Origin of the sequence: Rathayibacter sp. AY1B6 (genome assembly GCF_002932755.1) — a bacterium.
Classification (GTDB): Bacteria; Actinomycetota; Actinomycetes; order Actinomycetales; family Microbacteriaceae; genus Rathayibacter.
Map to the genome: position 1 here is coordinate 1 of NZ_PSWL01000022.1, position 57,281 is coordinate 57,281.

Genomic DNA, 57,281 nt, shown 5'->3' on the forward strand with positions numbered 1-57,281 from the left:
GATGTCGGCTGCTTCCACCCGGCCACTCTACGGGTGCCCGGCCTCCGTCTCGCCTCCGCGAGACGCCGCTCCGGAACGCGACACGCCGACGGACGTGTACTCACGGGGCATCTCGCGGAGGCGAGACGGAGGCCGGGCACCCGTAGAGTGGCCGGGTGGAAGCAGCCGACATCGCCGACGACATCACCGAGGTCCTCTACACCGAGGCCGAGATCCACGAGCGGATCCGCGACCTGGCCCGGGCCATCGAGCGCGACTACGCGGGCGAGAACCTGCTCATCGTCGGGGTGCTGCGCGGCGCCGTGATGGTGATGGCCGATCTGGCCCGCGAGCTCAAGCTCGACATCGTCATGGACTGGATGGCCGTCTCGTCCTACGGGAGCGGCACCAAGTCCTCCGGCGTGGTGCGGATCCTCAAGGACCTCGACTCCGACATCACGAACCGCAAGGTGCTGATCGTCGAGGACATCATCGACTCCGGCCTCACGCTCTCGTGGCTGCAGGGCAACCTCCGCAGCCGCGGCGCCGAGTCGGTCGAGATCTGCGCGCTGTTCCGCAAGCCGGAGGCCGCGAAGGTCGAGGTCGACGTGGCCTATGTGGGCTTCGACATCCCGAACGAGTTCGTGATCGGCTACGGGCTCGACTACGCCGAGCGCTACCGCAATCTCCGCGATGTCGCCGTCCTCGCCCCGCACGTCTACGAGTAGCGCCGCCGACACCGCGCAGGAGAGCCTCGAGCGGCTCTTCGCGGTGCCGCTGCTGGGCTACCACATGAGCTACCCGACCTCGCTGCGGGCGGATCTCGAGTTCAACTACTGGTGGCTCGCTCACGCGATCGACGCGGCCGTCGACGCCTTCGAGCGCACGGGCGACGGGGTGCACCTGGAGCGTGCCCGGCGGATCCACCGCGCGATCCGCGTCCGCAACGGCGGGCGCCTGGTCAACGGCTACTTCGACGACATGATGTGGCTCGGCGGCGCGCTCGCCCGCCTCGGGGAGGCCTCGGGCGACCCGCGGTTCCTCGACCGGGCCGACCGCCTCTGGCGCTTCGCCGTCGCGAAGGGCTGGAACCTCCGCCACGGGGCGAGCCTCGCCTGGCGTCGTCGGCAGCTGGACTACAAGAACGCGCCCGCCAACGGCCCGTTCGCGATCCTCGGCGCGCGCCTGGAGCGGCTGCGGCCCGACGGCCGGGAGGAGCTCTCGCGCGCCGCCCTCGACTGGATGCACGTGCGCCTCCGCGACGACGACACCGGCTTCGTCGCCGACGGCATCGGCCGCGAGGGCGGCTCCGCCCGCGACGACTGGGCCTTCAGCTACAACCACGCCGTCTACATCGGGGCGGCGCTCGCCCTGCACCGCCTGCGGCCCGACCCCCGCCTGGTGGCCCACGCCTCTCGCACGGCCGAGGACCTGCTCGACCGGCTCGCCCCCGACGGCGTCTTCGTCGACCAGGGGTCGGGGGACGGCGCCCTGTTCGGCGGCATCGCCTACCGGCACCTCGTCGACCTCGCCACGACGAGCGGAGTCGCGCCCGCAGTGGCCGCCCGCGTCCGCGGCTTCGTCGCCGGCAGCGTCGCCGCGCTGCAGAGCTCGAGCGTGCGCGGCGGGGTGCTGCTGGCAGGGCCCCGCTGGGACGCGCCCCCGTCGCTCCCCGCCACGCTCTCGGCCGAGATCGGCGCCGTGCTCGCCCTGGAGGCGTCGGCGCGACTGGACCGGTCGCCGGTGCCGTCAGACTGACGGGGTGAAGGCACCCGAGAAGCGCACCGTCGCCGTCGTGATCAACCCGAGCAAGTTCGACGACGTCGGCGCCGCGGAGGACCTGGTCGCGACGATCGCGCGCCGCCACGGCTGGAAGGAACCGCTCTGGTTCGAGACCAGCCCGGGCGACTCCGGTGTCGCCGCGGCCCGCGCCGCGCTCGAGGCGGGCCCGGACCTGGTCTGCTCGATGGGCGGCGACGGCACCGTCCGGGCCGTCGCCACGGTGCTGCGCGGGACCGGCGTCCCCTACGGCCTCCTGCCCAGCGGCACCGGCAACCTCCTCGCGCGGAACCTCGGGATCCCGCTCGGCTCCCTGCCCGAAGCGGTCGAGATCGCCCTGCTCGGGCAGGACCGCGCCATCGACGTGGGCACGGCCGCGTTCGACGACGGCGAGGAGCGGGTGTTCATGGTGATGGGCGGGGTGGGCCTGGACGCCGAGATCATGGACAAGACGGACGAGGAGCTGAAGAAGCGGGTGGGCTGGGGCGCCTACTTCGCGGCGGGGGCGCCGGCGATGTTCAAGGCCGGCTTCGAGGTGACCCTCACGATCGACGGCGCGGAGGAGCCTCCGCAGCGCTGCTTCATGGTGCTGGCCTGCAACTGCAGCTCCGTGGTGGCGAACATCGAGCTGGCCGCCGGAGCCGTGCTCGACGACGGCGACCTGGAGCTGGTGCTGCTGCGGCGGCGCTTCGGCCTCGCGCTGGACGTCGCGACCGGCAACCGCAACGGGCTCGCGTCACTCCGGCAGTGGCCCGGCCGCGAGTTCTCGTTCGAGCTCGACCAGCCGGTGCTCGCCGAGCTGGACGGCGATCCGGTCGGCCGCACCCGCTCCGGGCGCTTCGGCGTGGATCCGGGCGCCCTGCTCGTGCGCCTGCCGGTGCCCACGCCGCGGAGCCCGGGACTGACTCCGCACGACTCCGTGATCGTCGACACGTCCGCCATCGCGACGCTGCTCCCGGAGCCGCCCTCCTCCTGACGCTTGCGCGCTCTTCTTTACGGTTGTAAATTATCTGACAGACGTAAAGAAGGTGCTCCTCGCGCCGGGAAGAAGGACCCCGTGACCGATCCGCGGCTCACCCGCTCGCGCGAGCTCCTGCTCACCGCGATCACGACGGCCCTCGACCGCCCGGGCGACGACCAGCCCTCCATCACCGAGCTCTGCGGCGCCGCCGGGGTCAGCCGGCCCACGTTCTACCAGCACTTCGGCGACGTCCCGTCCCTGATCGAGGCCGCCGCAGTGGAGCGGATGCACGCGCTGTTCGGCGACGTCGCTCCCGGCACCGCCCCCGCCGACTGGGAGGGCGCGGTCCCCCGCATCGTCCGCGGCCTCCTCGAGGGCCTGCTCGTGCACGCCGACTTCTACCGCCGCGTGCTGAGCGGAGGCACGGCCCGCGCCGTTCAGGAGTCGGTCGTCGCGTTCCTCGCGCAGCGGCTCCTCGCCTTCTCCCCCCTCGCCGAGCGCGGATCGGGCGGCGGCGACCACGCCCGCGTCGAGCGCTTCGCCGTCCTCCTCGCCGCCGGGACCACCTGGCTGGTCGTCGGCTGGCTCCTCGACGGCGACGCCCGCCGCCCCGTGGCCTCGGCCTCCGCCGACATCGCCGAGCTCCTCGTCACCGGAGTCGCCTCGCCGCGGCTCGCCGCCCTGCACTCCACGAAGTAGAAGGACCATGACCACCTCCCCGCTCCGCCGCGCCCTGCGCGCCGTGAACCCGCGCCTCGTCGTCGTCTTCGCCGCGATCGCGCTCATCCCGCTGATCTACGCAGGACTGCTGACCTCGGCCAACCTCGATCCCACGCACCACCTCGACACGGTGCCCGCCGCGATCGTCAACGAGGACACCGGCGCGACCGCCTCGGACGGCTCCGCGCTCGCCCTCGGCGACGACCTGACCGAGCAGCTCACCACCGACACGTCCGGCTCGGACTTCGCCTGGACGGCGACCGGTGCCGACGAGGCGTCCCGCGAGCTCGCCTCGGGCGACGTCCTCGCCGTCCTGACGGTGCCGGCCGGCTTCTCGGCCGACGTCGCCTCCGTCGGCGGCGACGATCCCGCCGCGGCCGTGCAGGCGAAGCTGTCGATCGAGACGAACGACGCGGCCAACCTGATCGTCGGCAACATCGCCTCCACCATCGGCACCACCGTGACGAAGACCCTCGAGGAGAAGGTCGGCGCGACCTACCTCGAGAACGTCTACCTCGGCTTCACCGACGTGCACTCGAGCCTCGAGCAGGCGGCCGACGGCGCCGCTCAGCTGGCGGACGGCGCAGGAACCGCCGCGTCCGGCTCGTCCGAGCTGGTCGTCGGGCTCACGCAGCTGCAGGACGGCACCGCGCAGCTGGCGACCGGCGCCGACTCCCTCCGCTCGGGCGCGGGGAGCGCGGCCTCCGGAGCGTCCGACCTCTCGTCGGGACTCCAGCGGATCGCGAGCGGGACCGGGCAGCTGCCCGACCAGGCGGCGGCGCTCGACACCGGAGCCCGCACGGTCGCCGACGGCGCGCAGCAGCTCGACGGCGGAGCGGCGTCGCTCGCCTCGGGGGCGACCGACCTCGCCGCGGGGACGTCGACTCTGAAGGACGGCGCGGCTTCGGGGGCGTCCGGCGCCGAGGCGCTGGCCACCGGGTCCGCCTCGGTCTCGGACGGAGCGGGGAAGGCCCTCGCAGGAGCCCAGCAGCTCGCGACCGGCGCAGGGACGCTCGCGGCCGCCACTCCGGGACTCGCCTCCGGAGCGACCGGAGTCGACTCCGGCCTCGCCTCCCTGCTCTCGCGGTACGACTCCCTCTCGGACGCTCAGCGCCTGGCCGAGCTGACCGCCCTCGAGAAGGGTGCGGCCGCTCTCGCGGGCGGAGCCGCCTCGGCGGACGCGGGCGCGCAGACGCTCGCCTCCGGTGCGACCGCGCTCGTCGGCGACGACGGCAGTGGACTGACGGCGCTCGCCTCCGGTGCCGCCACGGTCTCGGGTGGAGCCGCCGACCTCGCGACCGGCACCGCCGCCCTGGCCGCCGGGGCGTCCACCGCCGCCGACGGCGCTCAGAAGCTCCAGACCGGTGCGCAGGCGCTCGCCCAGGGAGCGGCGACCCTCGACGGCGGAGCCTCGCAGCTCGCCGGCGGAGTGGACACCCTCTCCGGCGCGGTCGGCCCGCTCACCAGCGGCATCGCCTCCGCGGCCGCCGGCGCCTCCGACCTCGCCTCCGGAACGGCCGCCCTCGCGACAGGCGCCTCGGACCTCGCGGACGGCGCCGAGACCGCCGCGACCGGCTCGGCCGACGCGGCCACCGGTTCACAGGACCTCGCCGACGGGATCGACTCGCTCGCCTCCGGATCGCGCACCCTCGACACGAAGCTCTCGGACGGCGCGGACGACGTGCCCTCCTACACCGGCGAGCAGGCGCAGGAGCTCAGCACCGTCGCGGCGGCTCCCGTCGGGATCGACGCCGAGCGGATGAACCGTGTGCCGTCCTACGGCTACGGCCTCGCCCCCTACTTCATGGCGCTCGCGCTCTGGGTCGGCGCGCTGGCCTTCTACCTGATGAGCGCCCCGCTCAGCTCCCGCCTCCTCGCTGCGCGTCGGCCCGCCTGGGTCATCGCGCTGCGCAGCTACCTGCCCGGCGCGCTGATGGCGGTCGCCCAGGGCGTGCTGGCCGCGCTCGTCATCCGCTTCGGGGTGGGCGTCGAGGCGTCGAACCTGCCCGGGCTGATCGGGATCGCCGTGCTCACGAGCCTCACCTTCGTGGCGATCAACCAGGCGCTGATCGCGCTGCTGGACGCCCCGGGCCGGTTCCTGGCGCTGCTGATGATCGTGCTGCAGCTGTCCTCGGCCGGAGGCACCTACCCGGTCGAGACCGCGCCCGCCTTCTTCCAGGCGATCCACGGCGTGCTGCCGCTGACCTGGACGGTGGAGGCGTTCCGCTCGCTGATCGCCGGCGGCAGCATCGGAGTCGCGCACGCGGTCCTGGTGCTCGTGCTCTGGCTGGTCGGGGCGCTCGCCGTGACCGTGCTGGCCGCCGCCCGGCGCCGCCGCGGCCTCGAGCCCGCCCTCCGCGACCCGGAGCCCCTCCTCGAGTCGGCCTGACCCGGGCCGGGGCGGGCCTGGTCGGTCGTTCCGTCCGCGTCTGCTGCCCCTCCGCCTCGCGAGACCACAGAAGTCGTCGCACTCGCCCTCGAGTGCGACAACTCCTGCGCTCTCGCGGCGCGTCCGCCCTCGCTTCCTCCGCCCCGCCTCGAAACCGCAGTAGTCGTCGCTTTCGAGCTCGAGTGCGACAACTCCTGCGCTCTCGCTGAGCATCCGGCCCGCGACGCACGCCTCCACCCGCCAGGCAGAGGACGCGGACCGGGAAACGCGTGCGAGCGTTTCCCGGCAGTCCGACGCGACCCGCTCTGCGGAACGCACCCCGTCGCGAAGCCGACTGCGCGCGGAGATGCGGCCCGCCGCATCCCCGCCGGACGGCACCGACGCGTGCCAGCGTTTCCCGGCAGTCCGACGTACCCCGCTCTGCGCAACGCACCCCGTCGCGAAGCCGACTGGGCGCGCGGCTCCGGCCCGCGACGCACGCCTCCACCCGCAAGGCAGAGGACGCGGACCGGGAAACGCGTGCCAGCGTTTCCCGGCAGTCCGACGCGACCCGCTCTGCGGAACGCACCCCGTCGCGAAGCCGACCGCGCGCGGGGATGCGGCCCGCCGCATCCCCGCCGGACAGCACAGCCCGCGGCCGTTCGGCCCACGGCGAACGCGTGGGTGGCGCTCAGAGTGCGGGAGGTAGCCTGGCAGGCACAATCTCCTCGTCAGAAAGGCGCCGGGTGTCGCACCCGCAACAAGCATGAACGTGAAGCGCATCTTCCGGGGTCCCATCCTCTACGTCGTCCTGGCGATCGTCGCGGTGTGGATCGGCTCCTCGCTGATCACCATGTCCGGCTTCCGGCCGGTCACGACGCAGGAGGGACTCGACCTCCTGAAGGACGGCAAGGTCGACTCGGCGAAGATCGTGGACGGCGAGCAGCGCGTCGACCTCACGCTCAAGCAGGCCGACGGCGACAACGGCACGCAGGTGCAGTTCTACTACGTGGCCCCTCGCGGCGCGGAGGTCGTCGACGCGGTGTCCGCGGCCGATCTCGGCAGCACCGGCTACAACGACGAGGTCCCGCAGACCAACTGGTTCCTCTCGGCTCTCGGCTTCCTGCTCCCCATCCTGCTGATCGGCGCGTTCTTCTGGCTGATGCTCTCGGGCATGCAGGGCGGCGGCAACCGCGTCATGCAGTTCGGCAAGTCGAAGGCGAAGCTCGTCTCGAAGGAGTCGCCCAAGGTCACGTTCGGCGACGTCGCCGGCGCCGACGAGGCGATCGAGGAGCTGCACGAGATCAAGGAGTTCCTCAAGGAGCCCGCGAAGTTCCAGGCCGTCGGCGCGCGCATCCCGAAGGGCGTCCTGCTCTACGGCCCTCCCGGCACCGGCAAGACCCTGCTGGCGCGCGCGGTCGCGGGCGAGGCGGGCGTCCCCTTTTACTCCATCTCCGGATCGGACTTCGTCGAGATGTTCGTCGGCGTCGGCGCGAGCCGTGTCCGCGACCTGTTCCAGCAGGCCAAGGAGAACTCGCCGGCCATCATCTTCGTCGACGAGATCGACGCCGTCGGCCGCCACCGCGGCGCCGGCATGGGCGGCGGTCACGACGAGCGCGAGCAGACCCTCAACCAGCTGCTGGTCGAGATGGACGGCTTCGACGTCAAGACCAACGTCATCCTGATCGCGGCGACGAACCGCCCCGACATCCTCGACCCTGCGCTGCTGCGCCCGGGCCGCTTCGACCGCCAGATCGGCGTCGACGCCCCCGACCTGCTCGGCCGCAAGCGGATCCTCGAGGTCCACGGCCGCGGCAAGCCGCTCGCCGGCGGAGTCGACCTCGAGGTCGTCGCCCGCAAGACCCCGGGCTTCACCGGCGCCGACCTGGCGAACGTCCTCAACGAGGCCGCGCTGCTGACCGCCCGCTCCAACGCGCAGCTGATCGACAACCGCGCGCTCGACGAGGCCATCGACCGCGTCATCGCGGGACCGCAGCGCCGTACGCGGGTCATGCGCGACAAGGAGAAGCTGATCACCGCCTACCACGAGGGCGGACACGCTCTGGCGGCGGCGGCGATGCGCCACACCGACCCCGTGACCAAGGTCACGATCCTGCCGCGCGGCCGCGCCCTCGGCTACACGATGGTGCTCCCGCTGGAGGACAAGTACTCCACCACCCGCAACGAGCTCCTCGACCAGCTCGCGTACGCCATGGGCGGCCGCGTCGCGGAGGAGATCGTCTTCCACGACCCCACCACCGGAGCGTCGAACGACATCGAGAAGGCGACCTCCATCGCCCGCAAGATGGTCACCGACTACGGCATGTCCGCGAACGTCGGAGCGGTCAAGCTCGGCCAGTCGTCGGGCGAGATGTTCCTCGGCCGCGACATGGGCCACCAGCGCGACTACTCCGAGCAGATCGCCGAGACGGTCGACGCCGAGACGCGCCAGCTGATCGAGCAGGCGCACGACGAGGCGTGGCAGGTCATCAACGACAACCGCGACATCCTCGACCGCCTCGCGATGGAGCTGCTCGAGAAGGAGACGCTCGACCACGACCAGCTGGCCGAGATCTTCAAGGACGTCCGCCGCATCGACGAGCGCCCGCAGTGGCTCTCGAGCGACAAGCGCCCCCTGTCCGACCTGCCGCCCATCGCGGTCCCGGTCGCCAAGGCGCCGATCGACTCGGGCGCGACCGACGGAGGCGTCTCCTCCGCCGGTGCGGACGAGGTCGCTCCGAAGCGTCCGCCGCTGATCAACCCGCGCCCCGCGACGGCGTAGCGCGCGCGTGCCCGTCGACAAGGCGCGCATCGAGGCCGCCGTCGCCGAGATCCTCGCGGCCATCGGGGACGACCCGGGCCGCGAGGGACTCCTCGACACGCCGCGGCGGTTCGCCGAGGCGTACGAGGAGTTCTTCGGCGGGTTCGACGACGATGCCGCGGCCCAGCTGACCGAGACGTTCGCGGTGGTCGAGGGCGGCCAGGAGTCGCCGCTCGACCAGACGGTGATCGTGCGCGACCTCGCCTTCCGCTCCGTCTGCGAGCACCACCTGCTGCCGTTCCTCGGTGTCGCGCACATCGCCTACCGGCCGCGCGAGCGGGTCGTCGGCCTCGGCCGCCTTCCGCGCGTGGTCGAGACGGTCGCGTCGCGCCCGCAGATCCAGGAGCGGATGACCGAGCAGATCGCGGACGCGCTCGAGCAGGGCCTCGCTCCCGAGGGAGTGCTCGTCGTGGTCGACGCCGAGCACGGCTGCGTGCGGATGCGCGGGCCGCGCCAGACCGCGAGCTCGACCGTGACGGTCGCCGCCCGCGGGTCCCTCGCCGACCCGGCCGCTCGCGCCGAGATCATCGCGCTGATCGGCGCCGCTCGGGGGGAGTGACGTGGCCACCACCGTCGCCGATCTCACGCCGACCGGCCGCGCCGCGCTCCTCGGGATCCTCAACGTCACTCCGGACTCGTTCAGCGACGGCGGACGCTGGCTGTCCGTCGACGACGCCGTCCGCCACGGTCTCGACCTGACCCGGCCCGCCGGGGACGGACCCGCCGCGTTCGGCGCGGACCTGGTCGACGTCGGCGGCGAGAGCACCCGCCCCGGTGCCGCGCGCGTCGACTCCGCCGCCGAGCAGGGCCGCGTGCTGCCCGTCGTCCGCGCCCTCGTCGCGGAGGGGGTGCGCGTCAGCATCGACACGATGAGCGCCGCCACGGCCGAGGCCGCTCTGGACGCGGGCGCCGTGGTCGTCAACGACGTTTCCGGCGGCCTCGCCGATCCGCGGATGCTCCCGCTCGTCGCCGAGCGCGGCGCGGTCTACATCGCGATGCACTGGCGCGGGCACAGCGCGGGCATGACCGCTCTCGCCTCCTACGGCGACGTCGTGGCGGACGTCCGCGGCGAGCTCGAGCGCCGCGTCGACGCCGCGCGCGAGGCCGGGATCCGGGACGACCGCCTCCTGCTCGACCCGGGCCTCGGCTTCGCGAAGGTCGGCGCGCACGACTGGGCGCTGCTGGCCGGGCTCGACGCGATCGTCTCGCTGGGTTTCCCGGTCCTCGTCGGCCACTCGCGCAAGCGGTTCCTCGCTCCGTTCGCCCCCGCCGGCGCCCCGGCGGCCGAGCGGGACGAGGTCTCCGCCATGCTGAGCCTCGTCGCCGCCGAGCACGGCGCCTGGGGCGTCCGGGTCCACGACGTCCGCTCGTCCGCCCGCGCCCTGGCCCTCGCCGCCCGACTCCAGGAGGAGACCCCGTGACCGCGATCGACCCCGCAGCCCTCGCCGTGCGCGACTCCATCACCCTCACCGGGCTGCGCGTGCGCGCGCACCACGGCGTCTTCGACTTCGAGCGCGAGAACGGCCAGGACTTCGTGATCGACGCGACGGTCTGGCTCGACACCGCCCCGGCGGCCGCGGGCGACGCGCTGGCCGAGACGGTGCACTACGGCGAGCTCGCGATCGCTCTGGCCGACGCGGTGACCCGCGACCCGGTCGACCTCCTCGAGACCCTGGCCGAGCGCCTCGCCCGGGTGGCCCTGAGCTTCGCGGCCGCCGACGTCGTCCGCATCACCGTCCACAAGCCGGACGCGCCGATCCCGCTGCCGTTCGAGGACGTCGCCGTGCAGATCACGAGGACCCGCTCGTGAGGCCGCGGCAGGAGCGCGTCCGCCCGGTGCGCCACGTCGTCCTCGCGCTCGGCAGCAACCTCGGCGACCGCCTCGCGCATCTGGAGGAGGCGCTGCGGGCCCTCGCGACGACGCCGGGCCTGCGCATCGAGGCCGTGTCCAAGGTCGTCGAGTCGCCCGCGTGGAAGCCCGGGGGCGTCGACGAGGACGCGCCCGGGTACCTCAACGCGGTCGTGACCGGCTCGACCGTCCTCGAGCCCGACGACCTGCTCGCGGCGACGGCGGCGATCGAATCGGCCGGCGGCCGGATCCGCGGCGAGGGCGAGGAGCGCTGGGGCGACCGGACGCTCGACATCGATGTGATCGCGGTCGGCGGAGTGCTCCGCGACGACGCTCACCTGACCCTCCCGCACCCGCGGGCGGCCGAGCGGGCGTTCGTGCTCGAGCCGTGGCTCGACGTCGAGCCGGCAGCGGTCCTGCCCGGAGCCGGACCCGTGGCCGCGCTGCGCGCGCGGGCGACCGACCGCGTGACCGACCACCCGGCCGGGCTGACCTGGCCGGGACGCGGCTCCGCCCGCGGCAGCACCGCCGACCCCGAGAGCAGGACCCCGTGAGGCGCACCCGCACCAGCACCCTGCTCGGACTCGGCCTCGCCGGGGCCGTCGCGGGGTTCCTCCTCGACCTCGCCATCGCCGCCGCCGGCCGCCCCGTGCTCATCCCGCCGCTGACCGTGCCGCTCACCCTGATCGTGGTCGCCGCCCTCGTGCTCGGCTTCGCGATCCCGATCCACCGCGCGACCAAGGGGACGTTGCGCCGGCGGATCGATCCCTTCCGGGCGATGCGCGTCGTGGTGCTGGCGAAGGCGTCCAGCCACGTCGGGGCGCTGCTGCTCGGAGCCTCCGGCGGCATCCTGGTGTACCTGCTGAGCCGTGCGATCCCTTCGCTAGGCTCCGTGTGGCAGGACGTCGCGACCATCGTGGGAGCGCTCGTCCTGCTGGTGGCCGGCCTGGTCGCCGAGCACCTGTGCACCATCCCGCCGAGCGACGACGACGACAGCGCCGTCGGCGAGGTGAACCACGCCTGACGCCGACGCCCGGACCGCCGCGGGCAGTGAGGACGACGCCATGCCCGCCGAGCCCGAGGACGTGTCGCCGACGACCCGCCGCGACGCGAGGGGGCGCCGGCGGGACCGCCTCGACATCACGGGGGAGTGGCGCCGCGTCTCGCCCCGGTACGTCGCGGTCGAGATCGTGTCGGCCGTCGTGTCGAGCGTGCTGCTGCTCGCCGTGCCCGTGGTGCTGATGCTGATCGGTCTGCCGTGGGGCTGGATCCCGACGGCCGCCGCGGCCGCCCTCGCGGTGACCCTCCTGATCGTCGCCCCGCGCCGCGCGCGCGCCTACGGCTACCTCCTGCGCCAGGACGACCTCCTCTTCCGCCGCGGCATCATGTTCCAGCGCTTCGTGTCGGTGCCGTACGGGCGGATGCAGCTCATCGACGTCAACCGCGGGCCGCTCGCCCGGGCGCTCGGCCTCGCCGACCTCCGCTTCGTCACCGCCGCCGCGGCGACCGGCGTCAGCATTCCGGGCCTGGCCGAGCAGGACGCGGAGGAGCTCCGCGACCGCCTGGTCGAGCTCGCCGAGTCGCGCCGGGCCGGCCTGTGACCGAGCTCCGCGCCGTCGAGACGGACCTCGCCGACGGGGAGTGGCACCGCCTCCACCCCGCGACCCCCGTCCTCAAGGGCGGGATCGGACTGCTGGTCGTCCTCGGCATCGTGATCACGAACCTCCGCGAGCGCCTGGTCGAACTGTTCCTGCCCGGGCCCGAGGGCTTCGAGAGCGGCGATCCGGTCGACGAGCTGCTGCGCCGGGGCCTCGTCGGCTGGGCCCTGCTGGCGGTGGCGGTGGGCCTGGCGGTCGCGGTCTTCGCGTTCTGGCTGTCCTGGCGGATGCACACCTTCCGCATCACGGACGAGGTCGTCGAGGTGCGCTCCGGCGTGCTCTTCCGGACCAACCGGCGGGCGCGGCTGGACCGCATCCAGGGCATCGCGGTGCAGCGTCCGCTGTTCGCCCGGCTGTTCGGGGCGGCGAAGCTCGAGGTGAGCGTGGCCGGGCAGGACGCGAACGTGCAGCTCTCGTACCTCGGCTCGCGGCTGGTGGACGCGCTGCGCCGCGACATCCTGCGGCTCGCCTCGGGGGTGCGCGAGCGGGAGGCGACGACCGACGGTGCGGCTCCGGCGGCCGGGTTCCTGGCGCGGCGGCTGGAGGAGTTCGGCGAGCCTCAGGACGGGACGCCGCCCGAGTCGGTCGTCTCGATCCCGCCGGGCCGGCTCCTCGGCTCGCTCGTCTTCAGCGGCTTCACGCTGTTCCTGGCGGCCTCGGCCGTCGCCGTGGTGTTCGTCGCCGTCTACGGCTCGCCCTACGTGCTCTTCGCGATCCTCCCGGGCCTGATCGGCTCGGGCAGCTACTACGTCCGCCAGTTCGTGCGCTCGCTCCGGTACTCGATCGCGGCGACGCCCGACGGCGTGCGGGTCGGCTACGGCGTGCTCTCGACCAGCAGCGACACGATCCCGCCCGGCCGGATCCACGCCGTCGAGATCACCCAGCCGCTGCTCTGGCGCCCCTTCGGCTGGTGGCAGGTGCGGATCGACCGCGCCGGCCACGCGGCCTCCCGCGGGGCGAACGGCGAGCCGAACACCACGATCCTGCCCGTCGGCGACCTCGCCGCGGTCGAGCGCGTGCTCGCGCTCCTGCTGCCCGGGCCGGCCGAGGGAGCGGAGTCGACCCCCGTCGGCGACGCGCTCCGGCACCGCGCCGCGGCCGGCTTCACCCGGGCGCCGCGCTCGGCGGTGTGGCTCCGCCCCTTCTCGTTCCGGCGGACCGGGTACCGGCTGACGGACGAGGTCGCGATCCTGCGCAGCGGAGCGGTCTGGCGGCGGGTCGCCGTGGTGCCCCTGGCGCGGATGCAGAGCGTCGGGGTCCAGCAGGGGCCGCTCCAGCGCCTGCTCGGGCTGGCCTCGGCGCGCGTGCACACGGTGGCCGGCCCCGTCACTCCGCTCGTGCCGGTGATGAGCGCTGCCGACGGACTCGCCTTCTTCGAGAGCCTCGCGACGGCCGGAGTGCGGGCCGCCGACCGCGACGCGAGCCACCAGTGGGGGCGGCGCGCGGCCGCACCCGCCCTGCCCGACTGGCCCGCTCCGGAGGGGGAACCGCATGCCTGAGAACCGCCGCGACGGACGCCTGGGCGTCGGCGTGATCGGTGCCGGACGCGTGGGCCCGGTGCTCGGTGCCGCGCTCGCCGGTGCCGGCCACGCCGTGATCGGAGTCGCCACCACCAGCGAGAGCGGCCGCGAGCGCGCCGACGCGCTGCTCCCGGGCGTTCCGGTGCTCGCGATCCCCGAGCTCGTCGAGCGCAGCGAGCTGGTGATCGTCGCCGTCCCCGGGAGCGAGATCGCCGCGCTGGTCGCGGGGCTCGCCGCGACCGGAGCATGGCAGCCCGGCCAGCTGGTGCTGCACACGGCACCCGAGCACGGCTACGGGGTGCTCGCTCCGGCGCTCGCCTCCGGGGTCATCCCCCTCGCCGTCCACCCGGCGATGGCGTTCAGCGGCACCAGCCTCGACCTGGCGCGCCTCGCCGAGACCTACTTCGCCGTCTCGGCGCCGGGCCCGGTGCTGCCGATCGCTCAGGCGCTGGTGGTCGAGATGGGCGGGGAGCCGGTGACCGTGGCGGAGTCGGACCGCGCCGCCTACGCGGAGGCCGTCTCGACCGCCACGACCTTCTCGACCGCGATCGTCGACCAGGCGGCGGGCCTGCTGGTGGGCATCGGCGTCGAGAAGCCGGGCTTCTTCCTCTCGAGCCTCGTCCGCTCCTCCGTCGACGACGCCCTGCGGCGCGCGGCGGGCTGACGGGGCGGCGCCGCTCCTCGTCCAGACACCGCTCCCCGGGCGGGCCGCCGCTCGGGAGGCGGTGCCTCGCGGAGGAGCGCGGCGTCCCGGTACCGCAGGACCCGGCGGCCGCGGGCCCGCCGGTAGCATCGTCGGGTGATCAGCACCGTCCACCGCATCGGCGACCTCCGCGAGCGGCTGCAGGAGGCGCGGCGGGCCGGTCGGCGCATCGCGCTCGTGCCGACGATGGGCGCCCTGCACGCCGGGCACCTCGCCCTCGTCGAGCGGGCGCGCGAGCTGGCCGACGTCGTCGTCGTGTCGGTGTTCGTGAATCCGCTGCAGTTCGGCCCGACCGAGGACCTGGACCGCTACCCGCGCGACCTCGAGGGCGACACCGCCCTGCTCGATGCGGCCGGGGCCGACCTCCTCTTCGCCCCGGGAGTCGCCGAGATGTACCCCGACGGGCCGTCCTCGACCCGGGTCGTCGCGGGCGAGGTCGGCGGCCTCTACGAGGGGCGTGCGCGGCCGGGCCACTTCGACGGGATGCTCACCGTCGTCGCCAAGCTCCTCGGCATCGCGCAGCCGGACGTCGCGGTCTTCGGGCAGAAGGACGCGCAGCAGCTGTTCCTCGTGCGCCGCATGGTCCGCGACCTCGACCTGCCCGTCGCGATCGAGGGCGTCGGCATCGTGCGGGAGGAGGACGGGCTCGCCCGCTCCAGCCGCAACCGCTACCTCGACGAGGAGCAGCGCCGCGCGGGCCTCGCGCTGCCGCGCCTCCTCGCGGCCGCCGCAGGAGCCGCCGACCGCGGTGCCGCCGCGGCGATCGAGGCCGCCGAGGCCGTCGCCCACGCCGAGCCGCTCGTTAGGCTGGACTACCTCGTCGTCGTGGACCCCGCGACGCTCCTCCCGGTCGACGCCGACCACCGCGGCCCAGCACTCGTGCTCGTCGCCGCGATCGTCGGCACCACCCGCCTCCTCGACAACGCCCCGATCCTGCTCGCCTGATCGCGGCCGTCCGCCCCGAACCGAAAGCACCGCGACCCCTCATGGCCGACACCCCCGACGTCCCCGAGACCACGACCCCCGCCGCCGAGCAGGCCGCCTCCGAGCAGGCCGCAGCCGAGCGCGCCGCGCAGCAGGAGGCCTCCGAGCAGAAGGCCGTCCGCCTCGCCAAGCGCGAGCGCCTGCTCGAGCTCGCGGGCGACGACCTCGGCGCCGGCGCCTACCCCGTCGCGGTCGGAGTCACCGACACCATCACGGCGGTCCGCGCGCGCCACGAGGGCATCGAGCCGGACGTGAAGACCGGCGAGCGCGTCGGCCTCGCGGGCCGCGTGGTGTTCCAGCGCAACACGGGCAAGCTCTGCTTCGCGACGCTGCAGGCCGGCGACGGTGAGCGGATCCAGGCCATGGTCTCGCTCGGCGACGTGGGCGAGGAGTCCCTGGCGGCGTGGAAGGAGCTCGTCGACCTGGGCGACCATCTCTTCGTCGAGGGGGAGGTCATCTCGAGCAAGCGCGGCGAGCTGAGCGTGTGGGTGTCGGAGTGGACGATCGCCGCGAAGGCGATCCTGCCCCTGCCGAATCTGCACAACGAGCTCGGCGACGAGACCCGGATGCGCCAGCGCTACCTCGACCTGATCGTGCGCCCCCAGGCCCGCGAGACGGTCGTCACCCGCGCCCGGGTGAACGCCTCCCTCCGCGACACCTTCGCGGCGCACGAGTTCCTCGAGGTCGAGACTCCGATGCTGCAGGTGATGCACGGCGGCGCGTCCGCCCGCCCCTTCGCCACGCACTCCAACGCGTTCGACACCGAGCTGTACCTGCGCATCGCGCCCGAGCTGTACCTCAAGCGCGCCGTCGTCGGCGGGATCGACCGGGTGTTCGAGATCAACCGCAACTTCCGCAACGAGGGCGCCGACTCCACCCACTCGCCCGAGTTCGCGATGCTCGAGGCGTACCAGGCGTACGGCGACTACACCTCGATCGCCGACCTCACCCAGGAGCTGATCCAGAACGCGGCGCAGGCCGTCGCGGGCTCGCACGTGGTCACCTGGGCCGACGGCACCGAGTTCGACCTCGGGGGCCGGTGGGACCGCATCTCGATGTACGAGAGCCTGTCGCTCGCGGCCGGCATCGCGATCACGCCGGAGACGGAGCTCGCCGAGCTCGAGACCCTCGCCGCGCGCGAGGGCGTCGAGGTGCACGTCCCCACCCACGGCAAGTACGTCGAGGAGCTGTGGGAGCACTTCGTGAAGGGCGGCCTGACGCGTCCGACCTTCGTGATGGACTTCCCCGTCGACACCTCGCCGCTCGTGCGCGCGCACCGCAGCATCCCGGGTGTCGTCGAGAAGTGGGACCTCTACGTCCGCGGCTTCGAGCTGGCCACCGGCTACTCCGAGCTGGTCGACCCGGTCGTGCAGCGCGAGCGCTTCGTCGAGCAGGCCCGACAGGCCGCCGCGGGCGACGACGAGGCGATGCGCCTGGACGAGGACTTCCTCCGCGCCCTCGAGCACGGCATGCCCCCCACCGGCGGCATGGGCATGGGCATCGACCGCCTCCTGATGGCGATCACCGGCCTCGGGATCCGCGAGACGATCCTGTTCCCGCTCGTCAAGTAGGGTCGCAGGAGCCGCGCGCGCGGCCGGCGAGGGGGAGACATGGTCAGGGCATCGAGCATCGTCGCGGCCGTCGCAGCGGGCGTCCTCACGATCGCGCAGTTCGGAGTGGGGACCGCGGTCGCCGCGAGCGTCGTGACCTCCTCCGGCGACGTCGGCACCGCACTGGCCGACCGGCGGGCCGCCGAGGCGTTCACGCCCGACCCCACGATCGCCGGATTCGCGGAGCGGACCGCCATGTCCGACCGCGGCCGCGCCCTCTACTACGCGTCGAGCCCGTCGGTCGAGCCGACCGCCGGCTTCAACGACCTCTGCGGCTACGGCGCCTCCGACGACATCGTCCTCGGCTGCTACACCGGCACCAGCATCTACATCTCGGACGTCGCCAACCCCGACCTCGACGGGATCCGCGACGTGACGGCGGCGCACGAGATGCTGCACGCCGCCTGGGTGCGGCTCGACGCGGAGGAGCAGGCCGAGCTGGGCGACGAGCTCGAGGCCGCCTACGAGACCCTCCCGCAGGACGGCACGATCGCCGAGCGCCTCGAGCTGTACCGCACCGGCGGCCTCGGCGAGCGCGTCAACGAGCTGCACTCGATCCTGGGGACCGAGGTGGCCGACCTTCCGCCGGCGCTCGAGGCGCACTACGCCGAGTTCTTCGACGACCGCTCCGTCGTCGTGGGACTGAACGCCCGCTACGAGGCGGTCTTCACCGATCTCGAGAACCGCATCGAGGACCTGGTCTCCCGGATCGAGACGATGTACGCCGACCTCACGGCGCGGGTCGACGCGAACAACGCCGAGTACGACGCGCTCAACGTCGAGATCGACGACTTCAACTCGCGCGCCGACAGCGGCGACTTCGGATCGACGGCCGAGTTCGAGACGGAGCGCGCCGATCTGCTCGCCCGCAGCCAGGCCGTCGACGCCACCCGGGCCGCCATCGACGCGGACATCGCCGTGTACGACGGCCTGCGCTCGGAGCTGGAGGGCCTCAACTCCGACGCCGCGGCGCTGAACAAGTCGGTCGAGAGCCAGTAGCGCCCGGCGCCCGCGAAGGCCGCTGGGCGCACGGGTCCCCGGGCTCACGGCTCCCGCGCCGGTGCCGCGGGTAGGATCGCCGCATGGACTGGGAGCTGTGGAACCAGGGGCTGTGGGCCCTCGTGCCGACGATCACGGTCGGAGCCATCTTCTGGTTCGTGATGCGCGCCCTCATCCGCTCGGACCGCAACGAGCGCCGGGCGTACGACCGCATCGAGGCCCGCGAGCGCGAGCGCCGCGGCCTGCCTCCCCGCGACGCCTCCTGACCACCGCCGCCGCGCGGGTGCCTCCCGCGCCCGCTGCGCGGCCCCGCACGACGAACGAGGAGGCGCGGTGCCCGCACCCGACTGGGCCGTGATCCTCCCGATCGCGGCCGTCGTCGTCGAGCTCGTGGTCCGCGTGATCGCGGTGATCGTCGTGCCGCGGAACCGTCGTCCGACCACCGGCCTCGCCTGGCTGATGGCGATCTTCCTGATCCCGTACGTCGGCATCCTGCTGTTCCTCTTCATCGGGAGCTACCGGCTGCCGCGCAAGCGCCGCCGGAAGCAGCAGGAGATCAACCGGTTCATCCTGGAGTCGACCGACGGCATCGACCGCGTCGCCCGGGAGCACCCGTGGCCGCAGTGGCTGGAGTCGGTGGTCACCCTCAACCGCAACCTCGGCGCGATGCCGCTGGTCGGCGGGAACGACGCGCGCCTCCAGGGCGACTACGAGCAGACCATCCGCGCCATGGCCGCCGAGATCGACCGCGCCCGCCGGTACGTGCACTGCGAGTTCTACATCCTCGCCGCCGACTCGACCACGGCGCCCTTCTTCGACGCGCTCGACCGCGCGGTGGCCCGCGGGGTCCGGGTGCGGATCCTCCTCGACCACATCGCGTCGATCCGCGTGCCCGGCTACTACAGCGGCACGCACCGCCGGCTGCGCGCCCTCGAGCGGGCGGGCGCGTCGTGGTCGTACATGCTCCCCGTGCGGCCGTGGCGCGGGCAGTACCAGCGCCCCGACCTGCGCAACCACCGCAAGCTGCTGATCGTCGACGGCAACGCGGCCTTCATGGGCTCGCAGAACGTCGTCGACTCCAGCTACAACAAGCGCGGCAACATCCGCCGCGGCCTGCACTGGCACGACCTGATGGTGCGGCTCGAGGGGCCGGTGGTGCAGGGCATCAACGCCATCTTCATCACCGACTGGTACAGCGAGACCGACGAGCTGCTCCTGCGGGAGTCGGAGCCGATGGAGGCGCTGCAGCAGCGCGACACGATCGACTGCCAGGTGGTGCCGAGCGGGCCGGGGTTCGAGGGTGAGAACAACCTGCGCCTGTTCCTGACGCTGCTCTACTCGGCGCAGAAGTCGATCATCATCACCAGCCCGTACTTCGTGCCCGACGAGGCGATGCTCTACGCGATCACCACGGCGACCCGGCGGGGCGTGCACGTGGAGCTCTTCGTCTCCGAGATCGGCGACCAGGCCGTGGTCTACCACGCCCAGCGCTCCTACTACGAGACGCTGCTGACTGCTGGCGTGCGGATCTGGATGTACCGCAAGCCGACGATCCTGCACGCGAAGCACTTCACGATCGACGACGACGTCGCCGTGATCGGCTCGAGCAACATGGACATGCGCTCCTTCACGCTCAACCTCGAGGTCTCGCTGATGGTGCGCGGCTCGGAGTTCGTCGAGGACCTGCGCCAGGTGCAGCAGGACTACCGCGAGCACTCCTGCGAGCTGACCCTCCGCGAGTGGCGGCAGCAGCCCCTCCGCTCGACCCTGCTCGACAACCTCGCGCGGCTCACCTCGGCGCTGCAGTAGGGCTCTCGTACCCGCTGCGGGACGGCGGAGGATGCGGGCACCCGGCTCCTGGCGCAAGGGCCTGTGCGTGCCGCCGTCTCCCGCGTAGCGTCGGAGCGTCCTCAGCACCATCCGGTTCCGCCTGCTCGGCGCCGGGTTCGAGAAGGGAACGGACATGACGGCATCCCGTACGACGCGCATCCTCATCCTCGGCGGAGGCTACGTCGGCCTGTACACGGCCTGGGGTCTCGAGAAGAGACGGGGGGAGGCGCCGATCGACGTCACCGTCGTCGAGCCGAACCCCTACATGACCTATCAGCCGCTGCTGCCCGAGGTGGCCGGCGGGCACGTGCAGCCGCGCCACGTCACGGTGCCGCTGGTCACGGCGCTCAAGCGCACCCGGGTGATCCGCGGCGCGATCACCGGCGTGAGCCTCGCCGAGCGCAGCGCCACGGTCGCCGCTATGGACGGCTCCACCCGCACGCTCGAGTTCGACCAGGTCGTCTTCGCCCTCGGAGCCGTCACCCGCACCTTCCCCACGCCGGGCCTCGCCGAGCACGGCATCGGCTTCAAGACGGTGGAGGAGGCGGCGCACCTGCGCGACCGCGTCATCGAGAACATCGCGAAGGCGGCGCTCACCACCGATCCCGCCGAGCGCCGGCGCCTGCTGACCTTCGTCTTCGTCGGCGGCGGGTACACCGGCGTCGAGGCGCTGAGCGAGCTGCTCGACCTCAGCCGCAGGACCCTCGCCGCGCAGCCCTCGCTCTCGATGGGCGACGTCACCTGGCACCTCGTGGAGGCGCTGGACAGGGTCGCCCCCGAGGTCGGTCCCGAGCTGTCGAAATGGACGCTCGACCACCTCCGCTCGCGCGGCGTGCACGTGCACCTGAAGACGACGATGCCCTCCTGCGAGGACGGCGTCGCGGAGCTCTCCTCGGGCGAGCGCATCCCGACGGCCACGATCGTGTGGACCGCCGGCGTGAAGCCGAATCCGATCCTCGACGCGACCGACGCCCCCCGCGGGCCGAAGGGCCACGTCATGGCGGATGCGCGCCTGCGGGTCATCCGCGAGGACGGCGAGCCGGTGGGCGGCGCCTGGGCGGCCGGCGACGGCGCGCAGGTGCCGGACCTCACCAGCGAGAAGCAGCCCGCGTACTACCCGCCGAACGCGCAGAACGCCGTCCGGCAGGCGAAGCTCCTGGCGCAGAACATCATCGCCGACCTCACCGGCGGCGTCGTGGAGGAGTACCGCCACGTCTCCGTCGGGACCGTCGCCGAGTACGGCATCGGCAAGGGCGCGGGCCTGATCAAGGGCGTGAAGCTGCGCGGCCTCCCCGCCTGGCTCGCGCACCGCGCCTACCACGGAGCGGCGATGCCGACCCTGGACCGCAAGTGGCGGATCATCACGGGCTGGCTCGTCGACGCCCTCACTCCGCGCGACCTCTCGCCGATGAGCGCGCTGCAGGATCCGCGCCGCGCCTTCCGAGAGACGGCCGAGGCCACCGACCGCGAGGCCGCCGCGAAGGCCGCCGCGAAGAAGGAGTCGGACGCGTCCTGACGCACCGGTGAGAGCGCGGGAGTCGCGGTGGTCGACCGTGACCACGGCGACGCCCGCGCTTCCGGCCGACGGCTCCGTCCCGCTCGCGACGCGGCGGCGCCTGCTCAGGCGCGGCGGCGCGGCTTGAGACGCACGGTCGGCAGCACGGGCGCGGGGAGCGCGCGTCCGCCGTACCCGTCGACGGTGCCGAACGGGCCCGCCGGATCCGCGCCGGCGATCACGTCGGACTGCCAGCGCTCGCGGGCGGTCGCCACGTCGTCGTGGCTGCGGCCGACGAAGTTCCACCACATCACCAGCTCCTCGGCGAACGGCTCGCCGCCGAGCAGCACCACGCGCGCTCCCGCGTCCCCGGCGGTCAGCACCAGGTGGGAGCGGCCGGGCGCCAGGTAGGCGAGGTCCGAGCGCGCGACGTCCGCGCCCTCGACCGCCACAGGGCCGGCGTCGACGAGCACGCCGTACTCCCACGACTCCTCCACCGGCAGCTCGACCCGGGCACCCGGCTCGAGATCGATCTGCGCGGCGACCAGCGGAGTGAAGGTGCTCGCGGGGACCGACGCGCCCAGCATCCCTCCGACGAAGACGCGCACCAGCGCGCCGGGCAGCTCCACGGGCACCCCGCGGTGGTGCTCGAAGAACGGATCGACGAGCCGCGCCTCCTCGGGCAGCGCGACCCAGAGCTGCACCCCGTGCAGGACGGGCGCGCCCCCGGTCGAGACCTCGGAGTGCGAGATGCCGCGTCCGGCCGTCATCAGGTTGAGCTCGCCGGGGCGCACCACGGCGAGGCTGCCGACGCTGTCGCGGTGCTCGATCTCGCCCTCGAAGAGCCAGCTCACGGTCTGCAGGCCGGTGTGCGGGTGCGGCGGGACGTCCATCCCGGCCTCCTCGCCGAGCCGGACCGGGCCGTAGTGGTCGGCGAAGCACCACGCGCCGATCGTCGACCGCGAGCGCTGGGGGAGGGTGCGGCGCACCTCGATCGCGCGCGGACCGCCGAGCGGGACGAGCCGCGCCTGCAGGATCTCGACCGCGCCGGGCTCGCGGGGGGCCGGGAACGCGGCGACGGGGAGCTCGTCGGGATGCTCCTCCAGGTTGCTCATGCGGGAAGTGTATGCCTTCGCATGGACCCGCGGACCAGAGCGCCGCCTGCACCCCTCCGGATCGCGTGCACGCCCAGGGCGAACAGGCCTGCTCACCGGGGGGAGCGCTGGTTACAGTCGACGTATCGGAGCCCACCCCTGCGGGTTCTGTAGGGAGTGAGAGCATGTTCGAGAGATTCACCGATCGCGCGCGGCGCGTCGTCGTCCTGGCCCAGGAAGAGGCCAAGATGCTCAATCACAACTACATCGGCACGGAGCACATCCTGCTCGGCCTGATCCACGAGGGCGAGGGAGTGGCCGCCAAGGCGCTCGAGTCCCTCGGGATCTCGCTCGACGCTGTGCGCGAGCAGGTGCAGGACATCATCGGCCAGGGGCAGCAGCAGCCGACCGGCCACATCCCCTTCACGCCTCGGGCGAAGAAGGTCCTCGAGCTGTCCCTGCGCGAAGCGCTGCAGCTCGGCCACAACTACATCGGGACCGAGCACATCCTGCTCGGCCTCATCCGCGAGGGCGAGGGCGTCGCCGCTCAGGTGCTGGTCAAGCTCGGTGCCGACCTGAACCGCGTGCGCCAGCAGGTCATCCAGCTGCTCTCCGGCTACCAGGGCAAGGAGCAGGTCGCCGTGGGCGGTGAGCAGCAGCAGCCTCAGGGGGGATCGCAGATCCTCGACCAGTTCGGACGCAACCTCACCCAGGCGGCGCGCGACAACAAGCTCGACCCGGTCATCGGGCGCGAGAAGGAGATCGAGCGGGTCATGCAGATCCTCTCCCGCCGCTCCAAGAACAACCCCGTCCTGATCGGCGAGCCCGGCGTCGGCAAGACCGCCGTCGTCGAGGGCCTCGCCCAGGCGATCGTGCGCGGCGACGTGCCCGAGACGCTGAAGGACAAGCAGCTCTACACGCTCGACCTCGGCTCGCTCATCGCCGGGTCCCGCTACCGCGGCGACTTCGAGGAGCGCCTGAAGAAGGTCACGAAGGAGATCCGCACCCGCGGCGACATCATCACCTTCATCGACGAGATCCACACCCTCGTCGGCGCAGGGGCCGCTGAGGGCGCGATCGACGCCGCCTCGATCCTCAAGCCGCTGCTCGCCCGCGGCGAGCTGCAGACCATCGGCGCGACCACGCTCGACGAGTACCGCAAGCACTTCGAGAAGGACGCCGCGCTCGAGCGCCGCTTCCAGCCGATCCAGGTCGCGGAGCCCTCGCTGCCCCACACGATCAACATCCTCAAGGGTCTGCGCGACCGCTACGAGGCGCACCACAAGGTGTCCATCACCGACGGCGCGATCGTCTCGGCGGCCAACCTGGCCGACCGCTACATCAGCGACCGCTTCCTCCCCGACAAGGCGATCGACCTGATCGACGAGGCCGGCGCGCGCCTGCGCCTCTCGATCCTCTCGGCGCCGCCGGAGCTGCGCGACTTCGACGACCGCATCGCCGTGGTCCGCTCCGCCAAGGAGGCCGCGATCGAGGACCAGGACTTCGAGAAGGCCGCGTCGCTCCGCGACGAGGAGAAGCAGCTGCTCGGTGAGCGCCTGCGCCTCGAGAAGCAGTGGAAGTCGGGCGACGTCAAGGCCACCGGCGTGGTCGACGAGGGCCTGATCGCCGAGGTGCTCGCCCAGGCGACCGGCATCCCGGTCTTCAAGCTCACGGAGGAGGAGTCCTCGCGGCTCGTCTTCATGGAGAAGGCCCTGCACCAGCGCGTCATCGGCCAGGAGGAGGCCATCGCGGCCCTCTCGCGGACGATCCGCCGCACCCGCGCGGGCCTCAAGGACCCCAAGCGCCCCTCGGGCTCGTTCATCTTCGCCGGCCCCACGGGCGTCGGGAAGACCGAGCTCGCCAAGGCGCTCGCCGAGTTCCTCTTCGACGACGAGAACGCGATGATCTCGCTCGACATGTCGGAGTACGGCGAGAAGCACACCGTCTCGCGGCTGTTCGGCGCCCCTCCCGGGTTCGTCGGCTTCGAGGAGGGCGGCCAGCTCACCGAGAAGGTGCGCCGCAAGCCGTTCAGCGTGGTCCTCTTCGACGAGATCGAGAAGGCGCACCCGGACATCTTCAACTCGCTCCTCCAGATCCTGGAGGAGGGTCGCCTGACCGACGGCCAGGGCCGTGTCGTCGACTTCAAGAACACCGTCATCATCATGACCACCAACCTCGGTGCTCGTGACATCGCCGGTGGTCCCGTCGGGTTCCAGATCGAGGGCGACAACGCCACCGGCTACGACCGCATGCGGGGCAAGGTCAACGAGGAGCTCAAGAAGCACTTCAAGCCCGAGTTCCTCAACCGCGTGGACGACGTCATCGTCTTCCCGCAGCTGTCGAAGCCCGAGCTGCTCCAGATCGTCGACCTCTTCATCAAGCGCCTGGGCGACCGTCTGCTCGACCGCGACATGACGGTGGAGCTGACGCAGCCGGCCAAGGAGCGCCTGATCGAGGTCGGGTTCGATCCCGCCCTCGGTGCGCGCCCCCTGCGCCGCGCGATCCAGCGCGAGATCGAGGACCAGCTGTCCGAGCGGATCCTGCACGGCGAGCTCGGCGCCGGAGACCACATCCACGTGGACTTCGCCGACAACGCGTTCGTCTTCACCACGACCCCGCGACTGATCTCGATCAGCGCCGGTGCGTCCACGGGAGCGGCCACGGCCGGCCCGGCGACGCCCGACCTGATGTCGTAGCAGCCTCCCGATCGACCCCGTGCCCGTCCCCTCTCGCGAGGGGGCGGGCACGTCGTCGTTCAGGGGCGGGCGTCCGCTCGCAGGATCCCGCGCCCGGTGCGGCCTAGGCTTGTCGAATGGCCGATTGGAAGTACCCGGTGCGCCGCGCGCGCACGAGCGATGTCCCCTTCATCCAGGAGCTCAGCGAGCCGCTCGTCAACGAGCGCATCCTCCTGGGCAAGGACCGCGTGGTGCTCTACGGCGCCGTGCAGGAGTTCCGCATCGCGGAGGACGGCCACGGCACGGCGATCGGCTGCGGCGCTCTCCATGTGATGTGGGACGACATCGCGGAGGTCCGCACCCTCGCGGTCGCGCAGGACTGGCTCGGGAGGGGCGTGGGCCACCACATCCTGGAGCGCCTCGAGAACGACGCCCGCGAGCTCGGTCTGAAGCGCCTGTTCTGCCTCACCTTCGAGGTCGACTTCTTCACCCGCCACGGCTTCGAGCCGATCGGCGAGAAGGTCGTCGACCCCGAGGTCTACGCCGAGCTGCTGCGCTCTCCTGACGAAGGTGTCGCTGAGTTCCTCGACCTCGCCCGGGTGAAGCCGAACACGCTCGGCAACACCCGCATGCTGAAGACGCTCTGACCGTCGCCACGTCGTAGCCTGTCCCGGTGACTCCGCCGCCCCGCCGCCTGCCCTCCCGGGTCTATCGGCGACGCCGCGCCGGAGTGCTGCTCGCGCTGGTCGTCATCGTCGCGGGTCTGGCGGTCGTGCTGTCGCTGCTCCCGCGGATGACCGGGTCGGACGCCGAGCCGAGCCCGACGCCGACCGTCGCGCTCCCGACGCTCTACCCGACCACCTCGCCCGGGGCCACGCCCGGAGCGGCCCCCGCGTGCACGGCCGACTCGGTCGCGGTCACCGCGGTCACGGACGCCACGAGCTACGCGCCCGGCGAGGATCCGCAGCTCTCGCTCTCGCTGGCCAACATCTCCAGCACCGACTGCGTGATCGACGCCGGCACCAGCACGCAGGTCTTCACGATCACGAGCGGCTCCGAGCAGATCTGGACCTCGACCGACTGCCAGACCGGCGCGGCCGACCTCCCGGTGCTCCTTCAGGCCGGCCGCTCGGTGACGGGCAGCGCGCTGACCTGGGACCGGACGCGCTCCTCCGCCGACACCTGCTCCGGCGGACGCGAGGCGGTCGAGGCGGGCGGCGCCGCCTACAACCTGTCGGTGTCGGTCGCCGGCATCCCCTCGGGCTCGCCGACGCAGTTCCTCCTCCAGTAGTCCGCCCGGGGGACGTGCCGGGCGTGCGTCGGCGCGTAGCATCACAGGCATGTGGGGGCTGCTCGGCACGATCCTGTCCGCCTCGACCGGCCGGGCGGGGGTGGTCGCGCGGCGAGCGGCGGCCGTGGCCCTCGCGATTCCGCTGCTGGTCGGTGGAGCGGCGGCGCAGGCCGTGGCGGCTCCGCAGGCCGTGGCGGCTCCGCGGCCCGTCGCGGGCGTCGTGCGCGCGGATGTGGACGACTTCCGGTTCTCGGAGTACTCGGCCGACTTCCGCCTCGACCGAGACGAGGAGGGCCGCTCGACGCTGACCACCGTCGAGACCTTCGTCGCCGAATTCCCGCCGTCGCAGAACCGCGGCATGCAGCGCGCGATCCCACTCGACTACGAGGGGCACCCGACCGACGTCGACCTGGTGTCCGTCACCGACGGCGACGGAGCGGCGCGGCCGGTCGACACCGAGCGCGAGGACGGCTTCCTCCTGGTCACCAGCGCGGCGGACGAGTTCGTCAGCGGCAGCCAGACCTACGTCTTCACCTACACGCAGCACAACACGACCCTTCCGGGCTCCGGCACCCGCAGCGGCGAGGACGAGTTCTACTGGGACGTCAACGGCACGGGCTGGCGCCAGTCCTTCGACCGCTACGACGTGCGCGTCGAGCTCGCGGGGTCGCTGGGCTCCGCCGCGACGGGGACCGTCAGCTGCTACCGGGGGCCGGGGGGCTCGACGACGCCCTGTCCGATCGGCCGCGACGGCGCGGTCGTCACGGCATCAGGGGAGTCGCTGGCTCCGGGGGAGAACGTGACCGTGGCGATCGGCTTCGCCCCCGGGACCTTCACGCCGCGCGACGACCGCTACCTCGCCTCGAGCTGGTCCTGGGTGCAGCTGGGCGGCCTCGCCGCGGTCCTCATCGGCCTCGGGTTCGCGGTGCGGCGCCGTCGGACGGTGCTCCGCGACGCTCCGGGCCGGCCGACCGTGGTCGCCGAGTACGACCCGCCCGTGGAGGGGCTGTTCCTCTCCGCCGCACTGCTCCGGAAGACGGCGAAGGCGCCCGCCGCCGGGCTCCTGGACGCCGCGGTCCGCGGCCTCGTGCGCATCGAGGAGACGGGGGAGGGGCGGAAGCAGGAGTACGCCGTGCGGGTGCTCGACCCCGCGACGACGCCCACGCGACGCGCGGGACGCCCGCGGCCCCTCGCCTCCGACGACCGCGAGTTCCTCGACATCGCCGTGGGCCGGGAGCCCGGTGCGGTGCGCGAGCTCTCGGGCAAGGACAAGGCGTTCGGCAAGGCTGTCACGCAGTTCCGGACTGCCCTGGGCAATCGGGTGACCGAGACGGGACTGAGACGGGCCGGGACGATCGGCGGGAGCGTCCTCGTCCTCGTGCCGCTGCTGCTGGGAGTGATGGCCGCCTTCGTGGGTGCGATCCTCCTGATGACCGGCTCCTTCGGCGGCCCGCTCCCGCTCGTGCTGATGCTGGTCGCGATCATTGCGGCCGTCGTCGGGACGATCCTGGTCTCGAGGGTGCCGCTCACGGCGGCGGGTGCGGAGCTGCGCGACCACCTGCGGGGCCTCGAGCTGTACATCCGGCTGGCCGAGGCCGACCGGATCGCGATGCTGCAGTCGCCCCGCGGAGCGGACCGGCGCTCGGTCGGCCCGGTCGAGGTGGTGGAGGTGACGGAGCGCCTGCTGCCGTGGGCCGTGCTGTTCGGGCTCGAGAAGGAGTGGTCGGCGGAGCTCGCGTCGGCCTACGAGCGCACCGGCGAGGAGCCGGTCTGGTACTACGGGCCGAACGGCTTCCACGCGGCGGCCTTCGCCGGCAGCGTGTCCTCGTTCTCGTCGTCCACGTCGAGCTACGTCGGGTCCTCGTCGAGCTCCTCGAGCGGCGGCGCGGGCGGCGTCCAGTCCGGAGGTGGCTGGGGCAGAGCGGCGTCGTGCGCGGTCGCGGGAAGTCGTCGGGTCGCATCCATGGAGTCGCTGGGCGCATCAGCGCTGACCCCTCTCGGCGGATTGCCTCGCCACCCGCGACTCTCAGCGGTGGACGGGTGCCTGTGCTGCGTGCCGGGTGCGGGGTCGTCAGTGCGTGGGGACCCGCTCCGGACGGATGCGCTCGGGCACGGGGACGAGCGCGTGGGTGATCGCGCTCGAGAGGGTGAAGGCGCTGGAGTCGAGGTGCGAGGAGTGCCCGAGGCGGGTCGCCTCGGAGGCGCGCTGCTTCGCTCCGGAGGCGGGCCGGATGTCTCCTGAGAGGCTGATCTCGCCGAACGCGGCGATCCCGGGCCGCAGCGGCGTGTAGGCGTGGGCGGAGGCGATGGCGACCGCGATCGCCAGGTCCGCCGCCGGCTCCATGAGCTTCACGCCACCGACGGTCGACACGTAGACGTCGCAGCGCCGCAGGGGGATGCCCGCCTGGCGCTCGAGGACCGCGAGGATCATCGCGACCCGGGACGCGTCGACTCCGTTCGTGACGCGGCGGGGGTGCTCACCGTCGTTCGCGATCACGAGCGCCTGGATCTCGACGGGGAGCGCGCGGCGCCCCTCCATCGCGACGGTGACGCAGATGCCCGGGGTGGGGAAGCGCGTGCGGCTGAGGAACAGACCGCTCGGGTCGGGGATCTCGGCGATGCCCTCGGCGGTCATCTCGAAGCAGCCCACCTCGTCCGTCGGGCCGAAGCGGTTCTTGAGGGAGCGGACGAAGCGCAGCGCCGTCTGCCGGTCGCCCTCGAAGTGGCAGACCACGTCGACCAGGTGCTCGAGCAGGCGCGGCCCCGCGATGGAGCCGTCCTTCGTGACGTGTCCGACGAGCACGAGGGGGAGTGCCCGCTCCTTGCAGACGCGGATGAGGGTCGCGGCGACTTCGCGGACCTGGCTGGGACCGCCGGGCAGGCCGTCGACGGTGTCGCTCGCGACCGTCTGCACCGAGTCGACGATGAGCAGGTCCGGTCGGACCTCGTCGATCTGACCGAGGACCGTGGCGAGGTCGGTCTCGGCCGCGAGGAAGAGGCTGTCGTGCATCGCGCCGGTGCGCTCGGCCCGCATGCGGACCTGCGCGGCCGACTCCTCAGCGCTGACGTAGAGGACCCGCTGGCCCTCGGCCGCGGCCCGGCTCGCGACCTCGAGCAGGAGGGTCGACTTGCCCACGCCGGGCTCTCCCGAGAGCAGCACGACCGCGCCGGAGACGATCCCGCCGCCGAGCACGCGGTCGAGCTCGCCGACGCCGGTGGGGCGGTGCGCCGCCGACGTGGTCTCGATCTCGGTGATGGGCCGGGCGATGCGGCCGGCGGCCGGAGCCACCGCGGCGACCGCGCGGACGAGGCCCGTGCGCTCGGTGCTCTCGATCACGGAGCCCCACTGCTGGCACTCGCCGCAGCGGCCGACCCACTTCGCGGTCGTCCATCCGCACTCCGAGCAGCGGTAGGGGGCGGTGCGCGTCTTCGAGGAGGCCATGAGGTCCTTTCGGGGCGGAGGAGGGGGACGAGCGCGACGCTACGGGGGACCCCCGACACCGTCGCTCGTTCGAACGTGTCTTCGACAGTACCGCCGACCACCGACGACGGGAGCGGGGCGCGCCAGGCGGGGGAGAGGTCTCGTGGAGGCCGGCTGTGGAGGAGCGTCGACGCGGAGGAGCGCAGGCGGCGGATCGCGCCACGGAAGACGGCTCCGCCCCGAGCGCCGCCCGGTCGGCGTCGGACGTCTGCGGGAGACTGGGGGCATGTCCTCGACAGTGCACGTCCTCAAGTCCGGCCGCTCGATCGGCGTCAGCTGGTCCGGCATCGAGGGCGCCGAGCGGGTCGTCGTTCTGGCGCATCCCGCTCCCGGCTCCTCGGACTTCGACCCCGACCCGGAGGCGACCACCCGCCACGGCGTGCGCCTGCTCTCGTTCGACCGCCCGGGCTACGGCGCCTCCTCCCTCCTGACCGACCTCGACCCCGCCGGAGCGGGCGTCGGAGCCAGCCCCGAGCAGGCCGCCGCCGACATCGCCGAGTACCTCGCGACCGTCGGCATCGCCTCCGTCAGCGCCGCCGGCTGGTCGGCGGGAGGTCGAGTGGCCCTCGCGCTCGCCGCGAACTACCCCGGTCTCGTGGAGCGCGTCGCCGTGATCGGCACGCCCGCTCCCGACGACGCCGTGCCGTGGGTGGGCGACGAGAACCGCACCGAGCTCGCCCGCCTCGCGACCCTCCCGCTCGACGAGGCCGTCCGCTCGCTCACCCGCACCCTCGAGGGCGCCTTCGGTCCGACGCCCGCCCCCGACGCCCTGCTCGGGATGCTCGGCTCCGGCGACGCCGACGCCGCGGTGCTCGAGACCCCCGGCGTCCGCGAGCGCCTCTCGCGCATGCTCGAGCGCGCCGTCGCCCAGGGCACGCTCGGCATGGCCGCCGATCTCATCGGCTACGGCGTGCAGGACTGGGGCTTCGCCGTCGAGTCCGCCGAGCCGCCAGCGCTCCTCCTCTACGGCGCCGAGGACGCGGTGGCCGGCCGCCGCCACGCCGAGTGGTACGCCGCTCGCCTGCCCGACTCCCGACTCGAGGTGGTGGCCGGCCGCGGCCACCTGCTCGCGATCCCGGAGTGGGACCGCGTGCTCGGCTTCCTCCTCCCCGCCTGACCGCCGTCCGTCCGCTCGATTGGCGCGACTTCCGGCCGTCGCGTACACTCGACCCCGGTACCGTGTCCGAGCGGCCGAAGGAGCATGTCTCGAAAACATGTGTGGGCTTGCGTCCACCGTGGGTTCAAATCCCACCGGTACCGCCACTGTGAGGCCCTCTACTTCTGCGGAAGTAGGGGGCCTCAGTCGTTCGCGGTCGGCGGGGCTCCGACGTCCGTCGGTCCGCGGGCGCGATCCGACGGACGTCGACTCCCGCCGCTTCCTCGAGCGGGCCTGCTCAGGAACCGCCGACCGCAGGCCAGTCCGTCGTCAAGAACGCCTCGACGGCGCGATGCCGGAAGCGGTATCGGGGGCCGCGCCTGATGATCCCGCGCACGCGGTCCAGCCGCTGCGACGTGGTGCCGGCGTCGGTGGCTTTCGCGAATCCCGCGCCGTTCGCGATCGTGGACAGGGTCCTCTCCTCGACCGGCAGTCCGGCCATCGCTTCGAGGAATTCGCGCTCGCGCTGCGGAAGGCGGTCGAGGATGCGCTCCACATGGGCGGTCGCCTCCTGTTCCGCCGCCGTCCACCCGTCGAGGACCTCGCTCCGGGTGATCAGCTCTCCCGTACCCGCGTACCACGCCCGCTGGCCGGCGAGCTGGAAGAGGAAGGGCTCACCCTGGCAGAGATGGATGATCGTCTCGGCCGCATCGGGGGCCATGCGGATCCGGCTGAAGCCGCCCTCGTCGTTCGTCACCTCCCACCCGTCGGTGACGAATGGACGCAGCGCACTTCGCAGGTCGTCGTCGTCGATCGGAGCCAGCACCGTTGTCTCGAAGCGGCGGGTGAAGGTCGCGCCCTTCCGCGCGGTCGAGTCCTCGAACTCCGGCAGGCCCGTCAGATACACCGCGATCGGAAGCGACCGGGTGATCAGCAGGCCGCCGGGCGCCTCCACCTCGACCTCGTGGGTGATCACGTCCCCGAGCGCGATCAGCACCTGCGAGAGCTGCTTCTCGTCGGTGATGTTCTGAATCTCGTCGAGATGGATCAGAACGACCCTGTCGATCTCGATCGCCTTGCGGCCGATCTCGACGAGGAGGTCCGACAGAGCTGTGTGAGGCTCTTGGCCCTCCTGCGATTCTCGGAGAGCGAGCGAGTACCCGCTGACGGCTATCGACTGCACCCGAGCGAGCAGAGTCGCGATCCTCTTCTCCGCCCGTGCTGAGATCCCTGCCTTGTCGGCGAGGTTCAGGCACTCGCTCGCGAGTCGCTTGATCACGTCCGTGCCCAGCGCGATGCGGATCTGAGGAGTGACCAGGTCTCCGCGAGCCGCCGCGTCGGCTGCGATGCGTCGCACGAGGGTCGACTTGCCCAGACCCGGTTCGCCGAGGATCGTCCGACCGCGCTCGAAGAGCCCACTGGACAGCCGGGGACGCAGAACGTCGCGCCAGTCGCTGAGTTGCCGGACGCGACCCGCCCAGACGGCGGGCACGACATCGGAGCCGGGCTGGAAGGGATTGCTCAGAGCACCTCGCACGCTGGTAAATTTACCACGCTGCTTGTTCGGGCGGTAAAATTTACCGGCTCGATCGTCCCGCTGCTGGTCGAACGGACCACAGGAGCCGGGCCCTTCCTCCTCGGCGGTCGCGACGAGCAGGTCAGCCCGCGCGGAGCAGCCAGGAGCGGCCGGCGCGCAGGGCCCGGTACAGGCGCCCGACGGCGTGGTCGGCTTCGGCCGAGCCGACGTCCGAGAAGGAGCCCGCGCCGCCCCAGAGGCCGAGCGCCTCGGCGGCCGCTGCCCGGAGGTCCCGGTGGGTCGTCACTCCGGCGAACAGTCCGTCGAGCCAGTCGGCGGCACGGGTACGCGACGTGTCGTCCTGAGCCCGCGCGACGTCGCGCACCTCAGCGACCGCCGCCGTGATCTCGGCGAGCACGGCGGCGGTCGTGCGGTCCATGCTCCTGAGCCTAGGAGCGGGAGCGCTGCGACGCGGCGTGGGTCAGGAGCGTCGCCACGACTCCGACGAGCACGCCCAGCGCGGTCTCGAGCGCCCGGTCGCGCAGCAGCACGAGCTCGTCGACGGGGTGCGCGAGCTCGACCATGAGGATCGCGAGCGGAGTGACGAAGGCGAGGGTCAGGCCGTAGTTGCGGCCGACGACGAGCTCGGCGGTCATCTGGAGGAGCACCACCACCACGATCACCGCGAGCGGGGAGAGCGGCAGTGCCAGGAGCGCGGCCGCGATCAGGACACCGACGATCGTGCCGAGCATCCGGTGGCCGGCGCGCACGAGGCGGGCGCCGGCGTCCGCTCCCGAGACGGCGGCGACGGCGGAGACCATCGCCCAGTAGGGATGACCGAGGCCGGTCGCGGTCGGGATGACGCCCGCTACCAGGACGACGGCGCCGAAGCGGAGCAGGGCCGCTCGGGTCGCAGGGCGGGCGGCGGCAGCGCGGAAGGAGGCGCGCCACGGCGTCGGGGCGAGGCGACGGGCGCGCGGAAGGGCGAGTCCGCTCAGGCCGACGACGAGGGAGAAGGCGGCGGAGCCCGCGGCCAGGGCGAAGGCGAGCGGGATGCGCGAGGGCTCGGAGGGAACGGATGCGCAGGCGGTGACGGCGAACACGGGGAAAAGCGGCCCGGGCGGGTGCCAGTGCAGGGCGTCGCTGAGGTAGACGGCGGCGACGGTCACGGCGACCACCACAGGGATGATCAGCCAGTCGCGGTGAGGGGAGAGGGAGACGACGGTGCCGAGGGTCACGGTCGCGACGAGGAACGCGGCGGCCGACAGCTGCATCAGCAGGCGCGGCCGGTGGGTGTGCTGGCGACCGTAGAGGGCCGTGAAGGCGCCGAAGGTCGCGTAGAGGGCGAGATCGGTGCGGCCGAGCGCCCAGAGGACGAGCAGGGGGACGGCGATCGAGACGCCGGCGCGCAGGGCGACGCGGTGGGCGCCGGCGTGCGGGCCGAAGGCGAGGAGATCGCGGGGGTGGGGCAGAACGGGGGTGGTGGCCATCGGGTCCTCTGATCGGGGTCCGAGCGGCGGCGGCCGGAGAAGTGGTTCACGGGTGAAGCAGATATACTTTACGCGTGAATCACTCTGAAAGCCAGCCGGGCGACGCGGTCGACGAGATCAGGGCGGGCTGGGCGGTGCTGCGACCCGAGCTCGACACCTCCGCCGTCGATGTCCTCGGGCGGGTGATCCGCGCCTCCGCACTGATCGTGCGGGCGACGGAAGAGCTGCTCGCCGCCCACGGGCTGACCCGCGGCGAGTTCGACGTGCTCTCCACGCTGCGTCGCGCCGGCACTCCGCAGTCGCCGACGACCCTCCGGACGATCGCCCTCGCCTCCGCGCCAGCGATCACCAAGCGCGTGCACTCGCTGGAGCGGCGGGGCCTGGTACGGCGCTCCGCCAACCCGGCGGACGGGCGCGGCTCGCTCGTCACGCTGACTCCCGAGGGGGAGGAGCTGGTCGACCGGGCCTTCCCCGAGGTGCTCGACGCCGAGCGGGCGCTGCTCTCGGGGGTGCCCGCCGATCGGCGGGCGGAGGCGTCGCGCTCGCTCCGCGCGGTGCTCGCGAGCGTCGAGGCGGCCGCGAGCCGGTGACCCGCACGGTGACCGCGAGGCGGTGGGCGCTCGCTACCGTGGTCCCATGCGCCTGACCTCGAGCTTCACCGTGCCGACGCGGCCGCCGGTGCTGCAGCTGGTCAAGACGGCGGCGGCCACGGTCGTCACGTGGCTCCTGGCTGCCGTCGTCTTCCCGGGGACGCTGCCCGTCTTCGGCGCGATCGCGGCACTCCTCGTCGTCGCGCCGAGCATCAACCAGTCGTTCTCCAAGGCCCTCGAGCGCTCGGTCGGCGTCATCATCGGCGTGATCGTCGGATCCGTGATCGGCACGGTGCTCGGCGGCGAGAGCATCATCGTGCTCCTCGCGATCGTTGCCGCGATCGCCGTCGGGTGGGCCGTGCGCCTGACCCCCGCCTCCGCGGTGCAGATCCCGATCAGCGCGATGCTCGTGCTCTCGGTGGGCGCGGTCACGCCGAACTACGCCCTCGACCGGATCCTCGAGACCCTGCTGGGCGCGGCCGTGGGAGTCGTCATCAACGTGCTCATCGTCCCTCCGGTCGTGCTGGCGCCGGCCGAGAGGGCGATCGGAGATCTCACCGCCCAGCTCGCGGCCGCACTCGACGACCTCGGCGACGCCCTCCAGGCCCCCGTCCCGCGACGCCGGCTCGACGAGCTGCTGATCAACGCCCGGCTGCTGCAGACCATGCAGAGCAAGGCGGAGGAGGCGATGGCGACCGGCGAGGAGTCCCTCCGACTCAACCCGCGCCGCTCCGCCCACCGCGATCGGCTGCTGGCCCTCGACTCCGTCGTCCCGCGGCTGGGGCGCATCGTGACCCGAGTCCGCGGCATGATGCGGACCGTGCACGACCTCTACGACGACGAGCTCGTCGGGGAGCCGACGATCGCCGACATCGCGGTCCAGCTGCACCGGGCCGCCCACGATCTGCGGCTCCTCGTGCAGTCCTCGGTCGACGTTCCCGAGCCGGAGGCGATCACGGACGAGCTGCCCGCTCTCACCGCGCCGCTCGTGATCGCGACTCCGCACCCGCAGCACTGGATCCTGCTGGGGGCGCTCGCCGAGGACCTGCGGCGCATCCGCGAGGAGATCGTCGGCGCGGAGTCCTGACGGGCGGGCGCCGAGGGGCGTCGGCGAGAGGGCTGCTCTCGCGGGGGCTCGGCGTCTCGCGGCACCGGACGTGCGGGGCGTGCTGGTCCGCGGTGATCAGTCGTCCTGCTCGCCGTCCTTCCTCGATCCGCCGCCCTCGACGAGCTCGCCCTCGCCCGGATCGGGAGCGGCCTGGTGCAGCGCATCGGGGTCGCTCGCCTCGGCGTGGAGGGTCTTGCCCTCGGCGATGAGGGAGTCGTCGTCCACGAGGATCCCGGCCAGCTCGGTGATGCGGCCCCGGAGGGCGCCGATCGGATCCTCGGTGGGCGCGTCCTCCTCGGAGTGGTCGACCTCCGAGTCGGGGTAGCGGCGGAGGGCGGCCTCGTCCCGGTCGGGCTGCGGGGCGCGGGCGTGCTCGACGCAGAGGCGCGCGACCTCCTCCGCGTGCGCGTGCATCACGGAGTGGGAGGCGTCGGGGATCTCCCAGGCCCGCGCGTGCGGCATCGACCGGGCGATCTCCTCCGCCCACTCGCGCGGCACGAGCCGGTCGAACTCGCCGCGGATGACGAGGGCGGACGCGCGGATCCGGGGGACGGTCTCCTCGATCCGGTAGTGCATCATCTCGGGCAGCACGCGGGAGAACCAGCGCGGACCGCAGAGGAGGTAGGCGCCCGCCGCGAGGATCGCGACCTTGAGCGGCTCCCGGACGCTCGACTGGGCGAAGCGGAGCGCGGCGGTCGGGAGGCGGCGCTCGTGCCGGTTCATCACCGGTCCGAGCAGGACGATGGTGGTGAGCTCGGGGCGGCGCGCAGCGAGCTCGGCCACCACCTGGGTCCCCATCGAGTGGCCGAGGACGACGGGATCGTCGAGGCCCAGCTCGTCGATGACGGCGCCGACCAGCTCGGCGTAGTCGCCGATGTCCATGCGCCGCGCGTCGATCGGGTGCGGCACGCCGCCGAAGCCCGGCAGATCGAGAGCGTGCACCGGGCCGAACTCGTTGAGCGCGGGCGCGAGGCGCTCGAAGTAGGTGGCCGCGACTCCGATCCCCGGCACGAGGACGAACGTGCGCTCTCCGTCGCGCCCCACGGTGCTCACCCGCGCCCAGACGTCGCGGTGGTGCACGCGCTGGACCGAGACATCGGTGCTGCGGGTGCGGCGGTGCGGATCCCGCCCTCGGGAGCGCGTGGTCGCGAAGACGTCGCGGACCCCGCGCCTCAGGGTGGTGGCGAGGGTGGGGAGGAGGTCGCTCGGGCGGAGCACAGGGCCTCCTTCGATCGGGGGAGTCGGTCGCTGCGAGCCTAAGCGCTCGCCGCCGGGCTCAGATCAGCATGTCGTCCGCCCTGTGGAGGATCAGACGGGCCGGCCCGGTGTGGAGGACGCCGTTCGTCAGGGGAGCGGTCCGGACGCCGCCGCGCCTCCGCATCGCCCGGAACGCCCCGGGGGCGAGCACGACGTCCATCCAGGCGCAGGGGTTGGCCGGTCGTCCGCCCTGGAACTCGATCCGCTCCCCGCCCTGCTCGATCGCGAAGGTACGGCCGGCGAGCGCGTCGACGTCGGCGCCGCGGACGATGATGTTGCGGCGGGTGTCGGCGGGGTCGAAGGGCCCTGCGCCGAGCTCGACGGCGATGTGCTCGAGGGTCTCGACCGCGAAGAGCGTGATCGCCGCGGGCCGGTGCGCGCGCTGGGCGAAGAAGCGGTCGCCGACGATGCCGAGGCCGGCGCGGATCTCGATCCGCTCGGGCTGCTCGTTGCCCTCGGACGGGACCGGGCCGTCGGCGGGGCGGCCCTCGTAGCGGTGCAGCGGAGAGACGACGAAGCCCACGAGCTCGATCGCGGCAGCCTCCATGAGCCCACGCTACGCCGTGCGGGGATGCGGCGGCGTCCGCCCGCCGGGAGGCTCCGCGGCGCGTTCCGAGGCTCCGCGGAGGAGGGGACGTCTCGGCGCTGCGGCGGCGTCCCGGGAGGGAGCCCTCGGCACCGCCGCCGTCGATTCGCGGAGGGGGCTCCCGGCATGTATAGTCGTACCTCGTTGCGTGCGCCTCTGGGTCACGCGATGGACTGCGCCCGTAGCTCAACGGATAGAGCATCTGACTACGGATCAGAAGGTTGGGGGTTCGAATCCCTCCGGGCGCACTCTGGTTGAGACAGAGCAGAACGGCCCGCTTCGGCGGGCCGTTCTCGTTTTAACGGTCGCGGAATCCACTGGCTGTCGGCGTCGGCCTCCCGGAGCGAGCAGGGCGACGGAACGGCCGTCCTCCGCCCCGCAGGACGCGTCCTCGTCGCGCCGTCGGCAGCGCCGACCGTCTACCGCCCGCATCCGCGATCAGTCCGCGCCCGCGTTCGAGGTCACTCCTCGCAGGTTCCACGATCACCCGTCGAGAGCGCGACCGGCTCTTCTCGCGCGCCGTTTCCTCCTCCACAGGGCTCATCTCGCGCCGTTCTCCACGGATGCACCCGTCCCGACCACGGGGACGTCTAACCGAGCAATACTCTTCTTCCGTGGGGCTGAACGGTCGCCGCCGACGCTGTGCGCTCGGTCGGCAGAGGAGAGGACATCGGATGAGTCGAACGGAACAGTCGGGGCGGGACGAGCGCGGACGACCCCGAGCGCGGACGGCGCGAGCGCTGGTCGGCACGACGGCGGGCTGCGTGCTCGTGAGCGGGCTGCTGGGTGGAGGCCTCGCGCCGCCGCCGGCCTTCGCCGCAGACGGTCCGCACACGACGATCGAGAACACCCTCCTGCAGGGGGGTGCGACGAACGCCGGAGTGACGACCGTCTCGGCCTGGGTCCAGAAGGGCGAGACGCTCCGGGTGGACCTGCACCCGCTCAAGGCGGGCTCGGGGACCGGCGAGGGCGAGACCGGTGGCGGTACCGCGCGGGTGACCGCTCCCGGCGGAGCCGTCCTCGACGAGCAGGACTTCGCGCCGGGAGCGGCGCCGTCGGTGTCCGCGGGCGGGGCGTTCACGGCGGACGAGACCGGCGTCTTCCAGATCAGGGTGTCCGACGACGACGTGACGGCTCCGGTGAACCTCGTCTGGAGCATCGGCGTCCAGGATGCGCGAGGCGCGGCGGTGGCCGGCCGGGTCTGGTCGAACTCCTATGCGATCCAGTCCGGGGCGAAGGAGTCCTACTCCTCGCCCGAGGAGCGGCGCTCCTCCTTCACGCTCCACGCCGTCACCGAGACGGGTGCCCGCTACGAGCTCGGGCTGCGCGGCTACGACGGGGTCGCCTCGACGGTCCAGGCCACGAACAAGGGCAACGTGAAGGTCGGGTCGTCCGACCCGTCCTACCTCTCGGTCCCCATGCCGCAGTCGAGCGAGGCGGGCGGCATCGGGGCGCAGTACGTGCAGGCGTCCGGACGCTCCGGAATCGACGGCCTGCAGACCTACAAGCTCTTCCTCGACCCGCCGTCGTCCGACCTGCCGGAGTCGATCGCTCCGGCCTATCGCGCACCGACGATCGAGGGTCTCGCCTTCCGCCGGTCGTCCGCGGGCTCCGACGAGGGCACGCTGACCGGCGTCCTCGGGACCCAGCCGGGCACCGTCGTCGTGGACGTCGACGTGGACGGGGACGGCTCCTACGACGGCGATCGCGACGTGCACCTCACCCGGATCGCGGGGACGACCGGTCCCTTCTCGGTCGACTGGGACGGACGGGACGCGAAGGGAGGGGCGGTCGACGTGACCGACCCCGACGTCACCTTCCGTGCCGCCGTCGGCCGCACGAACGAGTTCCACTTCACGCGCGTCGACGCCGAGACGTCCGCCGGCGGCGTGTCCGTGGTGCGGTCGACCGGCGGCGGCGACGACCCGTCGACGGTGCACTGGGACGACTCGCTCCTCGCCGGATCGAACTCGGAGCGGTACTCCGGAACCTCCGCGGCGACGTCCGGCGACGGCGGTACCGACTCGTCGGGCGGAGTGCACCGCTGGGAGGGCGACGACTCCGGACAGGGCCGCGTCCCCAACGCCAACGACTCGGTGCACGGCTCCTACGGCGACCTGCGAGCGATCGACGACTGGGCGTTCGGCTCGGACGGCGCGGTCGCGGTCGCACGCCTCGACCCGCTCGCGCCGCACGTGACCATCGCGAAGACCTCGTCGGTCGACTCCGCCACCCCGCTGCTCCGCGGCGCCCGCGTGCCCTACCGGGTGACGCTGACCTCGGACGGGACCGGGGACTACTCCGACGCCGCCGTCATCGACTACCTCGACAAGGGTGTGCTCGACGACGCCGAGCTCGACGCCGGCTCCCTCCGCGCCTCGCAGGGCACGGCCGCGATCGACGCGGAGACGGGGCGCATCTCCTGGGCGGCCGGCAGCCTGCCGGTCGGAGCGACTGCCGAGCTGACCTTCGACGTGATCGTGACGGGCGAGGGGGACCGCGCGCTGACGAACACGGCCTGCCTCGCCGATGCGCCCTTCGCTCCCGCCTCGTCCGGCACGGGGACCGACGCGAACCCCTGCGCCACCGTCCCGCACGACGTCGGCGAGGGGTCGCTCCTGATCCGGAAGACCGCGTCCCAGGCGAGCGCCGAGCACGGCGGCACGGCCGGCTTCGACATCGTCGTGGCCAACACCGGGTCGGTCGACGCGACGGACGTGACGGTGACCGACGTCCCGACGCTCGACCACCTGCTCGAGGCGACCATCGAGAACGGCGCCGGAGGAACGCAGCCGGCCACGGAACCCGTCACGGGTCTCGACATCCCCGCCGGCGGCCAGATGTCGCTGCACGTCAGCGGCCGGGTCGCCGACGGGTACGACGCGGCGACCCTGCCCAACCGCGTCTCGATCACCCACCAGCCCGACGGCTTCGACCCGCCGACGGTCGAGAACGCCTGCGTGGACGATGCGACGTCGTCCTGCGCCGAGATCCCGGTGCCGCCCGTCGAGGGCCGGCTCTCGATCGAGAAGACGGCGATCGAGGACCGGGTCGACCACGGCGGGCGCGCCGGGTTCCGGATCGTGGTCGCGAACGAGGGCGCTCGGCCGGCGGACGGGGTGACCCTCACCGACGTCCCCGAGCTCGCGCACCTGAGCGACGTCACGATCTCCCAGGACGGGGGCCCGGCCTCGTCCGACCTGACTGTCGAGAACCTGTCGCTGGCACCGGGAGCGTCGACGACCTTCACCGTGACCGGCCGGGTCGCCGACGGCGTGGACGCGTGGACCATCCCCAACCGGGCGCTCCTGACCGAGGTCCCGGAGGGCTTCGATCCGACGACCGTCCTGCAGCCGTGCGCGGACGACGGCGGAGCCAGCTGCGCCCACGTGGCGGTGCCCCCGGTCGGACTCGTGCCGACGGTCCTCGCCTCGACGGGAGCGGCGGCCGGGCCTCTCGCGGCCGGAGCCGGCGCTCTGCTCCTGGCCGGCGGCGCCCTGACCGCACTGCGGCGTCGCTCGACCCGCACCTCATGACACCGGAGCCCGGGCCGCCGCAGCGCGGCCCGGGCTCCCCGATCCCTCTTCTCGAAAGGCACTACTGCATGACCGAGCACGGCCTCCCCTACCGCATCACCGAGCGCTTCCCTCTTCCCGACGGACGCGTCGGCGTCAGCACCTGGTGGTCCGCAGACCCGGAGCAGCTGGAGCAGCAGCTCCGGACGCGCGCCGGGCATCAGCACCCGGAGAGGGAGCCGGCCCGGAGACTGCACCTCTCGACCGCGACGGTCGTGCTGATCGAGGAGCGGATCACGGGAGGCTTCCGCCCGCTCGACCCCCGCCTAGGGGCCCGCACCGATCCGCGGTGGCGCCGCGCTCTACTCCGGTCGCGCAGGCCGGCCCTGCTCCGACGCGTCATCGGCCCGCGGGATCTCCCGCGGACGGATCCGCCGGTCGAGGTGTCACGGTACGTCGATCCGACACGTCGAGTGTGAAGGGGGCGGGTGGAGAGCTCTGCACCTGAGTCGCGATGAGGCACTCGCAGCGAGGAAGCCGTCGGGTCAGGCGGCTTCCTCGAGGTCGTCCTCGACTGCGACGGGCGCGTCGACGGGGGCGCAGGGGGGTGCTGACTCGGCCGGGGGTGCTGAGGCCGCGATGCGCGAGCGCTCGATCCCGGCGAGGAGCACGGCGAAGGCCTCCTCGAGCTCGGCGGTGTCGCGGAGCAGGACGCGCTCACCGCTCGTCGCGTCGAGGCGGACCGTCCGGTAGGCCGGGCGGGGGAGATCGGAGACCAGGGTGATGATGCCGAGGACGACACCGCTGCGGCGGGCGCGCGCGGTCCAGCGGTTGGCGTGGGTGCGGAGAAGGATCATGACCGGGGCCGTCCTCGGTGACGTGGTGCAGGAGCGGGGGAAGGGGTGACGCTGGCGGTGCGGGGATCCTCTCGAAGCTTGCTGCACGAAGGGCCTCCGCTTCCTGTGCTTGACAGCAGAGCCGAGCAGGGGTCACCGGCGCCGGGCGGCCGCCGCAGCGTGCAGGGCCCGCAGGAATTCGGGGACGACCGGGTTGCCGGTGTCCCGGGCGAGCACACCGATCTCACGGCTCGCGCCCGGATCGTCGATCGGGATCTCGCGGACGTCGTCGTCGACCGAGGACGGGCTCGGCGGGAGGATCGTCAGTCCGAGGCCGGCCGCCGCGAGTCCCCGGGCAGCCCGGTAGTCGCCGACCTCGAACGCGGGAACCGGGTCGCGGCCGTCCACGGCGAGCAGGCGCCGGGCCGACTCGTGGAGGCCGTAGCCGGGCGCCAGCATGATCAGGTCGAGGCCGCGGAGGTCCTCGACCGTGACCGAGCGCCGCGAGGCGAGCGGATGACGGGGGTCCACGACCGCGAGGAGCGGCTCCGAGTAGAGGGTCGTCGTGGTGGTGCCGGGGAGATCGGGCGGATCCGCGACGATTGCCAGCTCGGACTCGCCCTCCGCCACGGCCCGCAGGCAGAGGGCGCGGGAGCCGTGACGGAGCCCGAAGCCCACCTGCGGCCAGCGGCGGCGGAACCGGCGGATCACGTCCGGTACGAAGCTCTCCCCGAGGAGCGTCTGGAAGGCGAGGTCGATCCGGCCGTGCTCCACGTCGCCCGCCTGCCGCACCTCCGCGAGCCCGGCGCGGATCACCGACATGCCGTCCTGAGCGACCTCGGCGAGACGGGTCCCCGCCTCCGTCAGCACCACCCCGCGGCCCTCCCGGCGGACCAGGGGAGTGCCGACCAGGGCGGACAGCCGGGCGAGCGACCGGCTCGCGGTCGGCTGCGGGATCCCGAGCTCGGCGGCCGCCGCGGTGACGCTCCCGGTCTGAGCGACAGCGACGAGCAGGGGCAGGAGGCGGAGGGTCGCGGGCCAGTCGTCGGACACGCCACCACCCTAGATCGGGACATGACCAGAACGCATGAACCACAGGCGAAAGGACATTAGTCATGCACCCGGAGGCGGTCTACCGTCGGAACCATGAGCACCGCCGCGCGCACCCGACCGATGCGCAGAGCGGCTCCCTTCTCGCAGCGGCGGCTGACCATCGCCCTCCTCGCCGCCGGAGTCGCGACCTTCGCCGAGCTCTACGCCGTGCAGAGCGTCCTCCCGCAGCTCGCGCGGGAATGGGCCCTCGCCCCGTCCGACGCCGCGCTCACCGTCTCGGCCGCGACCCTCGGACTGGCGCTCTCGGTGCTGCCGTGGGCCTCGGTGGCCGAGCGCATCGGACGGCTCGAGTCCATGCGGATCGCGGTCCTGACATCCGTGGTCCTGGCGCTGCTCGCCTGCGTCGCCCCGACCTTCGAGCTCCTGCTCGTCCTGCGCTTCCTCGGGGGAGCGGCGCTCGGTGCCGTCCCGGCGCTCGCCGTCGCGGCCATCCACGACCGGGTCGGAGGCGCCGGAGCGACGGCCGCCGCGACCGCCTACGTCTCCGGGACCACGATCGGCGGTGCCGCCGGACGCCTGCTCGCCGGACCGCTCGCGGCGGCGCTCGGATGGCGCGGCGCCCTGCTCGTCGTGACGGCCGTGTGCGCGGCGGCGGCGATCGTCTTCGCCGTGCTCGCGCCCCGGGGCGGCGGCGCACGCGAGGCGGCCCCCGGCGGCTGGCGCGGGAAGACGGCGCAGGTGCTCCGCGATCCGATGCTCGTCGCGATCGCGCTGCAGACGTTCTTCGCGGTCGGTGTGTTCGTCGCGGTCTACAACTACCTGGCGTTCCGGCTCGAGGCGCCGCCGTTCGCGCTCGCGCCCGCGCTCGTCTCCCTCCTCTTCGCCGCCTACCTCGCGGGCACCGTCTCCTCCCGGCTCGCGGGGAGATGGGGGCCGCGGATCGGTCCCCGCCTCGTCATGCGGATCGGCGTCGCCCTGATGATCGTCGGGCTGCTGGTGATGCTCGCCGAGAACGTCGCCGTGGTGATCGCGGGACTCCTCGTCTTCACGGCCGGCTTCTTCGCCCTGCACGCGACCGGCGCCGCTTGGACGGGAGCGCGCGCGGCTCCGGCACTCCGCGGGCACGCCGGCGCGGTCTACACGATCGCCTTCTACGCGGGCTCGGCCGCCGGCGGCTGGCTCCTCGGCCTGGCGGTCGGAGCGGGCGGCTGGCCGGCGCTGACGGCGGTGACGATCGGCCTGCTGCTGGTCGGCGCGGGGATCGTCAGCCTTCCGTCGCGCACCACCGCGGCCGGACGCTGAACCGCCGCCTCCGCCGACCGCTCCCCGAGCTCCGCCCGGCACCTCCCCGCAGCGGGCGAGGTGCGACATGATGGCCCGACTGCACGAAGCGGGGGGACGGCATGGCGCGGAGCACCGGAGCGGACGGCTCCCCACGCGAGAGGGGCGGGACGGACGAGGGCGGCACAGACCCGCGCTACCACGCGGGCTTCCAGCGCGGCTACGACGGACGCGAGGCCGAGCGGCGCGGCAGCGGCGAGGAGCGCCTCCGCTCTCCGTTCCTGACGGGCGGGGCCGCGACCGCTGAGCGATCGGCTGTCCGGAGAGCGGGCGGGTCCGCTCCCGAGCAGGAGGATGTGCGCTCGGTCGGCGGCCCGACCGGCTCCCGAGCCCCCGGCCGACGCACCGCTCCCGAGCGCGCGAGAGCAGCAGTCCGGGCCGTCCCGGCACCGACGGAGCCGACCGCGCCCCGACCCTCGGAGCCGTCCGTCCCACTCCCGACCGAGCCGACCGTCCCGCTCCCCGCCGAACCCGACTCCGCTCCCCGCGACGCGGCACCCGACTCCGGCGACCGTCGCGACGCGACCGACGCCGACCTCGACTCCGGCATCAGCACCGCGTTCCCCACGCGCCGCATCGCCGGAGCCCTGGCGGTCGTCGGCGCCGTCAGCGTCCTCATCGGACTGCTCGCCCTCTGGCACAGCTCCCACAGCTGGTACGACTACTCGCCGTCGCAGGACGAGTTCGGGCCCGAGCAGTACCTCCGCGTGCTCAGCGACAACGCGATCGGACCCTGCCTCACCGTCGGCCTGGTCGCGCTCGGCCTCTCGGTCGTCGTGCCGCTGCTGAGGGCGCCGCGCCGATGATCCGCGTCCGGCTTCTCTGGGCCGCCGCCGTCGCGGTCACCGTCGTCCTCTGGGCCGCGGTGCTTGCACTCCCGGTCGTGGTCCTCCTGCTGCCGAACCAGTACCAGGGCGACTCGGTCACGGTGCCGCCGGAGCTCTACGTGCGGCAGGCGCTCTTCACGGTCGCGCCGCCCCTCCTGACCGCCGCCCTGGTGATGCTGGGGGCGCTGATCGTCGTCGCGGTCGCGCGGCGCCCGCCCGCGAAGGCCCGCACGACGGAGGCGGGGAGCGACTGGAACGATGCGGTGCTCCTGGAGTCGGACGGGCAGCGTCGGACGCACCGCGGGAGCCGCTGAGAGGACGGCCGCGCTCCGGCATCGCGGCTCCCTCCGCGGAAGCCGAAGCTCAGGACCCGGTGGGCCCCTCCGGCAGCACCCGGCCCGCCGACCGCACGCAGCAGCCGCCCTACGCAGGCAGCAGCTGGAACCGCTCCCGCGCCGCTCCGCCGGCGACGATGTCCGCGAGCAGCTCGCCCAGGACCGGTCCGAACTTGAAGCCGTGCCCCGAGAACCCGGTCGCCAGGGTCACGCGGCCCACGCGGTCGAGCACGAAGTCCTCGTCGGGCGTGCTGTCGTAGAGGCAGCTGATCGGAGCGGCGCTCGCCGCGTCCACGCCCGGGATCCACTCCGCGACGTAGCCGACGAGCCGGGCGAGTGCTCCGGGCTCGGGCTCGAAGGTGCGCTCGTCCGGATCGACGACGACTCCGGTGCCGTGCTCGCCCACCTTCACTCCGACCCCGGGCGTCGAGAGTCCGTAGACCACCGGCAGGCTCGAGCGGTGGTGGGCGAAGCTCGGCCACGAGTCGAGGGGCAGGTCCGTCGCGAAGTGCGCCGGCTGCTCCTGCGTGACGCGCAGCGGAGGGAGGCGTCGGCCGGCCGCGCGGACGAGGTCGTCCACGAGCGGGGGCGTCCAGGATCCGCCGGCCACGACGACCGCGTCGGCGTCGAGAGCGCCGTCGGTGGTCAGCACGCGCACGTCGTCGGCGCGCTCCTCGATCCCCAGCACGCGCGTCCGCGTCCGGAGGACGGCGCCGCGTCCGAGGGCGGAGTCGAGCATCGCGTCGATCGCGGCCGCCGCGTCCAGGCGTCCGCCCTCGGGATGCAGCAGGACGTCCGTCTCGAAGCGGAGCCCCGGCCAGCGCCGCTCGGCCTCGCCCGCCTCGATCCGCACCACGGGGATCCCGTCGCGCAGGAGTGCCGCCTCGATCCCGGCGAGGACGGAGGAGTCGCCGTGGTCGAGCGCACCGACCGGGTGCAGCAGGCGGCGCCCGGTCTCCGCTTCGAGCCGTGCCCAGGCGCGCCCCGCCCGTCCGGTGAGGGCGCGGTAGTCGTCCTCGAGGTAGCCGCGTCGGAAGATGCGCGTCTCGCCGTGGGAGGACCCGCGGTCGTGGCCCCGGTCGAACTGCTCGACGAGCACCACGCGATCGCCGCGCTCGGTGAGGGCGCGGGCGGTCGCCGCTCCGACCAGGCCGGCTCCGACGACGACGACCTCACGGGTCACGGGGTCTCCCGGGAGGCGCGGCGCACGCCGAGCAGGACCACCAGGCGGAGGAACCCGACGAGCCCCATCCCGATCAGCGCGGCGATCAGCATCAGCACGGCGACACCGGCCACCCAGGTCGTGTCGCCCGTCACCGACTGCGCCGCGAACTCGGTGCAGAACAGCGCCAGCCCCGCGTAGCTCAGGATCAGGACGGTGATCGTCCCGGTCCGGCGGAGGCGCTGCGCCGGCGTCCGCCAGAGGGCCGGCGGCTCGAGCCAGCGGCGCAGCAGCCGGACCACGAGGGTGCCGACCAGGCCGAGGAAGCCGGCCGCGATCAGGATGATGCCCGCGCCGCCCAGCCCTGACGCCTCGACGCCGGCGAGCTCGAGCGCGATGCCGATCGCGACCCCGACGGCTCCGACGCCGCCCGCGATCATGGCCGCCCACACCCCGAAGCCGCCGCGGAGGACGCTCTCGCGCTCGGGACGTGACGGATCGGCGTCCATCGGACGCTGCTGACGCGGCCGGATCGGCGCCGGGGGAGCGGACGCCGGCGCTGCTGCCGGAGCGGACGCGGCCTCGGACACGCCCCAGACCGGAGCGGCGTCCGGCGTCTGCGACTCGATCACGTTCTCGCGGACCGGCACGTAGCGCAACGGCGCGTCGATCCGCACCTGCGGGCGCCCGCGCACGACGATCGTCGCCCCCAGGTCGGCCCCGCGCTCCAGCGCGACGGGTCCGAGGAGGAGCCCGACCGCCGGATCGATCCGCCACGCGTCCGACCGGGGAGCCGACCCGTACCACTCCGCCGACACGGCCCCGCCGAGGTCGACCGCGATCGGCCGCCCGTCGCTGTAGCTCGTCACCGGCACGAGCGACCGGCCGGAGTTGCGCACGCGCGCGCCCACCCGCCACCAGTCGTCCCCAGCGTGTGTCAGCCGCACCTCGACGTCGACCAGCGACGCCGGAACCGCCCGCCGCCGCCCGATGACCACCGCGACGACCGCGAGCCCGGCGATGACCAGCCCGCCGAGCAGGCCGACCACTCCGATGAAGATCTCCATGGGAGCAGTCAAGCAGGCGCGGGTCGCCTGCGCGGGCGCGACGAGGCCGCCTCCGGGAGGCTCGATCCCGGCCGGCGACGCCGTCGCTCCGCGCGGACGCGTCCTCCCCGACGCTCCGCCGAACCACCGGGCCCGGGACCGGTCGCTCCGCATACTGAGGAGGCGCGTCGCCTCGACCGCATCGCGGGTCTCGTCGCAGGAGGGGTCGATCATGCGCTACAGGTCGGTCGCCCCCGTGCGCCGGCGCCCTCGTCGACGGGCCGGCGCGATCGTCGCTCTGCTGGGGGCCGCGGCGCTCGCCGTCGCAGCCGTCGCGCTGTCGGAGACGGCGGGAGGAGGCGGACCGGAGGCGGTGTCCTCCTCGGCCGGGGCGTCTGCGGGGTCGAGCGGTCCTGTTGCGCCCGCGCCGAGCAGCTCGCCCGCGGCCGTCGAGCCGTCCGCTCCGGTAGTGGCCCCGTCCACTCCGTCCCTCGCGACGTTGGCCGCTCTCCCCGCCGTCGAGGGCCCCGCCGCCGTCCCCTACGACCGCGACCTCTTCGGGCAGGCGTGGTCGGACGTCGACCGCAACGGCTGCGACACCCGCAACGACGTCCTCGGCCGCGACCTGCTCGGCCCCGTGTTCAAGCCCGGCACCCGCGACTGCAAGGTCCTTACCGGCACCCTGATCGACCCCTACGACGGCGCCTCGGTCGCCTTCGTCTCCGGGACCGACACCTCCCGCCTGGTGCAGATCGACCACGTCGTCGCCCTCGGCTGGGCCTGGCACCACGGCGCCTGGTCGTGGACGGATGAGCAGCGCCTCGCCTTCGCGAACGACCCCGCGAACCTCGTCGCCGCCTCCGAGCAGACCAACCGCGCGAAGAGCGACGCCGGTCCGGGGGAGTGGCTGCCGCCGGCCGCAGAACTGCGCTGCGGGTACGTGGAGCAGTTCGTGGCAGTGCTGAGCGAGTACGGGCTGGGGATCGACGCTCGGGATCGTGCGGCGGCGGAGACGGTGCTGGCGGGGTGCGGTCCTTGAAGGGTTGGAGTTAGTCCGGTAACCGCTCGCGAGGTCTGACTTTTCCTAAGTTCGCGGACACCTAGTGACCCCGATTTCTAAATCATCGAGTAAATTTCCGCCAAACCTTTAGATCAAGCAAAAGGCCGAAGAATGCGAAGTTGATTGCAACTTGTGGATCCGATAGCTTCAAGATGCGCCGTCAAAAGAACGAATCTTCTGGCCGAGGATAAGTAATCTAGGATCCGGCAGTTCCGAAGGCTCATTGGGCAATACCATCAAAGAACCCCCCGCCACGCCAGCAAGCCATCGGCCGTCAAGAGGAGAACCATCTTGTTCTAATGCAGATTCTGCAGCACGCGATAACAATATATCATAATTCGCGTCTACTGAAACGAGCGCTCGGTCGTAAGCGAGATGATGATTCGCACATAATGCAAGACCGTTGCGAGTCTCATCGTTACTGTAAGGCGACGCTACTGGAACGATGTGAGCCCCCTCAATTAGATTTAGACCCAGCCCACACATTGCGCATCGATTTCCGTACGCAGCCCGCACTCGATTGCTAAAGTCCCAGGCTCGGTAGGCGATTGAAAGTTTTCGATTCAGTATTTCTCTTGTATTTACAGTTACCAGATCGGTTTCGTCGTAGTCGGACGGTTTTAGGCGCCTGATGTCGAGGTCTGCTCCTTTACTCAGGCAAAACGATGCAAGTAGCTCGCGTCTAAAACTTTGTACTTGATCTCCACTCGATCGAGTAGCCAGAGCGTGTCCTCTCTCATGAGCAGCGATCAGAACATCCTCCCGCACCTGGAGAGATGGCGAGCTCGCCTTCCTGCGATTGTGAACTTCCGCGTCCCAACTAGCAAAAACCTGATGCAAGTCACTCCAGCCGAGGATAAGAGTCAGCTCGCCGGGTGTAACTACAGGAACTGCTCCGGTTATCTGAATTCGAAATTCGTCGTCAGCCCGAGCGGACCCACCGCCGTGAGTGATGTTCCAAGCGTAGACTGACACGATTGTCGGCAAAGCTAAAGCCGATTCACTAATAGCATATCGAAAAGGTTTGATCCCACGATCGGACAAAGCAACAACACTTAGTCCCGACAGCCCAAGGGCAGATTCGATCAGATCGTGTAAGTCACGCGAAGTCCGGCGGCCGGACACTGCTTGCGGCGTCATGCGGTCAGGTTACACCGACGAAATCTCGAAGTCTAGGTAATACTACACACGCAGGACAAGCATTAGATTTCGTAGCCTCTCTTCGAGAACTCGGCCTATTGCTTCAGGGCATGAGGTTCAACAATCTTCTAAGTTGACGATCAGTGCTCCTTGAAAGGACGGGCATAATGCGCCCGCTCGGCAACATCTTCGCCTTCTTCCATCGCTGCTGCTACAGCTTCGCCGAGGGCTTGGGCGAGTTTAGGTGGAACGGCATTGCCTACTTGTCTCCACTGTTGTTCGACTCGACCGTGAAGGTACCAGTCATCTGGAAACGTTTGCAACCTCATGACTTCCTCGATGCGCAGAATTCGATTTTTCCAATGAAGCGGACCCATGTTATTTGAACGGCGAGCTTGAATGGTCCAAGCGGGCATATCGGGCGAAAGTTTGAGCAAAAACGACCAATATCTGCTACGCCATTCAAACTGGGGGTCGGGGTGCCCCCTTTTAGCTGTCAGGAACAGGTAGTTATCGCCCGGAGGAATCTGATGAAGCAGATCGCGATGCTTACCTCCTGCGACGTGTCCTTTATCATCTGCGTTTTCGACGGTATCAAGATCGCTAATAGCGTCTCCGGCTGTCAGCCAATCTGGTAAATCTGCAATCGAATCAGCGCTCGGATCGCGGTGCGTCGCCTCCGGCCAAACAAAGTCAGACACAAGTGTTCCAACTATAAAGAACCGCTGTCGGATTTGAGGTACGCCAAAATCTGCGGCATTGAGAACCCTCGTAGACGTTTTATAGCCAAGCTGCTTCGCGAATGCCAGGATGTGGTCAAGTGTCTCCTTGTGAACCTTGAAAGCCATGCCTGCGACATTCTCAAGCACGAAAGCTTTCGGTTTTAGCCACTTCAGAGTGTTGAGGTAGCCAGATATAGTGACTTCCCCAACTGGATCATTCATTGCTCGAGGCTTATCTTTCAGGTAAAATCGGCTTTTGGAGAATGGTGGGCACGGCGGTCCTCCAATAAGAAGGTCAACCTCTTTTAGGGCGTTTTTTCCCACCAACGCCTCAGCTGTTTCTCTTGTAAAGTCCGCAATACTTCCTTGGAAGAACTTCGAGCCTGGGAAGTTAATCGAGTGGCTTGCGGCCGCAAAGGGATCAGTGTCTACGCCGAGTAGGATGTCAAATCCTGCTTTTTTAAAGCCGAGATCTAATCCTCCGCATCCGGAGAACAAGCTGATTGCGGTTCGCATTGAATTTCCTGTCATTTAGATACGTTGCCCGTACCAAGAGTCTTCAAAACCGATTTCACCATTGCTTCAGCCATTACCGATGGTACAGCATTGCCGATCTGGCGAACTTGTTCGCGGCGCGGGCCTGCAAACCTGTAATTGGGGGGGAAGTTTTGGAGCGCTGCAAGCTCTGGTATGCGAAGCCGGCGCCCAGACCAATGGAATGGACCAGTCCATGGCCCAGGACTTGCCGGAATCGTCCACGAGGGGCGATCAGGACTGAGTTTCAGTAAGAAGTTCCAATATCGCGTTTCCGTCTCCCATGTCGGGGTGGGGTGTCCGGCCCATGCCGTATGGAATTTATAGTTCATCCCCGGGGGTATTTCTTGCAAGTGTTGTGCCCATTTTCCAGAGACTACTTCTGCATTTTCTGATTTCGTGTCCAGGGGCTCCAGAGCATCGCCCGCGGTGACCCATTCTGCGGTATCCGCAAGTCCGTGTTGCGAGTGTGTTGGTCTAGGTTCTTCAGGAGCGCCATTCAAGGAGCCAAGGAGGAAAGCTCGCTGGCGACTCTGGGGGGCGCCAAAGTTAGTCGCCGTTGCAACGATTGTGGTGGTGCTGTATCCAGCGTCCTCGGCGTCGGACTTGAGTGCTTCGAAGATGTGTCGGTTTCTCGGATGTAGAATACTTGGGACGTTCTCGAATACAAAGCCGGGCGCATCTGTTTCGCGCACAAGCCGCCAGAATTCGTGGACCAGAGTTCGTCTACTATCCTCGCGCGCTTGAATTGGCGTTCCCGATCGAAAAGCCTGCTCGCCGCGAGCTTTGGCGCGCCGATAGGACGCCTCATCACCGGGATCAAGCCAATACGCAGCCTTGCTAAATGGCTGGCATGGTGCACCGCCGATTACGATAACGTCTTCGGAGCGGCTCAAATTCGCATGATTACGTAGGTCGATTCCCGACAAAGCTGTAACATCTGCTCTTAGGGCTCGCTCGTTTTTTGATGTCGCATTCATCTTCAGGGTTTCAACAGAATGTATGTCACTGTCCACTGAAAGTCGAACGTCCCCACCCGCCAAATTTGCGCCGATACCCAGCCCTCCCGCCCCCGCAAAAAGATCGATAATCGCGATCGAAGACGACATTCTTAACTCCTTCTAGCTAGTCTGATTCGACCCTACGATCGACCACCGACATCGCCATCCTGGAGCCATCGTCTGTCGTCTGCATAGTCGAGGATGACTCAGGTACGCGGTCGTTGCTGCGCGCGTGGAGGCGCGTGGGATCGGGTGAGAGCGTCGAGCAATCTTAGGCTCCCAAAGGGCCTGCGAAGGGGAGCCTCCGCGTCGCAGGAGGACGTGGACGTCTCCGTACCCAGCGATGGCGGCGGGTTCCGTGAGTCGGAACCGTGCCATACCCCTCCTCTTTGACGCCCCACCCACCCCCGTGTTACGTTCCCTTACGGACATGTGACTGGTCGTGCAGGCAGGATCCGACGAAACGCGCAAGCAGCGTCGTCGGGTCCTTTTTTTGTGCCCGGACGCCTCCTGACGCTCCTCCGGGGCACCGATGACGGTGCCGGAGGGGGCGGGGACGGCGACGGACGGCCGGGCAGCAGAGCGCAGGGAAGCGCGCGTCCCCCCACACCCGGAGGAGTACCCATGAGTACCCAGGAGAGCGCGAAGGCGATCCTCGAGCACGTCGGCGGCGCCGCCAACGTCGCGAAGCTGCAGCACTGCTCGACCCGACTGCGGTTCGCGCTGGCGGACGACGCGAAGGCCGATGTCGAGGCGCTGAAGGCGGTGCCCGGCGTGATCGGGGTCGTGACCGGCCCGCAGACGCAGGTCATCGTCGGCAGCGGCGTGAGCGAGATGTACGCGGCGGTCGAGAAGCTGCGCGGCGGCACCACCGCCTCCACGGTGCAGGCGAAGCAGCCGCGGTCCCTCAAGCGCCTCGGCGCCACGATCATGGACTTCGTGGTCAGCGTCTTCACGCCGATCATCCCGGCCATCGCGGGCGCCGGCATCTTCAAGTCGTTCCTCGTCCTCGCCTCGGCGCTGGGCTGGCTCGACCCCGCGAGCGACAACTTCAAGCTGCTGTCCGCCATCCCGGACGCGGTGTTCGGCTTCCTGCCGCTGCTCGTCGCGTACACGAGCGCGAAGAAGCTCGACGTGAACCGGCCCCTGGCGCTCGGGCTCGTCGGCGTCCTGGTCTTCCCGGCGTTCACGACGCTGCTCAACCAGGAGGGCGGAGTCGCGCTCTTCGGTGTCCCGGTGCCGGTCATCGCCTACAACGCGCAGGTGTTCCCGGCGATCCTGGCCGTGCTGCTGCTCTCGGTCGTCGAGCGCTTCTTCACGAAGCACTCGTGGGGCCCGATCCGCACCTTCTACGTCCCGCTGATGTGCCTGGTGATCGTCGCTCCGGCCACGATCTTCCTGCTCGGCCCCCTCGGCTACTGGCTCGGCTCCATGCTCACCGGCGCGATGATCGGCCTCTACGGCGCTCTTGGCTGGGTGGCCGTCGCGCTGCTGGCCGGCGTGCTCCCGCTGATCATCTCGGTGGGCATGCACAAGGCGTTCATCCCGCCGACCATCGCGACGATGGCCAGCGCGGGCAAGGACACCTTCTACCTCGCCTCCTCGCTCGCCCACAACGCGGCGGAGGCGGGCTCCAGCCTCGCGATCGCCCTGCGCACCAAGAGCGCGACCCTCCGCGCCACCGCCTTCTCGGGCGGCCTCTCGGCCCTCTTCGGGATCACCGAGCCGGCGCTCTACGGCGTCACGCTGCAGAACAAGCGCGCCCTGGTCTCCGTCATCACGGGCAGCGTCGTCGGAGGCGCCTACATCGGCGCCACGCAGGTCGCCGCGTTCGCGCTGGTCAGCCCGGGCGTCGCGAGCATCTCGATGTTCATCGACGGGCTGAACCCCTGGAACCTTCTCAACGCCGTGATCGGCCTGCTGATCTCGGTCGCCGTCTCGTTCGTCGTCTCCTTCGTCATCTGGCGTGACGACGCCTCCGCCAGCGTCCAGGCGCTCGGCGACGTGGCGGCCGACGCCGGGAGCCCGCTCGCGCTGCAGGCGCCGCTCACCGGCTCCGTCATCCCTCTCTCGGAGGTGCCGGACCCCGTGTTCTCGGCCGGCGTGCTCGGCGAGGGGCTGGCGATCCGCCCCACCGACGGAGCCGTCCGGGCGCCGTTCGCGGGCGAGGTCATCGCGCTGCTCTCCTCGCGCCACGCGGTCGGCCTCCGCCGCGCGGACGGCGTCGAGGTGCTCATCCACGTCGGCATCGACACCGTGCAGCTCGACGGCGCTCCGTTCGAGGCGCACGTCGCGGTCGGCGACCGGGTCGAAGCCGGACAGCTGCTCCTCACCGCCGACCTGGCCGCGATCACCGCGGCCGGCTACGACACCACGACCCCGGTGCTCGTGACCAACTCCGCCGAGTACACCGTGCTCGTCGAGGCCGCCGAGCGGATCACCGCCGGCGACCGGATCATGACCGTGACGCAGAGAGAGAAGGAGCTCGCCGATGGCGCTTCCTGACGGATTCCGATGGGGCGGCGCACTCGCCGCCAACCAGGTCGAGGGCGCGTGGCGCGAGGGCGGGCGCGGCCCGGCGGTCAGCGACGTCGCCTCCTACAAGCCGAAGGCGGACCCGAAGGAGTACGCGATCCACCACCAGAACACGGTGGAGAGCATCACGGCGGCGATAGCCGACGACGACACCGAGTACTACCCCAAGCGCCGCGGCATCGACTTCTACCACCGCTACCCCGGCGACCTCGCGCTCTTCGCCGAGATGGGCTTCACCACCCTCCGCGTCTCGATCGCCTGGACCCGCCTCTACCCGACGGGGGAGGAGGCGGAGCCGCTGGAGGAGGGCATCGCCTACTACCTCGCCCTCTTCACCGAGATGCGGCGCCTCGGGATCGAGCCGCTGGTCACGCTCGCGCACTACGACCCGCCCCTCGCGCTCGCGCTGAAGCACAACGGCTGGGTCGACCGCCGCACGATCGGGCTGTTCGAGCGTTTCGCCCGCACCTGCTTCGAGCGCTTCGGCCACCTCGTCGACATGTGGCTGACCTTCAACGAGATCGACGGCATCATCCGCCACCCGTTCACCTCGGGCGGGATCATCGAGGAGACCGTCGAGGGCAGTGTGGAGCAGGCCTGCTACACGGCGCTGCACCACCAGTTCGTCGCCTCCGCCTCGGTCACGAAGATCCTGAAGGAGCTGTGGCCGGAGTCGCGGATGGGCTGCATGCTCACGATGCTGACCACTTACCCCAACACCTGCCACCCCGACGACGTCGCGGCCACCCAGGCGAAGGAGCGGATGCTCTACCTCTGTACCGACGTGCAGGCCGGCGGCGCCTACCCGCGCCTGGCACTGCGGGCGCTCGAGAGCCGCGGGGTCGCGATCCCGTTCGAGGCGGGCGACGTCGAGCTGCTGCGTGAGCACCCGGTCGATTTCATCTCGTTCAGCTACTACATGTCGATGACGGAGTCGGTCCGCCCCGACGCCGAGCGCACCCCCGGCAACACGGTCCTCGGCGTCAAGAACCCGTTCCTGGAGTCGAGCGAGTGGGGCTGGCAGATCGACCCCGTCGGCCTGCGGATCTCGCTGATCGACCTCTACGACCGCTACGGCAAGCCGCTGTTCATCGTCGAGAACGGGCTCGGGATGCGCGACGAGCTCACCGAGGACGGCCGCATCCACGACCCGTACCGGATCGACTACTTCCGCGCGCACTTCGAGCAGATGATCCAGGCTGTGGACGAGGGCGTGGAGCTGCTCGGCTACGTCAGCTGGGCGCCGATCGACCTGATCAGCGCCTCCAGTTCGCAGATCTCGAAGCGCTACGGGTTCGTCTACGTCGACATGGACGACCTCGGCCACGGCAGCACCGAGCGCTACCGGAAGGACTCCTTCTTCTGGTACCAGAAGGTCATCGCCTCGAACGGCGCGGATCTGGGATGATCCTCCTCTGGCCGGAGGCGCCGTCCGGCTCTCCGGGCAGAGGCCCCGCCACCCCCACCCCAGCCCTGACGCGGCCGTCGACGGAGACACGCATGCAGACCATCAAGAAGGTGCTCAACTCGAGCGTCGTCCTCGTCGTCGACGAGCGCGGCGTCGAGCGCGTGCTCCTGGGACGGGGGATCGGCTTCGGAGCGAAGGCCGGCGAGGCGATCGAGCCCTCGAGCGTCGACCAGGTGTTCGTGGCCCTGGACGACTCCGATCAGCGCAACCTAGTCGAGCTCCTGGCGCAGATCCCGCCGGAGTTCGTCGAGCTCACCCGCGCGGTCGTCGCCGACGCGGAGGAGCAGGGGCTGCGGCTGGATCCGCACGTCTACCTCGCGCTGACCGACCACCTGCACTTCGCGGTGGAGCGGCAGCGGCGCGGGCTCTCGGTCGCCAACCGGCTGGCCTGGGAGATGCGGACGGTCTACCCCGTGCAGTACGCGGTGGGGGAGCGGGCGGTCGACCGGATGCGCGAGCGCCTCGGCGTGGAGCTGCCCGCCGACGAGGCCGCGAACGTCGCGTTCCACCTCGCCAACGCGGAGCTCGGCAAGGTCGGGATCGACTCGCTCCGGATCGTGCAGCTCATCCGCTCGGTGACCGCGATCATCCAGCACTCCAGCGGAGCCGCGCTCGACCGCGACGACCTCCGCTCCGCCCGCTTCGTGGCGCACCTGCAGTACTTCGCCGAGCGCTTCTTCTCGGGCGGCCTGCTCGAGAGCGAGGACGACTTCCTCTTCACCAGCCTCAGCGCCCGCTACCCGCGCGCGGTCGCGTCCGCCGAGCGGGTCCGCTCCTTCGTGGCGGCCGAGTACCAGGCCGCCCTGCCCAACGAGGAGGTCGCCTTCCTGGCCCTCCACATCGCGCGCGCCGCTCCGGAGTAGCGCGCTGACCCCGGAGAACCGCATGCACCGCACGACCCCTGCCCGTCCGACGACGCCCGCGAGCGCGCGCCCGTGAGCGGCACGATCCACCTCGTCCGCCACGCCGAGACCCTCTTCAACGTCGCCGGCCAGCTGCAGGGCTGGTGCGACTCGCCGCTGACCGAGCGCGGCGAGCGCCAGGCGGCGGCCCTCGGCGAGCGGATGCGCGGCGTGCCGCTCGTCGCGGCGTTCACGAGCGACCTCACCCGCACCCGCACCACGGCGGCGGCGGCGCTCGCCGGGCACCCGTCGCTGGAGGCCGAGCCGATGGTCGAGCTCCGCGAGTGGCACTTCGGCGCCTTCGAGGGGCAGCCCAACGCCTCGCTCTGGGAGCCGGTGTTCGC

50 protein-coding genes, 2 tRNA genes and 1 pseudogene (1 of these 53 running past the window's edge) are annotated in these 57,281 nt (G+C 71.7%); 39 read left to right on the forward strand and 14 right to left on the reverse strand.

The features are described from left to right. Window positions 1-155: 155 nt before the first annotated feature. The 20 genes from hpt (at window position 156) to C5D08_RS12240 (ending at window position 21,297) form a co-directional block, all read left to right on the forward strand. The gene (hpt, locus tag C5D08_RS12145; protein WP_104277249.1) at window positions 156-707 is read left to right on the forward strand and encodes a hypoxanthine phosphoribosyltransferase; all 552 of its coding nucleotides are present in this window, start codon (window positions 156-158) and stop codon (window positions 705-707) included. Continuing rightward, window positions 673-1,737: a glycoside hydrolase family 76 protein gene (locus C5D08_RS12150; RefSeq protein WP_104277250.1), complete on the forward strand. Its 1,065-nt coding sequence runs from the start codon at window positions 673-675 to the stop codon at window positions 1,735-1,737. The genes hpt and C5D08_RS12150 overlap by 35 nt, the downstream gene beginning before the upstream one ends. Window positions 1,738-1,741: 4 nt before the next feature. Beyond that, the gene (locus C5D08_RS12155) at window positions 1,742-2,734 is read left to right on the forward strand and encodes a diacylglycerol kinase family protein (RefSeq protein WP_104277251.1); all 993 of its coding nucleotides are present in this window, start codon (window positions 1,742-1,744) and stop codon (window positions 2,732-2,734) included. 81 nt (window positions 2,735-2,815) lie between these two features. Further along, window positions 2,816-3,418, forward strand: a complete 603-nt coding sequence (locus C5D08_RS12160) for a TetR/AcrR family transcriptional regulator (RefSeq protein WP_104226013.1) — start codon at window positions 2,816-2,818, stop codon at window positions 3,416-3,418. A 7-nt stretch (window positions 3,419-3,425) separates the two neighbouring features. Then, window positions 3,426-5,828 carry a YhgE/Pip domain-containing protein gene (locus C5D08_RS12165; protein WP_104277252.1) on the forward strand — a complete coding sequence of 801 codons (2,403 nt, stop codon included), beginning with the start codon at window positions 3,426-3,428 and terminating at the stop codon, window positions 5,826-5,828. Window positions 5,829-6,573: 745 nt separating this feature from the next. Next, a complete protein-coding gene (gene ftsH / locus C5D08_RS12170; RefSeq protein ID WP_104277253.1) occupies window positions 6,574-8,589 on the forward strand; it encodes an ATP-dependent zinc metalloprotease FtsH in 2,016 nt (671 codons plus the stop codon). Window positions 8,590-8,596: 7 nt separating this feature from the next. Continuing rightward, window positions 8,597-9,187 carry a GTP cyclohydrolase I FolE gene (gene folE / locus C5D08_RS12175; protein ID WP_104224103.1) on the forward strand — a complete coding sequence of 197 codons (591 nt, stop codon included), beginning with the start codon at window positions 8,597-8,599 and terminating at the stop codon, window positions 9,185-9,187. A 1-nt stretch (window position 9,188) separates the two neighbouring features. Then, entirely contained in the window at window positions 9,189-10,049 is an 861-nt protein-coding gene (gene folP, locus C5D08_RS12180; protein WP_104277254.1) for a dihydropteroate synthase, read from the forward strand. After that, window positions 10,046-10,438 (forward strand): dihydroneopterin aldolase, encoded by a 393-nt coding sequence (folB, locus tag C5D08_RS12185; RefSeq protein WP_258067398.1) that lies wholly within the window; start codon window positions 10,046-10,048, stop codon window positions 10,436-10,438. The genes folP and folB overlap by 4 nt, the downstream gene beginning before the upstream one ends. Further along, window positions 10,435-11,031, forward strand: a complete 597-nt coding sequence (folK, locus tag C5D08_RS12190; RefSeq protein WP_104277255.1) for a 2-amino-4-hydroxy-6-hydroxymethyldihydropteridine diphosphokinase — start codon at window positions 10,435-10,437, stop codon at window positions 11,029-11,031. Before folB ends, folK begins: the two co-directional genes overlap by 4 nt. Then, the gene (locus C5D08_RS12195; protein WP_104277256.1) at window positions 11,028-11,501 is read left to right on the forward strand and encodes a DUF3180 domain-containing protein; all 474 of its coding nucleotides are present in this window, start codon (window positions 11,028-11,030) and stop codon (window positions 11,499-11,501) included. The genes folK and C5D08_RS12195 overlap by 4 nt, the downstream gene beginning before the upstream one ends. Window positions 11,502-11,541: 40 nt before the next feature. Next, on the forward strand, window positions 11,542-12,078 hold the full coding sequence (locus C5D08_RS12200) for a PH domain-containing protein (protein ID WP_104277257.1): 537 nt from the start codon (window positions 11,542-11,544) through the stop codon (window positions 12,076-12,078). After that, window positions 12,075-13,634: a PH domain-containing protein gene (locus tag C5D08_RS12205; protein ID WP_104277258.1), complete on the forward strand. Its 1,560-nt coding sequence runs from the start codon at window positions 12,075-12,077 to the stop codon at window positions 13,632-13,634. Before C5D08_RS12200 ends, C5D08_RS12205 begins: the two co-directional genes overlap by 4 nt. Continuing rightward, complete coding sequence (locus C5D08_RS12210) at window positions 13,627-14,319, forward strand: Rossmann-like and DUF2520 domain-containing protein (RefSeq protein ID WP_104277259.1); 693 nt, start codon at window positions 13,627-13,629, stop codon at window positions 14,317-14,319. The genes C5D08_RS12205 and C5D08_RS12210 overlap by 8 nt, the downstream gene beginning before the upstream one ends. Before the next feature lie 135 nt (window positions 14,320-14,454). Then, window positions 14,455-15,303 (forward strand): pantoate--beta-alanine ligase, encoded by an 849-nt coding sequence (gene panC / locus C5D08_RS12215; protein ID WP_104277260.1) that lies wholly within the window; start codon window positions 14,455-14,457, stop codon window positions 15,301-15,303. 41 nt (window positions 15,304-15,344) lie between these two features. Next, window positions 15,345-16,913: a lysine--tRNA ligase gene (gene lysS, locus C5D08_RS12220; protein WP_104277261.1), complete on the forward strand. Its 1,569-nt coding sequence runs from the start codon at window positions 15,345-15,347 to the stop codon at window positions 16,911-16,913. A 39-nt stretch (window positions 16,914-16,952) separates the two neighbouring features. Further along, window positions 16,953-17,951 (forward strand): hypothetical protein, encoded by a 999-nt coding sequence (locus C5D08_RS12225; protein ID WP_104277262.1) that lies wholly within the window; start codon window positions 16,953-16,955, stop codon window positions 17,949-17,951. A gap of 83 nt (window positions 17,952-18,034) precedes the next feature. After that, complete coding sequence (locus tag C5D08_RS12230; RefSeq protein WP_104224094.1) at window positions 18,035-18,217, forward strand: hypothetical protein; 183 nt, start codon at window positions 18,035-18,037, stop codon at window positions 18,215-18,217. Between the two features lie 67 nt (window positions 18,218-18,284). Continuing rightward, window positions 18,285-19,760 carry a cardiolipin synthase gene (gene cls / locus C5D08_RS12235; RefSeq protein ID WP_104277263.1) on the forward strand — a complete coding sequence of 492 codons (1,476 nt, stop codon included), beginning with the start codon at window positions 18,285-18,287 and terminating at the stop codon, window positions 19,758-19,760. Window positions 19,761-19,914: 154 nt separating this feature from the next. Further along, entirely contained in the window at window positions 19,915-21,297 is a 1,383-nt protein-coding gene (locus tag C5D08_RS12240; RefSeq protein ID WP_104277264.1) for an NAD(P)/FAD-dependent oxidoreductase, read from the forward strand. Window positions 21,298-21,401: 104 nt separating this feature from the next. Here the strand turns inward: C5D08_RS12240 and C5D08_RS12245 are convergent, their stop codons facing one another. Continuing rightward, on the reverse strand, window positions 21,402-22,391 hold the full coding sequence (locus C5D08_RS12245; protein ID WP_104277265.1) for a pirin family protein: 990 nt from the start codon (window positions 22,389-22,391) through the stop codon (window positions 21,402-21,404). A 164-nt stretch (window positions 22,392-22,555) separates the two neighbouring features. Here C5D08_RS12245 and C5D08_RS12250 point away from each other — a divergent pair, with 164 nt between their 5' ends. The 4 genes and pseudogenes from C5D08_RS12250 to C5D08_RS17375 form a co-directional block, all read left to right on the forward strand. Then, window positions 22,556-25,066 (forward strand): ATP-dependent Clp protease ATP-binding subunit, encoded by a 2,511-nt coding sequence (locus C5D08_RS12250; protein WP_104277266.1) that lies wholly within the window; start codon window positions 22,556-22,558, stop codon window positions 25,064-25,066. Between the two features lie 116 nt (window positions 25,067-25,182). Continuing rightward, window positions 25,183-25,692: an amino-acid N-acetyltransferase gene (locus tag C5D08_RS12255; protein ID WP_104234293.1), complete on the forward strand. Its 510-nt coding sequence runs from the start codon at window positions 25,183-25,185 to the stop codon at window positions 25,690-25,692. Between the two features lie 26 nt (window positions 25,693-25,718). After that, on the forward strand, window positions 25,719-26,336 hold the full coding sequence (locus tag C5D08_RS12260; RefSeq protein ID WP_104277267.1) for a hypothetical protein: 618 nt from the start codon (window positions 25,719-25,721) through the stop codon (window positions 26,334-26,336). Between the two features lie 49 nt (window positions 26,337-26,385). Beyond that, window positions 26,386-28,059, forward strand: a pseudogene (locus C5D08_RS17375) (DUF2207 domain-containing protein); the annotation flags it as partial. Window positions 28,060-28,407: 348 nt separating this feature from the next. Here C5D08_RS17375 and radA read toward each other — a convergent pair. Further along, window positions 28,408-29,778, reverse strand: coding sequence for a DNA repair protein RadA (gene radA / locus C5D08_RS12270; RefSeq protein WP_104224086.1), 1,371 nt, complete (start codon window positions 29,776-29,778; stop codon window positions 28,408-28,410). Between the two features lie 265 nt (window positions 29,779-30,043). Between radA and C5D08_RS12275 the strand changes: the two genes are divergently transcribed. Further along, a complete protein-coding gene (locus C5D08_RS12275; protein WP_181110241.1) occupies window positions 30,044-30,934 on the forward strand; it encodes an alpha/beta fold hydrolase in 891 nt (296 codons plus the stop codon). 56 nt (window positions 30,935-30,990) lie between these two features. Beyond that, window positions 30,991-31,080, forward strand: a tRNA-Ser gene (locus tag C5D08_RS12280). A 131-nt stretch (window positions 31,081-31,211) separates the two neighbouring features. Here C5D08_RS12280 and C5D08_RS17380 read toward each other — a convergent pair. From C5D08_RS17380 to C5D08_RS12295, 3 genes are all read right to left on the reverse strand, one after another. Continuing rightward, window positions 31,212-31,910 carry a hypothetical protein gene (locus tag C5D08_RS17380; RefSeq protein ID WP_258067399.1) on the reverse strand — a complete coding sequence of 233 codons (699 nt, stop codon included), beginning with the start codon at window positions 31,908-31,910 and terminating at the stop codon, window positions 31,212-31,214. A 661-nt stretch (window positions 31,911-32,571) separates the two neighbouring features. Then, window positions 32,572-32,868: a hypothetical protein gene (locus C5D08_RS12290; RefSeq protein WP_104277271.1), complete on the reverse strand. Its 297-nt coding sequence runs from the start codon at window positions 32,866-32,868 to the stop codon at window positions 32,572-32,574. Between the two features lie 10 nt (window positions 32,869-32,878). Next, window positions 32,879-33,919, reverse strand: coding sequence for an FUSC family protein (locus C5D08_RS12295; protein WP_104277272.1), 1,041 nt, complete (start codon window positions 33,917-33,919; stop codon window positions 32,879-32,881). A gap of 74 nt (window positions 33,920-33,993) precedes the next feature. Here C5D08_RS12295 and C5D08_RS12300 point away from each other — a divergent pair, with 74 nt between their 5' ends. Together C5D08_RS12300 and C5D08_RS12305 are read left to right on the forward strand one after the other, a co-directional pair. Then, window positions 33,994-34,509 (forward strand): MarR family winged helix-turn-helix transcriptional regulator, encoded by a 516-nt coding sequence (locus tag C5D08_RS12300; RefSeq protein ID WP_104277273.1) that lies wholly within the window; start codon window positions 33,994-33,996, stop codon window positions 34,507-34,509. Between the two features lie 46 nt (window positions 34,510-34,555). Next, entirely contained in the window at window positions 34,556-35,596 is a 1,041-nt protein-coding gene (locus C5D08_RS12305; RefSeq protein WP_104277274.1) for an aromatic acid exporter family protein, read from the forward strand. Between the two features lie 96 nt (window positions 35,597-35,692). Here the strand turns inward: C5D08_RS12305 and C5D08_RS12310 are convergent, their stop codons facing one another. Both C5D08_RS12310 and C5D08_RS12315 read right to left on the reverse strand, forming a co-directional pair. Next, the gene (locus C5D08_RS12310; protein WP_181110239.1) at window positions 35,693-36,835 is read right to left on the reverse strand and encodes an alpha/beta fold hydrolase; all 1,143 of its coding nucleotides are present in this window, start codon (window positions 36,833-36,835) and stop codon (window positions 35,693-35,695) included. 58 nt (window positions 36,836-36,893) lie between these two features. Further along, a complete protein-coding gene (locus tag C5D08_RS12315; protein WP_104277276.1) occupies window positions 36,894-37,421 on the reverse strand; it encodes an MOSC domain-containing protein in 528 nt (175 codons plus the stop codon). A 214-nt stretch (window positions 37,422-37,635) separates the two neighbouring features. On the opposite strand from C5D08_RS12315, the gene C5D08_RS12320 reads away from it, so the two are divergent. The 3 genes from C5D08_RS12320 (at window position 37,636) to C5D08_RS12330 (ending at window position 41,454) form a co-directional block, all read left to right on the forward strand. Further along, window positions 37,636-37,708: transfer RNA gene (locus C5D08_RS12320), tRNA-Arg, on the forward strand. Between the two features lie 426 nt (window positions 37,709-38,134). Next, complete coding sequence (locus C5D08_RS12325) at window positions 38,135-40,996, forward strand: DUF11 domain-containing protein (protein ID WP_146086134.1); 2,862 nt, start codon at window positions 38,135-38,137, stop codon at window positions 40,994-40,996. A 68-nt stretch (window positions 40,997-41,064) separates the two neighbouring features. Continuing rightward, window positions 41,065-41,454: a hypothetical protein gene (locus C5D08_RS12330; protein WP_104277278.1), complete on the forward strand. Its 390-nt coding sequence runs from the start codon at window positions 41,065-41,067 to the stop codon at window positions 41,452-41,454. Between the two features lie 66 nt (window positions 41,455-41,520). Here the strand turns inward: C5D08_RS12330 and C5D08_RS12335 are convergent, their stop codons facing one another. Both C5D08_RS12335 and C5D08_RS12340 read right to left on the reverse strand, forming a co-directional pair. After that, window positions 41,521-41,832, reverse strand: coding sequence for a hypothetical protein (locus tag C5D08_RS12335; RefSeq protein WP_104277279.1), 312 nt, complete (start codon window positions 41,830-41,832; stop codon window positions 41,521-41,523). Between the two features lie 132 nt (window positions 41,833-41,964). Beyond that, on the reverse strand, window positions 41,965-42,864 hold the full coding sequence (locus C5D08_RS12340) for a LysR family transcriptional regulator (RefSeq protein WP_104225991.1): 900 nt from the start codon (window positions 42,862-42,864) through the stop codon (window positions 41,965-41,967). Window positions 42,865-42,957: 93 nt separating this feature from the next. Between C5D08_RS12340 and C5D08_RS12345 the strand changes: the two genes are divergently transcribed. From C5D08_RS12345 to C5D08_RS12355, 3 genes are all read left to right on the forward strand, one after another. Next, complete coding sequence (locus tag C5D08_RS12345; protein ID WP_104277280.1) at window positions 42,958-44,166, forward strand: MFS transporter; 1,209 nt, start codon at window positions 42,958-42,960, stop codon at window positions 44,164-44,166. 101 nt (window positions 44,167-44,267) lie between these two features. After that, the gene (locus C5D08_RS12350; protein WP_104277281.1) at window positions 44,268-45,011 is read left to right on the forward strand and encodes a hypothetical protein; all 744 of its coding nucleotides are present in this window, start codon (window positions 44,268-44,270) and stop codon (window positions 45,009-45,011) included. Next, window positions 45,008-45,346, forward strand: coding sequence for a hypothetical protein (locus C5D08_RS12355; protein ID WP_104277282.1), 339 nt, complete (start codon window positions 45,008-45,010; stop codon window positions 45,344-45,346). The genes C5D08_RS12350 and C5D08_RS12355 overlap by 4 nt, the downstream gene beginning before the upstream one ends. A 109-nt stretch (window positions 45,347-45,455) precedes the next feature. Here C5D08_RS12355 and C5D08_RS12360 read toward each other — a convergent pair whose 3' ends face one another. Both C5D08_RS12360 and C5D08_RS12365 read right to left on the reverse strand, forming a co-directional pair. Next, window positions 45,456-46,550, reverse strand: a complete 1,095-nt coding sequence (locus C5D08_RS12360; RefSeq protein WP_104277283.1) for an FAD-dependent oxidoreductase — start codon at window positions 46,548-46,550, stop codon at window positions 45,456-45,458. Then, complete coding sequence (locus C5D08_RS12365; RefSeq protein ID WP_146086133.1) at window positions 46,547-47,596, reverse strand: hypothetical protein; 1,050 nt, start codon at window positions 47,594-47,596, stop codon at window positions 46,547-46,549. The genes C5D08_RS12360 and C5D08_RS12365 overlap by 4 nt, the downstream gene beginning before the upstream one ends. Before the next feature lie 448 nt (window positions 47,597-48,044). On the opposite strand from C5D08_RS12365, the gene C5D08_RS17050 reads away from it, so the two are divergent. Beyond that, the gene (locus tag C5D08_RS17050) at window positions 48,045-48,614 is read left to right on the forward strand and encodes an HNH endonuclease family protein (RefSeq protein ID WP_181110237.1); all 570 of its coding nucleotides are present in this window, start codon (window positions 48,045-48,047) and stop codon (window positions 48,612-48,614) included. 168 nt (window positions 48,615-48,782) lie between these two features. Here the strand turns inward: C5D08_RS17050 and C5D08_RS12375 are convergent, their stop codons facing one another. The 3 genes from C5D08_RS12375 to C5D08_RS12385 all read right to left on the reverse strand — a co-directional run bounded on the left by C5D08_RS12375 (window position 48,783) and on the right by C5D08_RS12385 (window position 52,140). Further along, window positions 48,783-49,775 (reverse strand): HNH endonuclease, encoded by a 993-nt coding sequence (locus tag C5D08_RS12375; protein ID WP_104277286.1) that lies wholly within the window; start codon window positions 49,773-49,775, stop codon window positions 48,783-48,785. Between the two features lie 140 nt (window positions 49,776-49,915). Beyond that, the gene (locus C5D08_RS12380; protein ID WP_104277287.1) at window positions 49,916-51,013 is read right to left on the reverse strand and encodes a DNA cytosine methyltransferase; all 1,098 of its coding nucleotides are present in this window, start codon (window positions 51,011-51,013) and stop codon (window positions 49,916-49,918) included. Between the two features lie 11 nt (window positions 51,014-51,024). Further along, window positions 51,025-52,140: a DNA cytosine methyltransferase gene (locus C5D08_RS12385; RefSeq protein ID WP_104277288.1), complete on the reverse strand. Its 1,116-nt coding sequence runs from the start codon at window positions 52,138-52,140 to the stop codon at window positions 51,025-51,027. Window positions 52,141-52,656: 516 nt separating this feature from the next. On the opposite strand from C5D08_RS12385, the gene C5D08_RS12390 reads away from it, so the two are divergent. The 4 genes from C5D08_RS12390 to C5D08_RS12405 all read left to right on the forward strand — a co-directional run. Beyond that, window positions 52,657-54,537, forward strand: a complete 1,881-nt coding sequence (locus C5D08_RS12390) for a beta-glucoside-specific PTS transporter subunit IIABC (protein WP_104277289.1) — start codon at window positions 52,657-52,659, stop codon at window positions 54,535-54,537. Further along, entirely contained in the window at window positions 54,524-55,975 is a 1,452-nt protein-coding gene (locus C5D08_RS12395; protein ID WP_104277290.1) for a glycoside hydrolase family 1 protein, read from the forward strand. Before C5D08_RS12390 ends, C5D08_RS12395 begins: the two co-directional genes overlap by 14 nt. Window positions 55,976-56,067: 92 nt before the next feature. Beyond that, window positions 56,068-56,898: a PRD domain-containing protein gene (locus C5D08_RS12400; RefSeq protein WP_104277291.1), complete on the forward strand. Its 831-nt coding sequence runs from the start codon at window positions 56,068-56,070 to the stop codon at window positions 56,896-56,898. Between the two features lie 72 nt (window positions 56,899-56,970). Then, window positions 56,971-57,281 carry the beginning of a histidine phosphatase family protein gene (locus C5D08_RS12405; RefSeq protein WP_104277292.1) on the forward strand. It continues 340 nt past the right edge of the window, so the window shows 311 of its 651 coding nt (coding positions 1-311); the start codon lies at window positions 56,971-56,973; the stop codon falls past the right edge of the window.

Bases quoted from the DNA above. Each gene is read 5' to 3' on its own strand.
- C5D08_RS12150 (WP_104277250.1), top strand. From the start codon at position 673: ATGTCGCCGTCCTCGCCCCGCACGTCTACGAGTAGCGCCGCCGACACC.
- C5D08_RS12165 (WP_104277252.1), top strand. From the start codon at position 3,426: ATGACCACCTCCCCGCTCCGCCGCGCCCTGCGCGCCGTGAACCCGCGC.
- ftsH (WP_104277253.1), top strand. From the start codon at position 6,574: ATGAACGTGAAGCGCATCTTCCGGGGTCCCATCCTCTACGTCGTCCTG.
- C5D08_RS12200 (WP_104277257.1), top strand. From the start codon at position 11,542: ATGCCCGCCGAGCCCGAGGACGTGTCGCCGACGACCCGCCGCGACGCG.
- C5D08_RS12210 (WP_104277259.1), top strand. From the start codon at position 13,627: ATGCCTGAGAACCGCCGCGACGGACGCCTGGGCGTCGGCGTGATCGGT.
- lysS (WP_104277261.1), top strand. From the start codon at position 15,345: ATGGCCGACACCCCCGACGTCCCCGAGACCACGACCCCCGCCGCCGAG.
- C5D08_RS12225 (WP_104277262.1), top strand. From the start codon at position 16,953: ATGGTCAGGGCATCGAGCATCGTCGCGGCCGTCGCAGCGGGCGTCCTC.
- C5D08_RS12230 (WP_104224094.1), top strand. From the start codon at position 18,035: ATGGACTGGGAGCTGTGGAACCAGGGGCTGTGGGCCCTCGTGCCGACG.
- C5D08_RS12240 (WP_104277264.1), top strand. From the start codon at position 19,915: ATGACGGCATCCCGTACGACGCGCATCCTCATCCTCGGCGGAGGCTAC.
- C5D08_RS12245 (WP_104277265.1), bottom strand. From the start codon at position 22,391: ATGAGCAACCTGGAGGAGCATCCCGACGAGCTCCCCGTCGCCGCGTTC.
- C5D08_RS12250 (WP_104277266.1), top strand. From the start codon at position 22,556: ATGTTCGAGAGATTCACCGATCGCGCGCGGCGCGTCGTCGTCCTGGCC.
- C5D08_RS12255 (WP_104234293.1), top strand. From the start codon at position 25,183: ATGGCCGATTGGAAGTACCCGGTGCGCCGCGCGCGCACGAGCGATGTC.
- radA (WP_104224086.1), bottom strand. From the start codon at position 29,778: ATGGCCTCCTCGAAGACGCGCACCGCCCCCTACCGCTGCTCGGAGTGC.
- C5D08_RS12275 (WP_181110241.1), top strand. From the start codon at position 30,044: ATGTCCTCGACAGTGCACGTCCTCAAGTCCGGCCGCTCGATCGGCGTC.
- C5D08_RS12290 (WP_104277271.1), bottom strand. From the start codon at position 32,868: ATGGACCGCACGACCGCCGCCGTGCTCGCCGAGATCACGGCGGCGGTC.
- C5D08_RS12295 (WP_104277272.1), bottom strand. From the start codon at position 33,919: ATGGCCACCACCCCCGTTCTGCCCCACCCCCGCGATCTCCTCGCCTTC.
- C5D08_RS12305 (WP_104277274.1), top strand. From the start codon at position 34,556: ATGCGCCTGACCTCGAGCTTCACCGTGCCGACGCGGCCGCCGGTGCTG.
- C5D08_RS12315 (WP_104277276.1), bottom strand. From the start codon at position 37,421: ATGGAGGCTGCCGCGATCGAGCTCGTGGGCTTCGTCGTCTCTCCGCTG.
- C5D08_RS12325 (WP_146086134.1), top strand. From the start codon at position 38,135: ATGAGTCGAACGGAACAGTCGGGGCGGGACGAGCGCGGACGACCCCGA.
- C5D08_RS12330 (WP_104277278.1), top strand. From the start codon at position 41,065: ATGACCGAGCACGGCCTCCCCTACCGCATCACCGAGCGCTTCCCTCTT.
- C5D08_RS12335 (WP_104277279.1), bottom strand. From the start codon at position 41,832: ATGATCCTTCTCCGCACCCACGCCAACCGCTGGACCGCGCGCGCCCGC.
- C5D08_RS12345 (WP_104277280.1), top strand. From the start codon at position 42,958: ATGAGCACCGCCGCGCGCACCCGACCGATGCGCAGAGCGGCTCCCTTC.
- C5D08_RS12350 (WP_104277281.1), top strand. From the start codon at position 44,268: ATGGCGCGGAGCACCGGAGCGGACGGCTCCCCACGCGAGAGGGGCGGG.
- C5D08_RS12355 (WP_104277282.1), top strand. From the start codon at position 45,008: ATGATCCGCGTCCGGCTTCTCTGGGCCGCCGCCGTCGCGGTCACCGTC.
- C5D08_RS12365 (WP_146086133.1), bottom strand. From the start codon at position 47,596: ATGGAGATCTTCATCGGAGTGGTCGGCCTGCTCGGCGGGCTGGTCATC.
- C5D08_RS12375 (WP_104277286.1), bottom strand. From the start codon at position 49,775: ATGACGCCGCAAGCAGTGTCCGGCCGCCGGACTTCGCGTGACTTACAC.
- C5D08_RS12380 (WP_104277287.1), bottom strand. From the start codon at position 51,013: ATGCGAACCGCAATCAGCTTGTTCTCCGGATGCGGAGGATTAGATCTC.
- C5D08_RS12385 (WP_104277288.1), bottom strand. From the start codon at position 52,140: ATGTCGTCTTCGATCGCGATTATCGATCTTTTTGCGGGGGCGGGAGGG.
- C5D08_RS12390 (WP_104277289.1), top strand. From the start codon at position 52,657: ATGAGTACCCAGGAGAGCGCGAAGGCGATCCTCGAGCACGTCGGCGGC.
- C5D08_RS12395 (WP_104277290.1), top strand. From the start codon at position 54,524: ATGGCGCTTCCTGACGGATTCCGATGGGGCGGCGCACTCGCCGCCAAC.
- C5D08_RS12400 (WP_104277291.1), top strand. From the start codon at position 56,068: ATGCAGACCATCAAGAAGGTGCTCAACTCGAGCGTCGTCCTCGTCGTC.